The organism is Paraburkholderia sacchari (assembly GCF_000785435.2).
Taxonomy (GTDB): Bacteria; Pseudomonadota; Gammaproteobacteria; order Burkholderiales; family Burkholderiaceae; genus Paraburkholderia; species Paraburkholderia sacchari.
Genome location: NZ_JTDB02000001.1, coordinates 343,044 through 399,765, shown reverse-complemented (window position 1 = coordinate 399,765; position 56,722 = coordinate 343,044). Strand labels below are relative to the sequence as shown.

The 56,722-nt window shown below is 64.6% G+C and carries 53 protein-coding genes and 2 pseudogenes (2 of these 55 only partly in view); 23 read left to right on the top strand and 32 right to left on the bottom strand.

Annotation, left to right across the window (positions count from 1 at the left end):
* Positions 1-686: the 5' portion of an isovaleryl-CoA dehydrogenase gene (locus NH14_RS01800; protein WP_035527825.1), read on the bottom strand. The gene continues 496 nt to the left of window position 1, outside the view; 686 of the gene's 1,182 nt are visible here — the first part of the coding sequence; it begins with the start codon at positions 684-686; its stop codon lies off the left edge, out of view.
* A 221-nt stretch (positions 687-907) separates the two neighbouring features.
* On the opposite strand from NH14_RS01800, the gene NH14_RS01795 reads away from it, so the two are divergent.
* Positions 908-1,642 carry a TetR/AcrR family transcriptional regulator gene (locus tag NH14_RS01795; RefSeq protein WP_035527828.1) on the top strand — a complete coding sequence of 245 codons (735 nt, stop codon included), beginning with the start codon at positions 908-910 and terminating at the stop codon, positions 1,640-1,642.
* 68 nt (positions 1,643-1,710) lie between these two features.
* Complete coding sequence (locus tag NH14_RS01790; protein ID WP_035527831.1) at positions 1,711-2,733, top strand: DUF2891 domain-containing protein; 1,023 nt, start codon at positions 1,711-1,713, stop codon at positions 2,731-2,733.
* 19 nt (positions 2,734-2,752) lie between these two features.
* Here the strand turns inward: NH14_RS01790 and NH14_RS01785 are convergent, their stop codons facing one another.
* From NH14_RS01785 to NH14_RS33990, 4 genes are all read right to left on the bottom strand, one after another.
* Complete coding sequence (locus tag NH14_RS01785; RefSeq protein WP_052148109.1) at positions 2,753-4,246, bottom strand: chemotaxis protein CheW; 1,494 nt, start codon at positions 4,244-4,246, stop codon at positions 2,753-2,755.
* Positions 4,243-4,617, bottom strand: a complete 375-nt coding sequence (locus NH14_RS01780) for a hypothetical protein (RefSeq protein ID WP_052148110.1) — start codon at positions 4,615-4,617, stop codon at positions 4,243-4,245. The genes NH14_RS01785 and NH14_RS01780 overlap by 4 nt, the downstream gene beginning before the upstream one ends.
* On the bottom strand, positions 4,604-5,008 hold the full coding sequence (locus tag NH14_RS01775; RefSeq protein ID WP_202031585.1) for a CheR family methyltransferase: 405 nt from the start codon (positions 5,006-5,008) through the stop codon (positions 4,604-4,606). The genes NH14_RS01780 and NH14_RS01775 overlap by 14 nt, the downstream gene beginning before the upstream one ends.
* A gap of 607 nt (positions 5,009-5,615) precedes the next feature.
* The gene (locus NH14_RS33990; RefSeq protein ID WP_331253415.1) at positions 5,616-6,659 is read right to left on the bottom strand and encodes a DUF3443 family protein; all 1,044 of its coding nucleotides are present in this window, start codon (positions 6,657-6,659) and stop codon (positions 5,616-5,618) included.
* Here NH14_RS33990 and NH14_RS33985 point away from each other — a divergent pair.
* Complete coding sequence (locus NH14_RS33985) at positions 6,583-7,428, top strand: hypothetical protein (RefSeq protein ID WP_162531585.1); 846 nt, start codon at positions 6,583-6,585, stop codon at positions 7,426-7,428. The two genes, NH14_RS33990 and NH14_RS33985, sit on opposite strands and share 77 nt — an antisense overlap.
* Here the strand turns inward: NH14_RS33985 and NH14_RS01755 are convergent.
* Positions 7,406-7,873 (bottom strand): DUF2844 domain-containing protein, encoded by a 468-nt coding sequence (locus NH14_RS01755; RefSeq protein WP_035527837.1) that lies wholly within the window; start codon positions 7,871-7,873, stop codon positions 7,406-7,408. The genes NH14_RS33985 and NH14_RS01755 overlap by 23 nt on opposite strands.
* A 403-nt stretch (positions 7,874-8,276) precedes the next feature.
* On the opposite strand from NH14_RS01755, the gene NH14_RS01750 reads away from it, so the two are divergent.
* Together NH14_RS01750 and NH14_RS01745 are read left to right on the top strand one after the other, a co-directional pair.
* Complete coding sequence (locus NH14_RS01750; RefSeq protein ID WP_035527839.1) at positions 8,277-8,627, top strand: hypothetical protein; 351 nt, start codon at positions 8,277-8,279, stop codon at positions 8,625-8,627.
* Between the two features lie 21 nt (positions 8,628-8,648).
* Positions 8,649-9,170, top strand: a complete 522-nt coding sequence (locus NH14_RS01745; RefSeq protein WP_035527842.1) for a YMGG-like glycine zipper-containing protein — start codon at positions 8,649-8,651, stop codon at positions 9,168-9,170.
* A 125-nt stretch (positions 9,171-9,295) separates the two neighbouring features.
* Here NH14_RS01745 and NH14_RS01740 read toward each other — a convergent pair whose 3' ends face one another.
* Positions 9,296-12,526 carry a transglycosylase domain-containing protein gene (locus NH14_RS01740; RefSeq protein WP_084225535.1) on the bottom strand — a complete coding sequence of 1,077 codons (3,231 nt, stop codon included), beginning with the start codon at positions 12,524-12,526 and terminating at the stop codon, positions 9,296-9,298.
* A gap of 332 nt (positions 12,527-12,858) precedes the next feature.
* Between NH14_RS01740 and NH14_RS01735 the strand changes: the two genes are divergently transcribed.
* Together NH14_RS01735 and NH14_RS01730 are read left to right on the top strand one after the other, a co-directional pair.
* On the top strand, positions 12,859-13,191 hold the full coding sequence (locus NH14_RS01735; RefSeq protein ID WP_035527845.1) for a hypothetical protein: 333 nt from the start codon (positions 12,859-12,861) through the stop codon (positions 13,189-13,191).
* Between the two features lie 200 nt (positions 13,192-13,391).
* Positions 13,392-13,661: a hypothetical protein gene (locus NH14_RS01730; protein WP_035527848.1), complete on the top strand. Its 270-nt coding sequence runs from the start codon at positions 13,392-13,394 to the stop codon at positions 13,659-13,661.
* Positions 13,662-13,774: 113 nt separating this feature from the next.
* Here NH14_RS01730 and NH14_RS01725 read toward each other — a convergent pair whose 3' ends face one another.
* On the bottom strand, positions 13,775-14,497 hold the full coding sequence (locus NH14_RS01725; RefSeq protein ID WP_035527851.1) for a response regulator transcription factor: 723 nt from the start codon (positions 14,495-14,497) through the stop codon (positions 13,775-13,777).
* Between the two features lie 220 nt (positions 14,498-14,717).
* Here NH14_RS01725 and NH14_RS01720 point away from each other — a divergent pair, with 220 nt between their 5' ends.
* Entirely contained in the window at positions 14,718-16,241 is a 1,524-nt protein-coding gene (locus tag NH14_RS01720; protein ID WP_052148115.1) for an MFS transporter, read from the top strand.
* 22 nt (positions 16,242-16,263) lie between these two features.
* Here the strand turns inward: NH14_RS01720 and NH14_RS01715 are convergent, their stop codons facing one another.
* The 3 genes from NH14_RS01715 to NH14_RS01705 form a co-directional block, all read right to left on the bottom strand.
* Positions 16,264-16,533, bottom strand: coding sequence for a hypothetical protein (locus NH14_RS01715; protein ID WP_035527853.1), 270 nt, complete (start codon positions 16,531-16,533; stop codon positions 16,264-16,266).
* Between the two features lie 80 nt (positions 16,534-16,613).
* Positions 16,614-17,045 (bottom strand): DoxX family protein, encoded by a 432-nt coding sequence (locus NH14_RS01710; RefSeq protein WP_035527856.1) that lies wholly within the window; start codon positions 17,043-17,045, stop codon positions 16,614-16,616.
* 266 nt (positions 17,046-17,311) lie between these two features.
* Positions 17,312-17,473 carry a hypothetical protein gene (locus tag NH14_RS01705; protein ID WP_167556499.1) on the bottom strand — a complete coding sequence of 54 codons (162 nt, stop codon included), beginning with the start codon at positions 17,471-17,473 and terminating at the stop codon, positions 17,312-17,314.
* A gap of 181 nt (positions 17,474-17,654) precedes the next feature.
* Between NH14_RS01705 and NH14_RS01700 the strand changes: the two genes are divergently transcribed.
* Positions 17,655-18,500: a helix-turn-helix domain-containing protein gene (locus NH14_RS01700; RefSeq protein WP_035527859.1), complete on the top strand. Its 846-nt coding sequence runs from the start codon at positions 17,655-17,657 to the stop codon at positions 18,498-18,500.
* A 56-nt stretch (positions 18,501-18,556) separates the two neighbouring features.
* On the opposite strand, the gene NH14_RS01695 is transcribed toward NH14_RS01700, so the two are convergent.
* Positions 18,557-19,015 carry a universal stress protein gene (locus NH14_RS01695; RefSeq protein WP_035527862.1) on the bottom strand — a complete coding sequence of 153 codons (459 nt, stop codon included), beginning with the start codon at positions 19,013-19,015 and terminating at the stop codon, positions 18,557-18,559.
* A 652-nt stretch (positions 19,016-19,667) separates the two neighbouring features.
* Between NH14_RS01695 and flhD the strand changes: the two genes are divergently transcribed.
* Complete coding sequence (gene flhD / locus NH14_RS01690; RefSeq protein ID WP_035527865.1) at positions 19,668-19,988, top strand: flagellar transcriptional regulator FlhD; 321 nt, start codon at positions 19,668-19,670, stop codon at positions 19,986-19,988.
* Between the two features lie 9 nt (positions 19,989-19,997).
* On the top strand, positions 19,998-20,600 hold the full coding sequence (flhC, locus tag NH14_RS01685; protein ID WP_035528268.1) for a flagellar transcriptional regulator FlhC: 603 nt from the start codon (positions 19,998-20,000) through the stop codon (positions 20,598-20,600).
* A 129-nt stretch (positions 20,601-20,729) separates the two neighbouring features.
* Here the strand turns inward: flhC and NH14_RS01680 are convergent, their stop codons facing one another.
* The 5 genes from NH14_RS01680 to NH14_RS01660 form a co-directional block, all read right to left on the bottom strand.
* Positions 20,730-22,055, bottom strand: a complete 1,326-nt coding sequence (locus NH14_RS01680) for an Nramp family divalent metal transporter (protein ID WP_035527868.1) — start codon at positions 22,053-22,055, stop codon at positions 20,730-20,732.
* 138 nt (positions 22,056-22,193) lie between these two features.
* On the bottom strand, positions 22,194-23,765 hold the full coding sequence (locus NH14_RS01675) for an efflux transporter outer membrane subunit (RefSeq protein ID WP_035527871.1): 1,572 nt from the start codon (positions 23,763-23,765) through the stop codon (positions 22,194-22,196).
* A 54-nt stretch (positions 23,766-23,819) separates the two neighbouring features.
* Complete coding sequence (locus tag NH14_RS01670) at positions 23,820-27,014, bottom strand: efflux RND transporter permease subunit (protein ID WP_035527874.1); 3,195 nt, start codon at positions 27,012-27,014, stop codon at positions 23,820-23,822.
* 71 nt (positions 27,015-27,085) lie between these two features.
* Entirely contained in the window at positions 27,086-28,321 is a 1,236-nt protein-coding gene (locus tag NH14_RS01665; RefSeq protein ID WP_035527878.1) for an efflux RND transporter periplasmic adaptor subunit, read from the bottom strand.
* A 66-nt stretch (positions 28,322-28,387) separates the two neighbouring features.
* Positions 28,388-29,305: an alpha/beta hydrolase gene (locus NH14_RS01660; RefSeq protein WP_084225537.1), complete on the bottom strand. Its 918-nt coding sequence runs from the start codon at positions 29,303-29,305 to the stop codon at positions 28,388-28,390.
* A 198-nt stretch (positions 29,306-29,503) separates the two neighbouring features.
* Here NH14_RS01660 and NH14_RS01655 point away from each other — a divergent pair, with 198 nt between their 5' ends.
* Both NH14_RS01655 and NH14_RS01650 read left to right on the top strand, forming a co-directional pair.
* Entirely contained in the window at positions 29,504-30,508 is a 1,005-nt protein-coding gene (locus NH14_RS01655; protein ID WP_035527880.1) for a LysR family transcriptional regulator, read from the top strand.
* A 214-nt stretch (positions 30,509-30,722) separates the two neighbouring features.
* The gene (locus NH14_RS01650) at positions 30,723-31,040 is read left to right on the top strand and encodes a DUF4148 domain-containing protein (RefSeq protein WP_035527883.1); all 318 of its coding nucleotides are present in this window, start codon (positions 30,723-30,725) and stop codon (positions 31,038-31,040) included.
* Positions 31,041-31,239: 199 nt separating this feature from the next.
* Here the strand turns inward: NH14_RS01650 and NH14_RS01645 are convergent, their stop codons facing one another.
* From NH14_RS01645 to NH14_RS01630, 4 genes are read right to left on the bottom strand one after another with little or no spacing between them, the layout of a single operon-like run.
* Positions 31,240-32,145 (bottom strand): cation diffusion facilitator family transporter, encoded by a 906-nt coding sequence (locus NH14_RS01645; RefSeq protein ID WP_035527886.1) that lies wholly within the window; start codon positions 32,143-32,145, stop codon positions 31,240-31,242.
* Entirely contained in the window at positions 32,142-33,209 is a 1,068-nt protein-coding gene (gene selD / locus NH14_RS01640) for a selenide, water dikinase SelD (protein ID WP_035527888.1), read from the bottom strand. The genes NH14_RS01645 and selD overlap by 4 nt, the downstream gene beginning before the upstream one ends.
* A gap of 43 nt (positions 33,210-33,252) precedes the next feature.
* Positions 33,253-34,035 (bottom strand): alpha/beta fold hydrolase, encoded by a 783-nt coding sequence (locus NH14_RS01635; protein ID WP_052148116.1) that lies wholly within the window; start codon positions 34,033-34,035, stop codon positions 33,253-33,255.
* Complete coding sequence (locus tag NH14_RS01630; protein WP_035527891.1) at positions 34,032-35,066, bottom strand: M14 family zinc carboxypeptidase; 1,035 nt, start codon at positions 35,064-35,066, stop codon at positions 34,032-34,034. Before NH14_RS01630 ends, NH14_RS01635 begins: the two co-directional genes overlap by 4 nt.
* A gap of 255 nt (positions 35,067-35,321) precedes the next feature.
* Here NH14_RS01630 and NH14_RS01625 point away from each other — a divergent pair.
* Both NH14_RS01625 and NH14_RS01620 read left to right on the top strand, forming a co-directional pair.
* Positions 35,322-35,531, top strand: a pseudogene (locus NH14_RS01625) (PhnE/PtxC family ABC transporter permease); the annotation flags it as partial.
* Positions 35,532-35,707: 176 nt separating this feature from the next.
* A complete protein-coding gene (locus NH14_RS01620; protein ID WP_035527897.1) occupies positions 35,708-36,544 on the top strand; it encodes an EamA family transporter in 837 nt (278 codons plus the stop codon).
* A gap of 39 nt (positions 36,545-36,583) precedes the next feature.
* Here the strand turns inward: NH14_RS01620 and pdxR are convergent, their stop codons facing one another.
* Positions 36,584-38,314 carry a MocR-like pyridoxine biosynthesis transcription factor PdxR gene (gene pdxR, locus NH14_RS01615; RefSeq protein ID WP_035527903.1) on the bottom strand — a complete coding sequence of 577 codons (1,731 nt, stop codon included), beginning with the start codon at positions 38,312-38,314 and terminating at the stop codon, positions 36,584-36,586.
* A gap of 132 nt (positions 38,315-38,446) precedes the next feature.
* Between pdxR and NH14_RS01610 the strand changes: the two genes are divergently transcribed.
* Both NH14_RS01610 and gabD read left to right on the top strand, forming a co-directional pair.
* Complete coding sequence (locus tag NH14_RS01610) at positions 38,447-39,733, top strand: 4-aminobutyrate--2-oxoglutarate transaminase (protein ID WP_035527906.1); 1,287 nt, start codon at positions 38,447-38,449, stop codon at positions 39,731-39,733.
* Between the two features lie 144 nt (positions 39,734-39,877).
* Positions 39,878-41,329 (top strand): NADP-dependent succinate-semialdehyde dehydrogenase, encoded by a 1,452-nt coding sequence (gene gabD, locus NH14_RS01605; RefSeq protein ID WP_035527909.1) that lies wholly within the window; start codon positions 39,878-39,880, stop codon positions 41,327-41,329.
* Between the two features lie 174 nt (positions 41,330-41,503).
* On the opposite strand, the gene NH14_RS01600 is transcribed toward gabD, so the two are convergent.
* From NH14_RS01600 to cyoA, 6 genes are all read right to left on the bottom strand, one after another.
* The gene (locus NH14_RS01600; RefSeq protein ID WP_084225551.1) at positions 41,504-42,115 is read right to left on the bottom strand and encodes a hypothetical protein; all 612 of its coding nucleotides are present in this window, start codon (positions 42,113-42,115) and stop codon (positions 41,504-41,506) included.
* 338 nt (positions 42,116-42,453) lie between these two features.
* A complete protein-coding gene (gene pcaF, locus NH14_RS01595; protein WP_035527914.1) occupies positions 42,454-43,656 on the bottom strand; it encodes a 3-oxoadipyl-CoA thiolase in 1,203 nt (400 codons plus the stop codon).
* A 243-nt stretch (positions 43,657-43,899) separates the two neighbouring features.
* Positions 43,900-44,220: a cytochrome o ubiquinol oxidase subunit IV gene (gene cyoD / locus NH14_RS01590; protein ID WP_035527916.1), complete on the bottom strand. Its 321-nt coding sequence runs from the start codon at positions 44,218-44,220 to the stop codon at positions 43,900-43,902.
* A complete protein-coding gene (gene cyoC / locus NH14_RS01585; RefSeq protein WP_035527919.1) occupies positions 44,221-44,832 on the bottom strand; it encodes a cytochrome o ubiquinol oxidase subunit III in 612 nt (203 codons plus the stop codon).
* Positions 44,833-44,835: 3 nt separating this feature from the next.
* Positions 44,836-46,839: a cytochrome o ubiquinol oxidase subunit I gene (gene cyoB / locus NH14_RS01580; RefSeq protein WP_035527921.1), complete on the bottom strand. Its 2,004-nt coding sequence runs from the start codon at positions 46,837-46,839 to the stop codon at positions 44,836-44,838.
* Positions 46,840-46,844: 5 nt separating this feature from the next.
* A complete protein-coding gene (cyoA, locus tag NH14_RS01575) occupies positions 46,845-47,735 on the bottom strand; it encodes a ubiquinol oxidase subunit II (protein WP_035527923.1) in 891 nt (296 codons plus the stop codon).
* 607 nt (positions 47,736-48,342) lie between these two features.
* On the opposite strand from cyoA, the gene NH14_RS01570 reads away from it, so the two are divergent.
* Positions 48,343-49,167, top strand: a complete 825-nt coding sequence (locus NH14_RS01570; RefSeq protein WP_035528273.1) for an IclR family transcriptional regulator — start codon at positions 48,343-48,345, stop codon at positions 49,165-49,167.
* 60 nt (positions 49,168-49,227) lie between these two features.
* Here the strand turns inward: NH14_RS01570 and phnN are convergent, their stop codons facing one another.
* From phnN to phnF, 3 genes are read right to left on the bottom strand one after another with little or no spacing between them, the layout of a single operon-like run.
* Positions 49,228-49,791, bottom strand: coding sequence for a phosphonate metabolism protein/1,5-bisphosphokinase (PRPP-forming) PhnN (gene phnN / locus NH14_RS01565; protein ID WP_035527925.1), 564 nt, complete (start codon positions 49,789-49,791; stop codon positions 49,228-49,230).
* Complete coding sequence (locus NH14_RS01560; RefSeq protein WP_035527928.1) at positions 49,788-50,540, bottom strand: DUF1045 domain-containing protein; 753 nt, start codon at positions 50,538-50,540, stop codon at positions 49,788-49,790. Before NH14_RS01560 ends, phnN begins: the two co-directional genes overlap by 4 nt.
* The gene (gene phnF / locus NH14_RS01555; protein WP_035528274.1) at positions 50,537-51,292 is read right to left on the bottom strand and encodes a phosphonate metabolism transcriptional regulator PhnF; all 756 of its coding nucleotides are present in this window, start codon (positions 51,290-51,292) and stop codon (positions 50,537-50,539) included. The genes NH14_RS01560 and phnF overlap by 4 nt, the downstream gene beginning before the upstream one ends.
* 235 nt (positions 51,293-51,527) lie before the next feature.
* Here phnF and NH14_RS01550 point away from each other — a divergent pair.
* From NH14_RS01550 to NH14_RS01530, 5 genes and pseudogenes are all read left to right on the top strand, one after another.
* Positions 51,528-51,722 (top strand): annotated as a pseudogene (locus tag NH14_RS01550) (phosphonate C-P lyase system protein PhnG); the annotation flags it as partial.
* Positions 51,723-52,185: 463 nt separating this feature from the next.
* Complete coding sequence (locus NH14_RS01545; RefSeq protein WP_035527931.1) at positions 52,186-52,953, top strand: ABC transporter substrate-binding protein; 768 nt, start codon at positions 52,186-52,188, stop codon at positions 52,951-52,953.
* Between the two features lie 267 nt (positions 52,954-53,220).
* Positions 53,221-54,336, top strand: a complete 1,116-nt coding sequence (locus NH14_RS01540; RefSeq protein ID WP_035527936.1) for a succinylglutamate desuccinylase/aspartoacylase family protein — start codon at positions 53,221-53,223, stop codon at positions 54,334-54,336.
* A gap of 393 nt (positions 54,337-54,729) precedes the next feature.
* Positions 54,730-55,899, top strand: a complete 1,170-nt coding sequence (locus NH14_RS01535; protein WP_035527938.1) for a porin — start codon at positions 54,730-54,732, stop codon at positions 55,897-55,899.
* A gap of 112 nt (positions 55,900-56,011) precedes the next feature.
* Positions 56,012-56,437, top strand: a complete 426-nt coding sequence (locus NH14_RS01530) for a DUF6232 family protein (protein ID WP_035528278.1) — start codon at positions 56,012-56,014, stop codon at positions 56,435-56,437.
* 42 nt (positions 56,438-56,479) lie between these two features.
* On the opposite strand, the gene NH14_RS01525 is transcribed toward NH14_RS01530, so the two are convergent.
* Positions 56,480-56,722, bottom strand: partial view of a glycogen/starch/alpha-glucan phosphorylase gene (locus NH14_RS01525; protein WP_035527941.1) — the 3' end only. Its footprint extends 2,223 nt past the window's final position; only the last 243 of its 2,466 coding nucleotides appear in the window; its start codon lies beyond the right edge, outside the window — the gene reads right to left on this strand; it ends in the stop codon at positions 56,480-56,482.

Genomic DNA, 56,722 nt, shown 5'->3' with positions numbered 1-56,722 from the left:
TTTTCTTCGGGCACCTCGACGTCCTGGAACACCAGTTCGCCCGTATGCGAGCCGCGCATGCCGAGCTTGTCGAGCTTCTGCGCCACGGAGAAGCCCTTCATGCCCTTCTCGACGATGAACGCCGTGATGCCGCGCGGGCCCGCTTCGATGTCGGTCTTCGCATAGACCACAAGCGTGTCGCAATCGGGGCCGTTGGTGATCCACATTTTCGTGCCGTTGAGCACGTATTTATCGCCCTTTTTATCGGCGCGCAGCTTCATGCTGACCACATCCGAGCCGGCATTGGGCTCGCTCATGGCGAGCGCGCCCACGTGCTCACCCGAGACGAGCTTCGGCAGGTACTTGCGCTTTTGCGCTTCGGTGCCATTGCGGTGGATCTGGTTCACGCAGAGGTTCGAATGCGCGCCATACGAAAGGCCAACCGACGCCGAGGCGCGCGAGATTTCCTCCATCGCCACCATGTGCGCGGTGTAGCCCATGTTCGCGCCGCCGTATTCCTCGGAGACGGTCATGCCGAGCACGCCCAGATCGCCGAACTTGCGCCACAGGTCCATCGGGAACTGGTCGGTGCGGTCGATCTCGCCCGCGCGCGGGGCGATTTCCTTTGCCGCGAAGTTAGCGATGCTGTCGCGCAGCATTTCGACTTCTTCGCCAAGCGGGAACTGCAAACCGGGTACGTTGCTCATCTGCGTGTCTCCTCAATTGGGCGCGGGCGCTTTCGCGGGTGACGCGACTGGCCCTTCGGGGACATATTTCACGCCACATTTACGTTAACGTCAATAGATATTTTTGAGCAACACTCAGATTTCGTCTTTCGACACGTATCCTGCGTGTATTGCGCCTTGAAAAGCGATAAACATGGTGCATAATCAGCATCAATCCCGCCAAGAACTGAATCTAGCTCAGAATGTCGACCACGCCCACCTCCTTCATGCCCGCGTCGCGCCGCCAGCCCGCGGGCCGCAAGTCCCAGCAGCGCGTCAAGGAGATTCTCGAGGCGGGGCGCGAGGTGTTCTCCGAAAAGGGCTATGCGCGCGCCACCACAGCCGAGATCGCGCAGCGCCTGTCCATCTCCGAAGCCACGGTGTTCAGCTACTTTCGCGGCAAGCGCGAACTGTGCGCGCGCGTGATTGGCGACTGGTATGACGAATCGATCGAGGCGATCGAGGCGGGCCTGCCGCGCGACGGCACCGTGCGCCAGCAGTTTGCATTCATCGTGCGCATGCATCTGCGCTTGATGCTGGAGAGCGGTACAGGCATCTGCGAGCTGGTGCTCTCGGAAGGGCGTACGCGCCATCACGAACTCAGCGAGGCGCTCACGGAAATGCAGCGGCGCTACACGGCGCCCCTCATGCGCGTGCTCGCGCGCGGTCAGGAATGCGGGCAGATTCGCAACGACATGCCGCTGCGCCTGCTGCGCTCGCTTGTATTCGGGCCGATGGAGCATGTGCTCTGGGACGCGACGCTCGCCAACCGCCGCACCGATATCGACGCCACGGCGGAGAAGCTGGCCGATGTGTTGTGGAATGCGCTGCAACCGCCCAATATCGAACTGGCCGCGCTCGCGCAATTCAGCCAGGACGTGGGCGAGGCGATGCGGCGGCTCGAACGCGAACGCGCGCCGCGCAAGGCGCAGGCATAACCGGGAGGTTTCGCGCTAAGCTGGCGCTTTCGCATCCTTCAAGCGTTTAGTCGCCACGCACCGACACCATGCACACTACGCTCACTGCTGCGCTCGCCTCACGCTTCGCGTCCCTCGCACTCGCGCATCTCACGCGCGAATATCCGAACAAGCTCACCCATTCGCTGGCCGGCCTGCAGGACGTGCAGGGGCCGCGCGCGCTGCATCCGGTGTTCTACGGCAGCTACGACTGGCATTCGTGCGTGCATGGCTATTGGCTCGTTGCGCATCTGCTCGAGCGCTTTCCGGACTTGCCCGAAGCGCCGCGCATCGTCGCCGTGATCGACGAGCACTTCACCGATGCAAACATGGCCGGCGAGCGCGCCTACCTCGATCTCGAACATAACCGAGGCTTCGAGCGCCCCTACGGCTGGGCCTGGTTGCTCGCGCTCGCGGCGCAACTGCACGGCATGAAGACGCCCGAGGCGCAGCGCTGGTCGCGCACGCTCACGCCGCTCACCGAAGCGTTCGTCGAGCGCTTCGAGGAATTCCTGCCGAAAGCAACGTACCCGCTGCGCGTGGGCACGCACTTCAACACGGCATTCGCGCTCACGCTCGCGCACGACTTCGCGCGCCAGACCTCGCGCGATGCGCTTGCGCGCCTGATCGAAGACACGGCGCGGCGCTGGCACACGAACGATTCGGGATGCCAGGCATGGGAGCCGTCGGGCGATGAGTTCCTCTCGCCCGCGTTGATGGAAGCGGTACTGATGAGCCGCGTAATGCATACGAACCAGGGCAATGAAGAATTCGTTGCATGGTTCGGGCGCTTCCTGCCCGCGCTGGCCGAACGCGAGCCGGCCACGCTGTTCCAGCCCGCCACGGTCACCGACCGCACAGACGGCAAGATCGCCCATCTCGACGGCCTGAACCTGAGCCGTGCATGGTGCCAGCGCACACTCGCGCGCACGATGCCAGCGGGCGACGCGCGCGCCGACGTGCTGCTCGCAGCGGCGCAGACGCATCTGGATACGGCGCTCGATCACGTCGCCGGCGACTATATGGGCGAGCACTGGCTCGCCAGTTTCGCAACGCTCGCGCTCGAAGCCTGAGCGCCGCGTAATCCCCCGCTCAAAACGCTGCCGCTTGCTCGGCCACCCGCTCGCACAGCGGGGCGGGGTCGAGCAGCATCAAGGTGCCCTGTCCCGGCAATTCCACCGCCTCGCGCATGTCCCCGCGCGTTTGCGTGCCGGCTGCGCGCATGAACATCTCGGGCATCGTCAACTGCGCGCTGCCGTTGAGCGTGACGATGTCCTCCACTGAATCGACCAGTAATCCATATTTTTCTCCGCGATGCTCGACGATCAGGATCTTGGCGTGTCCAAGGTCCTCGTAGGGCGGCATCACATACATCGAACGCACGTCGATGACGGTCACGAGCACGCCGCGCAAGTTCAGCACGCCTCGCACGAACGGCGGCAAGCCCGGCGTCTTGACGATGTCGTCGCGGTAGTCGATCACCTCGCGCAACTCGGCAATACGCACGCCGATCAACTGGCCGATGCGGAACGTCACGAGGGTTTGTCGCGTGCCGCCGCCACGCTTATGCGTCGCGTCGGCCGACTGCGCCGCGTTGCGGTAGAGATCGCGATGCGTGGTCGCCAGCGTCGCGATGCGCTCGTTCGCAAAGAGCGCATCGGCGTTCACGAGCAGCACGCCGGTCGAGTCGCCCGCCGCGAGATAGCCCGCGAACAGCGAGCGATGCGCGTCCCCATACGACGGCATCTGCAATAGCTCGTCTTCGCGGTACGCAACGATGCTCGCAACTTCGTCCACCAGCAGGCCGAAGCACCCCACTTCGCGGTTGAGCACCACGATGCGCCGCTCCTCGGTCGCAACCGCAGCATCGGGCGCACGCGCAAAGCCGAGGAACGCGCCGAAATCGAGCACCGGCACGGTTGCGCCGCGCAGGTTGAGCATGCCGATGCACACATCGTCGGCCATCGGCGAATGCTGCAGCGCCGGCACGCGGATGATCTCCTGAATCGCCCCCATCGGCAGCGCGAGTGCCGTTCCGCCCACCTTGAACGAAACGTTCTGGCGCCGCTGCCCTTGCTGCGCTCCGCGCTCCGTTGTGTGCGCAACCTGTTGCGCAAAATGCGGCACGTCGCGCAGCCCGAGCAGCGCGGCCGCGGAAAGCACCTGCAAAATGCGCTCGCCGCCTTCGAGCTTGAACACCGCGCCGATCGCCCCCGATGCGCCGCCTTCGGCGGTCTCAATCGCAATCACCTGGTCCTTCGGCACGCGCAGAATCTCGCCGGTCGCATCGAACCGCAGGCCCACACGCATGCCCGAAGCCTCCACGATGGCAATCTTGCGCGCGAGCGCCGCACCGTCGTCGTGCAAGTGCAGCAACTGATGCAGATCGACGACGGGAATCAGCGTGCCGCGCAGATTGAACAGCCCGAGCAGATAAGGCGGCGCGAGCGGAACCGGCGTCAGCGCCTCGGGGTGATTGACCACCTCCTGGAGCGCGGCGACGGGCAGCGCGAGTTCCGTGCCGGCCAGCAGGAACGACCCGTACAGCTCGAGTTGGCCGCCCGTGGCCAGCGAACGATGGTTCATCGTGAAGCTCCGTAGCTAATGACAACGAGAAGCGACGAACGCGATGTGCGAACTCCGGGAATGCCCGACATGCGCACGGCGTAGTCTTGCTGCCCGCAATCGATGGTCAACTGCCGGCCGCATTCGCCGCCCACATCGATATGGATTACGCGCACGCGCGCATGCGCTAGAAGTTGCTGCGCCATGCGCACGTTCAACTCGCCTATCGGCTCGTGAATCGTGGTGCGGTGATGCATCATGTTGGCGCCGCCCGCGCGCCACAGCAACCCGATACCCACGCACGAGCCCAGCGTCGCGCGCAGAATGCGGGCGTCTTCGCGAGTGCTCACCGCGATCTCGCACATCCGCACCTGCACGTCACGCGTGCTCATGGTGGCGCTCCTCGCGAGGCTGGCCGTTGCGATAGATAAGGGGCTGCTCGAACGTAAAGCCCGTCGTCAACCGACTCATCGACTCCGATTCGCCCACGATCAGCACGGCGCCGGGACGCATCGCACGGCGCACGTTCGCGAGCACGGCCCGCTGCCCTTCGAGATCGAAGTAGATCAGCACGTTGCGCAGCAGCACCAGATCGAAGTGGCCCAGATCACGCGGCGCGGCGTAGAGGTTATGGCGGCGAAACGCGACATGCGCGCGCAACGCGTCGACCACGTCCGCCTGCGCCCCGTCGCTGCGAAAATACCTCTGTAGCAGCGCGGCATGCCGCTCGCGCAAGCCTTCGAAACTGCGCCCCTTGTAGCTGCCCGCGCGCGCACTCGCCAGAAGGCCGCCGGAGATATCGGTGCCGCCTGCTGCGTGTCTTTAGCGAGCTGATCGGCGCCGCGCGAGTTGTCGGCAATAGAATTGATCGAAGCCGTGAGTTCCTCGATCGATGCGTTCATTTCCTCGACGGTCGCGCCGAGCAACTGCGCGCCGCCCGCCACCGTGTCAGCACGCGCCGCAATGTCCTGCGACGAGTCCTTGAACGTGCCCACCGATCCCACGACCTTGCCGATCACGTCCGAAAGATCGCTCATCATGCTTTTGATGCCGGCGGCAAGCTGGTCGATCGGCTCGTCCCCGGCCACTTCCACGTGACCGGTCAAATCGCCCGACGCGGCGTTGCGCACCACGGCAAGCAGTTTCTCGACCTTGAGCTGATCGCTCTGCGCGCGGCGCTTCACGCTTTCTTCGAGCTCGACCTGCGCGCTCACACGAATTGGCCTCTCTTACCAGCGCTATATCGGCGATCGCGCGACTTGGCTAACCTGGGGTTTCCGCCAGGGCAAACGTTTGCCTAGACATCGCTCCGGATATTTTTCTTTTATGCCTATAAAGAGAAAGCGCGCCGTTTTTGCGACGCGCTTCTCATGACCGTCGACCGGAAAAATTAGCGCGACAGATACGCAACATAGGGGCCCGTGGCACCTGCTCCGGACGACGTGCCTTCGATCCCGTAGTAGATACGCCGGCCGTAGAAGAACGGCATGCCCAGATCGACGGTTTGCGCAAGGAACGTGGCTAGCGTGCTGAACGCGAAGTTCAGCGACGCGAGCATCGCATCCGCATTGCCGATTACGATGTCTGTCACGCCATTCACGCCGTTCGCGTCGGAGAGCGCCACTGAACGTTTGAGCGGCGTGGCGGGCACATAGAACCCCTTATCCTGGATGATCGACCAGTCCTCGAAGCTCAGCGTGTTCGAACCCGAGTCGATGAACATTTGCACCGTGCTGCCATTACCGACGCTGCCCTTGAAGTTACCCCAGCGATCGGTCGCGAGGATGGTTGCGCCCGCACCCGCCAACTGGTTGTTCGCCTGCGTGCCGATGCCGAAAGTCACCGTGCCGGTCGCCGTGGGCGCGCCATCGGCGGCAATCGCCGGGGTGTCCACGATCAGGCCGTTATTGTCGACGGGAAAAAGCGCCACCGGATTCGTGACCTGGTTGGCGAGCGGCATCGAGATGGGCGTGGCCGGCGCGGTGTCGGCGTAGTAGTAGCCGGTGCGCGGCGTGGGACGCGTGCACGCCGCACCGCAATCGTAGCGCGCGACGCCTACGCCCAGTATGCCGTTCGCGCCCAGCGCCACCGGGCTCGTGAGCGCTGTGTTCCAGACGCACGAAGCCGGCGCGGACGAGGCGATGGCGGCGTCGCCGATCACCTGGATGGGCACGGCAGGGGCCACTTCGCGCGCAAGCTTCACGTCCGCGGCGCGCAAGCTTCCCCACGTATAGCCCGAGCCGAACGCGCCACACGCCGCCACGTTCTTGCCGCTGGCAGGATCGGTTTGCACGGGCAGTGCGGCGAGCGTCGAGGCGGGGATCGCCGAAGCGTAGAGGCGCAAGCCGAATGAGCCGGTGTCGAGCAAGACGTTGTCGATCGTCGCGCAATTCGTCTGTGCGCCGCTGCCGGGCTGGCACACGGTAACGCTCACGAGCGGGAAGTTGCGCACGGCGCTTGCCGCCGACACGAGCAGCGGAATCGTATTGCCGATATCGGCTGAGGAGCCACCACCTGAGGAACCGGAAGTGCCGGAGCCGGAGGTGCCGGAGCTCGAGCCGCCTGAGCCCGAACCACCTGAACTCGTGCCGCCTGAGCCCGATCCACCCGAACCCGAGCCACCCGAACTCGAACCGCCCGAACTCGAACCACCCGAACCCGAGCCACCTGAGCCCGATCCACCTGAACTCGAACCACCCGAACCCGAGCCGCCTGAGCCCGAACCACCTGAACTCGATCCACCTGAACTCGATCCACCCGAACCCGAACCACCTGAACTCGAACCACCCGAACCCGAACCACCCGAACTCGACCCGCCCGAACCCGAGCCGCCCGAACCCGAGCCGCCCGAACCTGAACCGCCTGAACTCGAACCGCCCGAGTTGGAGCCGCCCGAGTTGGAGCCGCCCGAGCTGGAACCACCTGAGCTGGAACCACCTGAGCCCGACCCACCTGAACCCGACCCGCCAGAACTCGATCCACCAGAACCCGAACCACCCGAACTCGGGTTCTTGTCACCCGACGCGCCGCCGCTTGCCGCGTCCGACGCTGCCGAAGCCCCGGCAGCGGTGCTGTTCGATACCACGGGACCATCCCCGCCGCCGCCGCCACAGCCCGCCAGCAGCATGCTCGCGCTGAGCGCGCAAACCATCATGATCTTGTTCATTGCGCGTTCCCCGCTCATTGGATCTGATCGACGTTGAAGCCTTGCGGCAGCGCCTTTGGCAACCACGCACGGCCCGTCAATGCACCCATATGTCCGCCCGTCTCGACGACGAGGTCGGGCTGATGCATGGCAACGGGCCCGTAGCCGCCGCGCCGAGCCGACTGCGCCGCCGCCAGTCCCTTTTGCCAGGCGGGAAAGTAGTTGCCGAGCAGCGCGTCGAGCGATCCAACACGCGGCCCGCGCCAGGAAACGGCAAAGACGGTGCCGCTGGCATCGAGATACTCGTGGATAACGGTATCGTTTTCGAGCGTGGTCGTCGTAACGGTCCACGTCGTGGTGGCCGCGTTGACGGCTGCCATCAAGCGCGCGGACGGCGTCCGCTGCGCATCAGGAAATGCGGGCGCGCCGCCCAATCCCGCCCATGCAGGCACAGCGGCGAGTCCTATCGCCGCCGCCGTACCCACCGTCAGAATTCCCTTCATGTTGTAGTCCTCAGTAAATCGGTGACGTGCAATAAATGGCTCACACCTCGCACGGAGCGAGCGAGTCTAAGCGGGTCGCTATGCACACGGTGATCAGCTAATCGAAATGACTATTCGAATTCTTCACGCCACCAGGGCGCATCGGCGTCTTACAGGCTGCAAGCCCTTATTTATCGGGTCGGGCGTATCCGGGCGCGGCGATGGAAAGGCACGAACCGCCAAGGCGAACGGGTCGTATCCTGTCGCATCGTTGTAACAACCCGAAAAATCAGTGGCGGTCGCGTAATTGCATTGAATGGCGCGATGTTTTAGCGTTTCAGGATGCGCGGGCGCGCAAGGCCGGACCGGCACGAGCGCACCGCCCAATTCTTTTCTGGAGATCGTTGTGAGAAGGTCGAAATGGATGTTCGGGGCCGCCACGGCCGCTCTGGCTGCCCTCGCCTGCGCGAGCGGCGCGGCACACGCGGCGCGCGTGGGTGTTTTTATCGGCGGCGGCGTGCCCTATTACTACCCGGTTGCCCCGGTGCCTTACTACTATGCGCCAGTGCCCGTGATTGACGCGCCGCCCCCGCAACCGCCCCAGTACATCGAGCAGGGCCAGCACCAAGCGCAAGGACCAGACACCGGCTACAACGAGGGCGAAAACAGCGACACGTGGTACTACTGCGACGCGTCGAAAACCTACTACCCGTATGTAAAGCAGTGCTCGTCAGGCTGGCGCGCCGTACCGGCCCAGCCCGCACCTTCGAACTGATTCAACGATATCGAGTTGCACATGAAACCGATCTATTTCGCGCTGCTCGCCGCCGCTGGCCTTTTGAGCGCATGCGCCGTGGTCCCGGCCGGACCGAGCGTGATGGCCCTGCCGGGCACCGGCAAGAGCTTCGACCAGTTCCGTAACGACGACTACAACTGTCGCCAGTTCGCGTTCCAGCAGGTGGGCGGCGCCACCACCAACCAGGCCACGACCAATACCGCCGTGGGCAGCGCCGTAGTCGGCACGGCCCTTGGCGCTGCCGCGGGCGCGGCGTTCGGCGGCGGCAGCGGCGCTGCCGTCGGCGCGGGCGCCGGCCTGCTCGCGGGCAGCGCGGTGGGCATGGGCAACGTTCAGGGTTCGGCCTACGACGTCCAGCGCCGCTACGACTACGCGTATCTCCAGTGCATGTACGCCACCGGCAACCGCGTTCCCGTGCCGGGCGGCATGCAGACGCAACAGCCGTACTATCAGCCGCAACAACGCTATCTGCCGCCTCCGCCACCCGGGTCGCCGCCCCCGCCGCCGCCGGGTTCGTATTGACCGGCGCGGCGCAGATGCGCCCGTCGACTCGAACGCTTGAACCATCCCAAAAAGAAACGCGCCCGAACAGGCGCGTTTCTCGTTTGTCCCACCGACTCATCGATGCCGGGCTCATCGGCGCTACGTTATTTCACATTCGCCTCCACCTTGATTGATTTGGCATCCGTATAAAACCCCGGCGCCGTGCTGGACCAGCCAGCGGCCGCGCGCAATTGATCAAGCGGCAAGCTCGCGCGTTGCACCGCGCCCGTCTGCTGATCGATCAGCGTCATCTCCTGCGAGCCGCTTCCGGCCTTCAGCCTGCGGTCCGGCGCGCCCTTTTCCTCCAGCAGCGGTCGCAGCACCGGCGCGAGCGACTTCAGCAACTGCACCGAAAGCGCGCTCGTGAACGAGTAGCGGGCCGCATAGGGCTCGTGCACCCACGCGGTCAGCGTGCCGTAGAAACGATCGCCGATGACGAACACGAACGTCGCGCTGCGGTTCACCTTGCGCGACTCGATCAGGCGAGCGCCCGGCGCATATACGTTAAAGCGCTGATCGCCCGTACCCGTCTTGCCGTAAACCGGCAGCGTCTTGCCGCCGGGAAACGCCATGCCGTCGGCGAGCCGCTTGGCCGTGCCGCCTTCCACCACCGAGGTCAGCAACTCGCGCGTGACCTGCGCGATTTCCGGCGAGATGAGCGGCTGCGGCGGCTTGGCCGCATGCACGAAGCGCGTTTCGTACGGCGTGCCGCGCGCGAAGTCGAGCGATTCGAAGCTATGCGTCGGCAACTTTTCGCCGTTGCTGGAAACGAGGCCGATCAGATACGCAAGCGCCGAAGGCCGGTCGCCCGACGCGCCAATCGCCGCGCCAAACGAAGGCGTGATGTTGTCGAACGGGTAGCCGAGCGCACGCCACGACTTGCCGATCTCGGCATACGCCTGCATTTCGATCATGCGGCGAATGCGCCGGTTCTGCGTCGCGTAATAGCGCGTCTTGAAGAGCCACTTGTAGGTATAGAGGCGCACGTCGCGGCTCTGCGCCTGGACCTGCGCGAGCGTCGCTTCGGGGTGCGTGTGCAGGTAATTCAGCAGCCACAACTCGAGCGGATGAATCCCCGCGATATAGCCGCGATCGTTGAGATTGAATTTGTCGATCGCGTACTTGTTGTAGTACCGGGCGAGCTCTTCATCGTCGAGCCACTGGAATTTGGTGTTCTTCAGTTGCGCACGCATCTGCGCGTTGAACCACGCCGGATCACCGTTCGGGTTCGCGCTGCGCAGCACCGTCGCGATCCGCGCGGGCCCCTTGCGCGTGTGCTTGAGCAGGATCTGCAGCGCCTCGTCGTTGCTCTTGCCTGTGTAGCGCGTGTAGAAGCGCTTCATGTAGACCTGGCTCTCGCCGTCGGCGAACTGCGTGAGGTAACGGTTGCGCACCGCCGGATCGTCGAGGTAAGTCGAGGGCGGCCCCGCAACCTGGATCATCTCGTAGTGGACGATATCGCGCATGAGCCGCACGAACACAAGATTCACCGAATGCTGGAACGCGCTCTGCACGGTGAGGATCTGCGCGTTCTCGCTCGACTCGAAATTGTTGAAGCTTTGCGCGCCGCCGCCCGTGTAGAAGGTCTCGCCCGGACTCGCGGAATATTTGCGCTGCACGGCCGCTTCGAGCATCGCGGGCAGCGAATGGTCGCGCGTCGTCGAGAGATAGTCGAGCGCCCAGCGCGTGAGTGCGTCGCTCGGGTCGACCTGCGGAATCATCGCGCGCAGCGTCTTCGGATCTTCGTTGGCGTACTTCGCGTTCAACGCGCTTACGATTTGCAGATAGGTTATGAGCGTGCGCAACTTCGCCGTCGAGCCGAGATTCAGGCGCGCGCCGGAATTGATGTCGAACGGCTGGTTCACACTGTCGGTTTGCACGCGCACGACGTTCTCGTTGCCGCGCCGCTCGAACAGCGTGAAGCTGTAGGCGATCTTCGACGGGTCGTCGGCGGGCGTGAGCATTTTGTCGCCCACCAGCCCCGCCGCGCGCGCGCCGTCCTTGGTCGCCGCATCTGCGAGCCGGTCGCTCACGGCCCGCTGCACGGCGTCGTCGAGCGTGGACACGGCCGATAGATCGAGGCGGTCGAGATCGTAAATCGTTTTCAGCCCAAGCGCCTGCATCAGTTGCGTGCGCATCGTGAGCACCGTTTTGTGCTCGACATAGGAGGTCGGCGCGCGCGGCCTGGGCTTCGTCCGGTCTAGCGCAAGCTGCGTCGCGAGCGCGGCGTCGCGCAGCGCGGGCGAGATCACGCCGCCGCTGCCGAGCAGGCGCAGATAGCTGTCGGTGAGCTTCGCAAGCGCGTCGTTGTTCTTCTGCAGGAAATACGAGGGCGCGCGCTGCGCAATCAGCAGCGAGAGCACCTGGCGGAATGCGAGCGCCTGCTCGTCTAGCGTCGATTCCGACACGGGCTCGCGCAGAATGCGGTTGACGTCGCGGAAGTCGCGCCCGTACCAGGCCGCGAGGCCATCGCCGATACCGTTGACTTCACCCACGCCCGCCTTGGCCGAGAGCGGTACGGAATTCAGGTAGTGCACGAGAATCTGCTGGCGCGCGGGCATGGTCTGCGGGCCGTCGAGATAGGCGCGCACCGAAGCCGACGCAATCTGGCGCAGCTTCTCGGGCGGCGTCGCGGTGCGCCCGCCATCGGAGTGGCGGAACTTCTCGATTTGCGTGGCGAGCGTGCTGCCGCCCGGCGCGTGCTGATGCCGGTTCACGAGCCGGACGCCCTGGTCGACGACAGCGCGGCTAAAGCGCCCCCAGTCGATGGCCGGATTGCGGTTCGGCTGATCGGCGGCGAGCAGGTATTTGTCTTCGATGAAGAGCAGCGAGTCGCGCACGAGCGGCGGCACGGCGCCGAAGTTCTCGTAGGTGCGCTGCGGATAGCGCGTGTGGAACAGCGTCGCGCCATTCGTGTCACGCAGTACGATGCCGGCCTGGTCCTTTTCTTCATAAGGGAGGAAAAGGCCTTCGTCGGCGAGCGCGATCATGCGCGCGGAATCGCGCGCCTGCGCGGCCACGGTGAAGCCGCGCTCTTCGAGACGCGTGGTGAACGCCGGCAACTGGGCATAGCCGAGCCGCACGTCGTAAGGTCCATTCGTCGTGGGAAAGCGGATGCTGTGGCTCTGCCCCGGCTCGACTGCGAAGCCAATGTCGCGCGTGAGTTCGGAGAGATAGCGTGCCTGGAGCCTCGACGTATCGATTTCGATCTGGACGATGCGCACCACGATGGCGATGGCAACCAGAATCGCAAGGACGAAACCCCACTTGATCCATCGCCAGACTGAACGGGCATGGGTGGCAGGAAGAGGAAAGCGGACCGACGGGCGGCTCATGGTTATTCTCCCTGACGTCGCGCCAGATCGCGGAGTACTCCGCTGAGATAGTCTATCTCGCCTGGTTGATTCGTGCGCGACAGTATCGCGCTGCGCGGGCGTCAGTCGCGTGCCCGCAACAGCCATGCCCGGCGCGCGGGGACCCTGCACAGCAGAGCCCGAATCGCTAGTCGTGTTTCCACTGTATGCGGCTTGTGTGTCTCGTGCATGGCGTACGCCAACCGGCATCGCGCGGCGCCGGCACGCGCCGTGCTGCCGCTATAATCTCCAGTTCCTTGTCGCTCACGCCGGCCGCCCATTCCGGTCGCACACCCGGTCGCAAAACGAGACATATGAAGAAACTTGCCGTGCTCTTCGCCCTTTCGCTCAACCTCGGCGCTTGCGCCTGGTTCCAGGGCAATCCGGATTCCGGTCAGCCTGTCATCGATTCCACGACCAACCGGTCGGTTCAGGATGTCGTCTCGTGCCTGACGGCGCAGGCCACCAAACACGGCGTGAGCTTCCAGACGAGCGCCCTGCCGCAGGGCGAAATGCTCGACTTCGGCGATTCGAACATCATCAAGATTCGCGCCGATAACGGCACGACCACCTATCGCTTCTACGCCGGCAAGCGTCACTCGGGAAATATGTGGATCGAAAGCGCAAGCAAGACCTGTGCGCCCTGAGTCAACGCATTGCGCGCCACGCGGCACGAGCCTGATTAAATTGCGCTTACGGGCGCATTCAAACCGGATACGGGCTGTAACGGCATGTAGTACGGCGACATATTTCCAGAAGCGGTTTTAAGAATCGCTTAAGTCTTCGTCCGCATCATCGCCTCACCCCGGAAGAAACACAGCAGGAGATGCCCGTGGACTGGACTGGATTGAAGAAGCATCAAGCAGCAACCGAAGCACGGCCGGCCCGGCCCGCGAAGCGCACGATACTGCGACGCCTGCTGAGCCATCACGAGCTCGCGACGCTGTTGCTGTTGCTGCATGCCCCCATCAATGCGAGCGCCAAGCCCGAGATCACCACGCTGCGCGAAGCCGGTCTCGTCGAGCAGGTGCCCGGCGACACCGCCGCGGGCGACGCGCTGATCCGCCTGACGCCCGAAGGCAATGCGGTGCTGGAGGGGCTCGGCATCGCCCGTTGATACCGCGCATAAGCAAGCAATAAGCGAGAAATAGCAAAACGGCGGCACGCCTAAACGTGCCGCCGTTTTTCATTGACCCATGACGCGAATCACGCTGCCATGGGAGCCGCGCCTCACGCCGCCGCGAGCTCATCGAGCGACACCGACTCCTCCTGCAGGCGCAGCAGCCGGTAGCCGCTCTTGTAGACGGGCTGCAGACGAAAACCGTTGTGCTCCTCGATCTCCAGCAGCACGCGCAGCCGCGACACGTGGCTGTCGATGGTGCGCGTGAGCGTATGCAGTTCGCGGCCCCAGACCATCGCGTAAATATGATCGCGCGAGAGCACGCGGCCGATATTCGCGAAAAACAGCGAAGCGAGCCGGTACTGCGTGCCCGACAGTTCGACGGGCTTGCCGTGTACGGTGACGGTCTGGCGGCGGATGTCGAAGTGATACGGGCCGACCTCGAGCGCGACGTTGTCGTAACGATCCGGAAAGGCGCGCCGCAGCAGCGCATTCACGCGCGCGCGAAACACCGAGGGGCACACCGGCAGGCTCACGTAGTCGTCCGCGCCCACCGAGAACGCGCGCACCACGCTCTCGTCCGAGTCGTCCTCGGAAGCGAACAGTACCGGAATCTGATTGCCGTTCACGGCACGCACCGTCTTCAGCAATTCCGCGCCCGAGAGCCGCGAGCCCTGCCAGTCGAGCACGAGCATGTCGACGGTGGACGCGGCCAGCGCCTTGGCGAGCGTGATGCCGTCGCTGAACGGCATGCATGCGTGGCCGCTTTGTGTGAGCGTACGCTCGATCAACCCGCGCTGGCCAGCGTCGCGCTGGAGAATTGCGATACGCATAGAAACCTCCCTTATCCGAACAAAGCGGGAGCAATTCTGTGGAGATGTGCAAAGACGGCCCATAAGAGGACTCTGAATTGCAGTTCAAGGTGAGTAATTCCTTCAGCGTCGGCGTGAATACCTGACAGACCGGTGTCGAGACGATGGCGGGCGCCGTCATGCTTCGATCTTTCACGTCGCACTGAAACGTCGTGGCGGCCAGCGCTCTAACATACGTCGCATGAATACGCCATCCGCCCCTTCGCCCCGCTCCGCACACTTCACGCCCGCGCTCATGCGCGTGGTGGGAACTGTGAGCGTGGGCTTCGTCGTGACGCAGCTCGACGTCACTATCGTCAATATCGCGCTGGCGCGCATCGCCACCGATCTGCATGCGAACGTCGCCGGACTGCAATGGATCGTCGACGCCTACACGCTCGCCTTTGCCGTGCTGATGCTTTCGGGCGGCGTGCTCGGCGACCGCTACGGCGCGCGCCGCATGTACGCGGCCGGCCTCGTGGCGTTCGCGCTCGCCTCGCTGGCCTGCGGGCTCGCGGCCAATCCCGCCTTGCTGATCGCGGCACGCGCGCTGCAAGGCGCAGGCGCGGCCGCCATGCTGCCCAACTCGCTCGCGCTGCTGAACGAGGCCTGCCGCCACGAGCGCTCGCTGCGCGCCCGCGCCGTGGGTTTCTGGACCGCCGCCGGCGCGATCTCGATCGCCGCCGGGCCGATCGCCGGGGGCCTGCTGATCGCCGCGTTCGGCTGGCGCAGCATCTTTCTCGTCAATCTGCCGCTCTGCGCGGCGGGCCTCGCCGCCACGCTGGCGTGGATTCCCGCATCGCGCAACGCCAGCAGCGTGGCCGCGAACCCTGCTGCGAACGACACGAACACTGCGGGCGCCCCGGCGCAGCGCCCGCGCAGCCTCGACCTGCGCGGCCAGTTGCTGGCCATCGTCGCTCTCACGGCGTTCACCGGCGCGGTGATCGAGTGGCGGCCGCTCGGCTTCGCGCACTGGGCCGTGTGGGGCGGCTTCGTGCTGGCGCTCGCAGCGGGCGCGGCGTTCATCGCGCTCGAAGCGCGCATCGAAGCCCCCATGCTGCCGCTCGCCATGCTGCGCAACCGCATCTTCAGCACGGCCGTGCTATTCGGTGTGTGCGTGAATCTGACCTACTACGGCACCGTGTTCGTGCTAGCGCTGTTCCTGCAGCATGCGCGCGGCCAGTCGCCGTTGCAGGCCGGGCTCACCTTCATCCCGCTCACGGGCGGCTTCCTGCTCTCCAATATCGCGAGCGGACACGTCGTCGCGCGTTACGGCACGCGCTTGCCGATGATCGGCGGCGCGCTGGTGGCGGGGCTCGGCTATGCGCTGCTGATTCCTGTCAGTGCGAACACGCCGCTAATCGCGCTGCTCGCGGCGTTTCTGCTGATTCCCAGCGGCATGGGACTCGCGGTGCCGGCCATGACCACGACGGTGCTGGCCTCGGTCGAACCGGCCCGCGCGGGCACGGCATCGGCGTTGCTCAATACGGCGCGCCAGGCGGGAGGCGCGGTGGGCGTGGCGGCATTCGGCGCGTTCACGGGCAGTGGGGCGGCGGCGCAGGTCGTGAGCGGCCTGCACGCGGATACGGCAATCTCGGCAATGCTGCTTCTGGTGGCGGCGTGCCTCGCCTGGAGCATGCGCGCGGACTCGACGGCCCCGCCCCGCTCAACGTCACGCGCACGAGCGCCCCGCGTCAGGGAAAACGCGCGTGCGAATCAGTCGTGAAAGACAACGAAGCCGCGCGCGGCTAGAGCCGCGCTTCCTGAATCGCGCCCGTGCTCAGCGCACGCTCGATCAGCCCTTCGGTTTGCGCCTTGCGAATGGCATGCGCGATCAGCCGCTCGGGTTCCTCGAGTTCGGCTTTGAGCGTGCCGAGCAGCCCCGAGGCATCGAGTATCACGAGCGTCTTCGCGGTATCGGCGGCGCTGATCAGCACGCGGCGCGTGCCGTCCTCGGCCAGGCTCGCGCAGAACTGCCCGGCCCGGCCCCCCACATTGAAGTCGAAGTGTTCTATCACAGCGGGCTCCCAAGTTATCTCGCGGATCTTGTCCGTTATCGGCGTGCCGCATGTAACCGTGTGGGCAGCCAGGCGAGCCTTCAGCCCCGCAGCCCGCCACGCGGCGTACGCAGCCCATCGAAGGAAGCACGTCCCGCGCCCGTTACCGCGAGCAGCATGAACCCGCCCGCGATCGCGATGTTTTTCCAGAAATGCACGACCGCTTCCTGTTGATGCGCAGCCTCGGTGATATTCCAGAAGTCATGCCCAAGAACCGCGGTCACGATGGTATAGGCGGCCAGCACGAATGCCACGAAGCGCATGCGCATGCCGAACACGAGCGCGAGTCCGCCGAGCAGCTCCACCCCGGTGGCGATGGGCGCCATGAATTGCGCATAAGGCACGCCATGCGCATGCAGATAAGCAATGAACCCCGCGTACCCCAAAAGCTTCATGGCGCCGCCCCACAAAAACAGAATCGCGAGCGCAATACGGGCGATGAAGATGATCAGGGAATCCGTGGGACGTGTCATGAAGGGCTCCGATATGCAATATGGCAATGACATCGGTCCTTTCCTGCAGTTCCCTACTTAATGGATTACGCGCATATCAGCAGACAGTTCGGCGGACCGTCAGCCCGCGCCCGCTCGCACAAGTCCTGCGGGGTGGCTGCGGCAAGCGCTCTCACGGATATTGGTCTGCACTGCCATCTAATTGGCAGCCGAAAACACTTGCACCGAGCCCGCGATACGCGTTTACCCGCATGCGCTCGACGGTGGAGACCGGCTTGCTGGCACGCTCAATGCTTATGACGCATGCCATGTCCGCGGTGCGCGTCGAGCCAGCGCGACACGCGCGCTTCGAGCACGCCCCGGCTATGGCGCGACACGGCCCAGATAGCGGCGCTCACCACCAGCATCACGGCCGGGCCCAGCAGATACGCAACAACCGTTTCCCTCATGGCTATCTCCTCGCCATGCCATCAAACAAATTGTGAGATATGAATTCTAGGCGAAACGCAGGGACATCGATAAGCGCTTTGCGCGAACGTCGCGCGCCTTTTTTCGCGCGGATTGCTTATGACGCGAGACCATTACCTCCCGGGTAATCGACCGCTAGCACCTTTTCGCTAGAATCGGTGCATGAACACGCTCGCGAACGCCTTCGTGGCGCCCTCCCCCGTGCAGCCGGCCATTGGCGCAACGCGCCGCAGTGTGGGCGAACTGTTGCGCGAATGGCGATTGCGCCGCCGCATGAGCCAAATGCTGCTCGCGAACGAAGCGGACATTTCCACGCGGCACCTGAGTTTCGTGGAGTCGGGCCGTTCGCTGCCGAGCCGCGAGATGGTCATGCATCTGGCCGAAAGCCTCGACGTGCCGCTGCGCGAGCGCAACGCGCTGCTCGTAGCGGCGGGTTATGCGCCGCTCTATCGGGAGCGCGCGCTCGACGACCCGCAGCTCGCGGCGGCGCGCGCAGCCGTCGAACTGGTGCTGCGCGGCCACGAACCCTACCCGGCGCTCGCGGTCGACCGGCACTGGAACATCGTGGCGGCCAACGCCTCGCTCGCGCCGCTCGTCGGCGACGCCTCGCCCGCGCTGCTGGCCGCGCCCGTGAATGCGCTGCGCCTTTCACTGCATCCCGAGGGCCTGGCGCCGCGCATCGTCAACTGGCATGCGTGGCGCGGGCATCTGCTCACGCGCTTGCAGCGGCAGATCGAAGCGAGCGCAGATCCCACCCTCGTCGCGCTCCACGACGAGCTGGCCGCCTACCCCGCGCCGCCGCATACGGCTTCCGCCGGCGCCGAGCCGGTTCAGCACACGATTGCGGTGCCGCTGCGCATACGGACTGCGCTCGGAGAACTATCGTTCTACAGCACGACCACCGTATTCGGCACGCCCGTCGACATTACGCTTTCCGAACTCGCAATCGAGGCGTTTTTTCCCGCCGATGCACAAACCGCACAAACATTGCGCTCGCAATCGGTTTGAGGCGCTCCATGCGCCCGGCGTGCCTGCGCGCTCATAGGCGGGCGGTGCGCTCAGGCTCAGGAGGCCGCCGCTTCGGCGGCCTCCGGCGCCGTCACCACGAGCACGCTGCACGACACCCGGTCGAGCAACTTGCGATCGTCGCGGCCTTCCCACCAGCGCTTGAACGGGCCTCTGCGGTGATGGGCCAGCACGATCAGATCGGCGTTGAACGACGCGCTCGCGCGTGCAATCTCCTCTATCGCGCGGCCCACGGCAAAATGCCCCGTTGCCTCCAGCCCGAGTTCCTTCAGGCGCGCCACGCCGTCTTCGAGAATGTCCTTCGCGGCCGCCTCCGCGGCCTCAAAGGGCACCGCCGATGCAATGTCGGTGCCCCACTGCAGCGGCGACTGGTCGAGCACCGCGAGCAGATGTGTCTGCGCCTTGCATTCGAGCGCCAGATCCTTGCCTTCGCGCAGCGCGCGGCGCCCCTCCCGCGTGGCGTCGTAACACAACAGAATGCGGTTGAACGCGCCCATTTCGCCTCTCCCTCTCTCCCTGCTGCTCCCCCGAGCTTGCCTGTTACATTATCTATATCACGTCATGATACAAATTGACAGGAGTGCCCGCTTGCCTCCGCAGTTGACCTGGTTGTGTAACCAGACTGTGTTACAAAGTGCGCGGTTTGATCTCGTCTGTCACATTTAGATAAACCTCGTTACACATGGCCGATACACTTGTTACAAGTTGAATGTAAGATGAATCGGGGTTTGTAATGAGAATTTATTACCGATGCCACTCATCGCTTTCACTTTTATTACTTGAAAACAGCCCCAAAAAGCGTCCTTTTAAATGCGTTGCGCATTAATGGAGGCACTCCCAAAAAACCCTTCAGCTACGGTAACTTACGCGACACCCCTTGCCCAACAAGGGAAAGCGCGATGCCAATCAGATCCACTTCCGGCATGAAGAAAAAATTACCGAATTCATTTGTAACAACTCGGTTATTTTTTGTCGCAGGGATTGATTTCTGAGATCTGCCCTCATACAATTCGCTCCAACATGTTACGAGTTGTAACGTGTTGTATCAAAAGGTCAGGCGCACCACTCATGAGCGGGCCGACCAAGGGCCACAAAAGTTACAACGGCGCACAACGCCGGGGGGTTAATCGGGGCTTCGGAAAAGAGAAAATGGACCGCAGCAGCGAGACGCTGGATTCAATCCGCGAAATTAACTTGTCGTACCTGATGCTCGCGCAGCGCATGCTGCGCGAGGACAAGCCGGTCGGGATGTTCCGACTGGGCCTGTCGTCGGAACTGGCCGATCTGCTTTCCGGTCTGTCGCTCGCGCAGATCGTGAAGCTGGCCGCTTCCGACCAGCTCCTTTGTTCGTTCCGCTTCGACGACCATGCCATGCTGTCCGCGCTCACGCAGACAAGCCGGCATGCCGACGTGGCGGCCACGCACACGGCCATCCTGCTTGCAGGACAATCCGCTGTGCAGTTCGCCTGAGGGATGGCCATGTCGACGAATCGGCGCAGCCTCACCGAAGACGCGCAAGAAGTCTTTCGTGCCATTGCGCTGATCGAGCTGGGCGCGCGCATGCAAGTGCTGGAAAGCGAACTGTCGCTCTCGCGCGATCGCATGATCCGCCTGTATCGCGAGATCCGCGGCGTGTCGCCGCCCAAGGGCATGCTGCCGTTCTCGGCAGATTGGTACATGACGTGGCTGGCGAACATTCATGCATCGCTGTTCTACAACACGTACCTGTTTTTGAAAAATGAAGCGCGTTGCTCGCATCTCGACGCGCTCACCAAGGGGTTCCGGCTTTATCTGGAACACTGCAGCCATAGCGGGACCGAGCCGGTGCTCGATCTCACGCGCGCATGGACCCTGGTGCGGTTTTTTGATGCCGATATTCTGCAGATGACGCCTTGCTGCCGCTGTAGCGGCAAATTCGTCGCGCATCGCCACGACTTGCAGCACAACGTCGTGTGCGGCGCATGCCAGCCGCCTTCGCGCGCGGGCAAGACGAAAAAGGCCGCTGCAGCGCGACGGGGCGCAGAGCAGACCGACCGCGACCTTCCGGATCTGTCACCGGATGGCATTGCCGAGGCTGCATAAGCGTAGGAGACCAAAGATCCGGCGGGCGGAGCAGGCTCAAAACCGGACGCATCAAACTAGACGTGAAGCCGTCCGGCACTCGGAACGAGGACCGGACGGCGAAGCGCTTTCAGTGGTCCCACCGTCGCTTCAGTTCCCGCCAAACGTCTGCCCGACGAGCCACAAATTCGCCGCCGTGATCACGGCGAAGAGCAGCCACGCAATCACGCGCGTGGGCAGCCGGTTCGCGAACGCGCCCATCAGCGCGCGATCGTTCGTCATGCGAATCAGCGGCCACAGCGCGAACGGCAATTGCAGGCTCAACACTACCTGGCTTGCAACCAGCAGCTTGCCCACCGCGCCATTGCCGAGCAGCCACACCCCCACGAAAGCGGGAATCAGCGCAAGCACGCGCGTGATGAGACGCCGCTGATAGCAGGGGATCTTCATCTGCAGGAAACCTTCCATCACGACTTGCCCCGCCACCGTGCCGGTGAAGGTGGAGCTTTGCCCGGAGGCCAGCAGCGTCACGGCGAACAGCACCGACGCGACACCGCCGCCCACCACGGGCGCGAGCAGCTTGTAGGCATCTTCGATCTCCGTGACCTGGTTGTGGCCGGTCGCATGAAAAGCCGCCGCCGCGAGAATCAGAATGGCGGCGTTGATCAGCAGCGCGAGCGCCAGCGAGACAATGGTGTCGAGCCGCGACAGCCCGATGGCCTGCGCGAGGCTCGCATGGTCGCGCTTCACGGCGCGCGTCTGCACGATCGACGAATGCAGGTAGAGGTTATGCGGCATGACGGTCGCGCCGAGAATGCCGATGGCGAGATACAGCGGCTCCTGCGACGAGATGGCCTGCCACGAGGGCACCGCGCCCGCGAACACGGCGGGCCAGTGCGGCTTCACGAGCGCCAGCTCGATCACGTAGCCGAGGCCGATGGTTGCGATGAGGCCGGCCATGATCGCTTCGAGCGTGCGGAAATTCTTGCCCTTGAGGCCGAGCACGATCACGGTGTCGAACGCGGTGAGCACCACGCCCCATAGCAGCGAGCAGCCCAGCAGCAGATGAAACGCGAGCGCGCCGCCCAGCACCTCGGCAAGGTCGCACGCGATGATCGAGACTTCGGCAAGCGCCCACTGCCCGAGCGCAACCGGTCGCGAGTAGCGCGTGCGCGAGAGTTCGGCCAGATCGCGGCCAGTAACGATGCCAAGGCGCATCGCGAGGCATTGCAGCGCCATGGCCGCGATGCTCGACAGCACCACGACGAACAGCAACTGGTAACCGTAGCGCGAACCGGCCTCGATATCGGTCGCCCAGTTGCCGGGGTCCATATAGCCAATCGACACCAGCAAGCCGGGTCCGGCGAATTGCCAGAACTTCTTCCAGAACGGCGCGCGCGGCGAGACCTCCACGCTGCCCCGCACTTCGGACGGACAAAACGGCGCCGTCGCCGTGGTCGGTAGTTTGAACTCCAAAGGAACGTTCCTCGAGAAGGTGGCTGTCGCGCGCGCGGTTTCTCGAAGTGTACTGCTTCGGCTCAGGTCGTTCCTGCGAGTGCGCGCGAGCCGCGAGGCGGCTACGCGCGCACGTCGTCATGGCGTCTGCATCATCGGTCAGCGCGAAGCGAGCGGCGCGGCAGTCGCCGAACTTGCGACGGGCGCAGCCGCAGCCGGCGCTGAATCAGGCTTCGCGTCCCCCCACCCGCCGCCAAGCGCGCGGATCAGGTTGACGGTGGCCACCGCCTGCGAGCCTTGCAAATGGCTCGCCTGCAACTGCGAAACCAGCACCGAGCGCTCGCTGTCGATCACGTTCAGATAGCTCACCTCGCCTTCTTCGTACTGCGTGCGCGAGAGATGCGCCGCGCGTTGCGAGGCGTTCACCGCGTCGTCCTGCGCGCTGATCTGGTCGCCGAGCAGGCGCAGGTCGGAGAGATTGTCCTCGACCTCGCGGAACGCCACGAGCACCTGCTGGCGATACTGCGCGACATCCTCGTCGTACTTCGCGCGCGACTGCGCAAGATTGGCCTTGCGCCGGCCGCCGTCGAACAGCGGCAATGTGAGCGCCGTGCCCGCGAGCGGCCCGAGCAGGAACGCGCGGCTCGACCACATGAAGAGATCGCCGAGCGTCGCCGATTCATAACCAAACGCACCGGTGATATCGAGCTTCGGGAAGAACGCCGCCTTCGCGAGGCCCACGCGCGCGTTCGCTGCCGCCATTGCGCGCTCGGCGGCGGCGATGTCGGGGCGGCGTTCGAGCAGCGTTGAAGGCAGGCCGGCAGGCACCTGCACGACCACCGGCGCAAGCGGCGTCTCGGGGAACGTGAAGTCGGCCGGCGCCTTGCCCAGCAGGATCGCGAGGCTATGCTCCGAGGCCGCGCGCAGGCGCGCCACGCCCACCGCGTCCGCGCGCGCGCTCGCGAGTTCGTTGCGCGCCTGCGAAACATCGAGCTCGCTGATGTCGCCTTCCTTGAAGCGGCGCTCTACGAGCTTGAGCGCGTCCTCGCGCAGCGCGACCGTGCGCCGGTAGAGATCGGCGTCGGAATCGAACTGGCGCAACTGGAAGTAGTTCTGCGCGACATCGGCCTGCAACGCGAGCTGCACCGAGCGGAACAGCGCCTCGCTCTGCTGCGCATCGGCCTGGGTCGCGTGCACGTTCGAGCTCACGCGGCCGAACAGATCGACCTCGTAGCTCGCCGTCGCCTGCGCGCGCCACAGCGTTTGCGCGGGCACGTTGGCGTTCTGCGGCAGATACAGCGAGGCCGGCGAGGCACGTTCACGCGTCGGTCCGAAGCCCGCGTCGATGGACGGGAACCACGACGCGCGCGCCGCCTGCGTCACCGCGCGCGCTTGCTCCACGCGCGCGGCGGCAGCCTTGAGGTCCTGGTTCGCGGCTTGCGCCTGCTCTTCGAGCTGATCGAGCGTGGGATCGCCGAACGCCTTCCACCACTCGCCGCGATGTGCGTCGTCGGCGGGTTGAGCGGGCGTCCACGTGCCTACGTCGTGCGGGTTCACCGGCTGATTTTGCGCCGGTCCCTGCGTTTGCAGCGGCGCTTCCTTGTACGCGTTCGGCACGCCCGCGTCGGGCACCTTGTATGTAGGCTCGACCGAGCACGCAGCCAGCCACGCAAAAAGCGCCACGCCGGCGGCCAGCCGCGTCACGCGCCAGAATCTGCCCGTATCTTCCATGCCGCGATGTTGCGCGGGTGAATCTGAATAGTTAGTCATCTTGATCATCCCTGCTTAAGCATCCACCGTGGACCGGGAAGCACGCGCTTTGTCCGCATTGTCCTTTTGCGCGACGTGGATCTTGCCGCCCGCGATCGTGCGCAGCACGACATAGAACACCGGCGTCAGCAACAGGCCGAAGGCCGTCACGCCGAGCATGCCGAAGAACACAGCCACGCCCATCGCATGACGCATCTCCGAGCCCGCCCCCGACGACAGCACGAGTGGCACCACACCCATGATGAACGCGATGGATGTCATCAGAATCGGGCGCAGGCGCAGCCGGCTTGCCTCGATGGCGGCCGAAAGGGGCGTGTGTCCGTCGTGTTCGAGTTCGCGTGCGAACTCCACGATCAGAATTGCGTTCTTCGACGCCAGGCCAACCAACACCATCAGGCCAATCTGCGTGAAGATGTTGTTGTCGCCCTGGGTAAGCCACACGCCGGTCAGCGCGCATAGCACGCTCATCGGCACGATCAGGATCACCGCGAGCGGCAGCGTCAGGCTCTCGTAGAGCGCGGCCAGCACCAGGAACACCAGCAGCACGCTGATCGGGAACACCCAGATGCCCGAGTTGCCCGCAAGAATCTGCTGATACGTGAGGTCTGTCCATTCGAACTTTACGCCGCGCGGCAGCACCTCGGCCGCGATGCGCTCGGCCGCCGCCTGCGCCTGCCCCGACGAGTAGCCCGGCGCGGGACCGCCGTTGATGTCGGCAGCCGTGTAGCCGTTGTAGCGCACCACCATCTCGGGACCGTACGTGGGCGTAACCGTCACGAGCGACGAGAGCGGCACCATATCGCCGGCGGCGTTGCGCGTCTTCAGTTGCAGAATGTCATCGGCCTTCTGGCGGAACGGCGCATCGGCCTGCACGCGCACCTGGTACACGCGACCGAACCGGTTGAAGTCGTTCACGTAGAGCGAACCCAGATAGATCTGCATGGTCTCGAACACATCCGTAACCGGCACGCCCAACTGCTTGGCCTTGGTGCGGTCGAGATCGACATTTAGCTGCGGCACGTTGATTTGATAGCTCGAGAACGTCGGGCCCAGCTCGGGTGTCTTCGCCGCGCGCTTCACGAAGTCCTCGGTCGCGCGGTTGAGCGCCTCATAACCGAGCGCGCCGCGGTCTTCCAGTTGCATCTTGAAGCCGCCCAGCGTGCCGAGACCGAGCACCGGCGGCGGCGGAAACACGGCGATGAACGAGTCCTTGATCGCGCCATATTGCTGGTTGAGCGCGCCCGCGATCGCGCCCGCCGCGAGCGCCTTGCTCTTGCGCTCCTTGAACGGCTTGAGCGTGACGAACACAATGCCCGCGCTCGAACTATTGGTGAAGCCATTCACCGAAAGACCCGGAAACGCCACCGCGCTTTCCACGCCCGGCTGCTTGAGCGCGATCGCACTCATGTCGCGAATCACGCTTTCCGTGCGGTCGAGCGAAGCGCCATTGGGCAATTGCGCGAACGCGATCAGATACTCCTTGTCCTGCGCGGGCACGAAGCCGCCCGGCACGATGCGCGCCATCAGCACCGTCGCGCCAATCAGCACCGCATAGACCGCGAGCATCGCGCCCTTGTGGTGCAGCACGCCGTTCACGCCGCGCCCATAGTCCTCCGAGCCGCGATGAAACACCTTGTTGAAGCGCCGGAAAAAGCCGCCCAGCAGCGTATTCATCACGCGCGTGAGCCAATCCTCCTTCTCGCCGTGGCCGCGCAGCAAAAGCGCGGAGAGCGCCGGCGAGAGCGTGAGCGAGTTGAACGCGGAGATCACCGTCGAAATGGCGATGGTCATCGCGAACTGCTTGTAGAACTGGCCCGTGAGACCGCTCATGAACGCGAGCGGGACGAACACGGCCACGAGCGTAAGCGCGATCGCGATGATCGGCCCGCTCACTTCCTGCATGGCCTTGTAAGTGGCGTCGCGCGCGGAAAGCCCGCTCGCGATGTTGCGCTCGACGTTCTCCACCACCACGATCGCGTCGTCCACCACGATACCGATCGCGAGCACCATCCCGAACAGCGACAACGCATTGATCGAGAAACCAAATGCCAGCAGCAGCGAGAACGTCCCCACGATCGACACCGGCACGGCGATGAGCGGAATGATCGAAGCGCGCCAGGTTTGCAGGAACACGATCACCACGACCACCACGAGCGCGATGGCTTCGAGCAGCGTATGCACGACCGCTTCGATACTGGAGCGCACGAACTGCGTGGGGTCGTAGACGATGCGGTAGTCCACGCCGGCGGGCATGTCCTCCTTGAGCTCTTTCATCGCCTCGCGCACCTGGTCGGAAATCGCGAGCGAATTCGCGCCCGGCGCCTGGTTGATGGCGAGCGCAACGGCCGGCTTGTTATCGAGCAGCGAGCGCAGGCCATACTCGGACGCCGCGAGCTCGATGCGCGAGATGTCACGCAGATAAGTTACGCCGCCATCGGGATTGGTCTTGACGATGATGTTGCCGAATTCGCCTTCCGTGCGCAGACGTCCGCGCGCATTCACGTTCAGTTGCAGCGGCGTGCCCGGCACGCTCGGCGACGCGCCGATCACGCCCGCCGCGACCTGCACATTCTGCTCGCGAATCGCATTCACCACGTCTTCCGCCGTGAGGTTGCGCTGCGCCACCTTCTGCGGATCGAGCCAGATGCGCATGGCGTAATCGCCCGAGCCCCAAAGCTGCACCTGGCCCACGCCGCGAATGTTCGAGAGCCGGTCCTTCACGTTGAGCAGCGCGTAGTTGCGCAGGTACGTCATGTCGTACTGATTGTTCGGCGAGATCAGGTGCACCACCATCGTGAGCGTGGGCGAGCTCTTGATGGTGGTGATGCCGAGGCGCTGCACGTCCTCGGGCAGACGCGGCAGCGCCTGGTTCACGCGGTTCTGCACGAGCTGCGTGGCCTTGTCGGGGTCGGTGCCCAGCCGGAACGTGACCGTGAGCGTGAGATTGCCGTCGCTATTGGCCTGCGACTGCATGTACAGCATGTTCTCGACGCCGTTGATCTGCTCTTCGAGCGGCGCGGCCACGGCTTCGGCAATCACCTTGGGGTTCGCGCCCGGATACTGCGCATGGACGACCACCGAAGGCGGCACGACTTCGGGATACTCGGAGATCGGCAACTGGAACAGGGCGATCACCCCGGCCAGCAGGACCAGCACGGACAGCACGCCCGCGAAGATCGGCCGGTCGATGAAGAATTTCGATATGTTCATGGGTCGCTCTAAATTTCGGATGACTAACTTGATGCGAGGATCGCGCTCGCGCAGAGGGCGAGCGCCGCGCCTCAGGAAGCCTTGGCCGTCTTTGCAGCGGAATTGTCGGGCGAAGGCGAAGGCACGGCGGCATTGGCCACGCCCGCGTCCGCGTCGCCGCTCATCGGCACCTCGTGCGAACGCACGGCCTCGCCCGGCCGCACGCGTTGCGTGCCGTTCACGATCACGCGCTCGCCCGCCTGCAGGCCGCCCACGATCACGCGCAAATTGCCCTGCTGCCCGCCGGTGCGCACGGTGCGATACGCGACCTTGCCCCCGCCATCCACAACGTAGACGAACTTCTTGTCCTGGTCCGTGCCGATGGCCGCTTCGTCGACCAACAACGCCGCGTGAGGCGCGCTGCCGCTTACCTTGATGCGCGCATAGAGGCCCGGCACGAGCGCCCCGTCGGCGTTGTCGAAGCGCGCGCGCACGCGGATCGTGCCCGACGACGTGTCGAGCCGGTTGTCCACCGACTCGATCGTGCCGCTGCGCGAATAACCGGCTTCGTTCGCGAGCCCCAGTTCGACGGGGACTTTCGAACCGTCCTTCATGCGGCTGATGTAGTCGAGGTAGGTCTGCTCATCGGCATCGAATTCGGCGTAGATGGGCGACACCGAAACCAGCGTCGTCAGCGGCGGCGCGCTCGCGCCTGCCGACACCACGTTGCCCACCGTGATCTCGGCGCGCGAGACGCGGCCCGACACCGGCGCGACGATGCGCGTATAGCCGAGGTTGATTTGCGCGGCTTCGAGCGCCGCTTGCGCCGCCTTCAAATTCGCATTCGCCTCGCGCGCGGCGTTCTGCTTTTCATCGTAGTCGCGCTTCGCGATGGCGTTGTCGCCAATCAGTCGCTGCGCGCGCTGCCAGTCGCTCTGCGCGTAGCCGGTGCGCGCCTGCGCGGCGGCCAGTTGCGCCGCGGCCTGGTCGACAGCGGCCTGGTACGGGCGCGGATCGATCACGAACAGCGTGTCGCCTTTGTTCACCAGCGCACCGTCACGGAAATTCACCGAGACGATCGTGCCTGAAACCTGCGGGCGCACCTCGACTTTCTCGACTGCGGCCATGCGGCCCGAGTAGCTCTGCCAGTCGGTGACGTCGCGCTTGAGTACGGCGGCAACATCCACTTCGGGCGCGGGCGGTGCTTCGGCGGCAACGGCCGGGTGCGAATCGAGACGCATGGCGACGAGCGAGCCGAGCCCCCCCACAACGAGAACAGCGGCCACCACGAGTGCAATGCGCGTACGTGAATGCGAGTTGAGAGACATAGCGAGCTCCAGCGAAATGATTGATTGTTTTTCGATAAATACTTTCTGCGCGATGCCGCGGCAGCGCTAACAGGCCACGCCGGCTTCGAAACAACAGCGGAAGAAGCGCACCGCTTCGGCAAGCGCTTCGGGATGCGCACCGATCTGTGCATGCGAAACGCTCGGATAACGCACTACATGCGTGCGCACGCCGGCTTCGATCAAGCGCGTGGCGTACTTCTCCGCTTCGATATGCAGTACATCGTTTTGCGCCGTGACGATGAACGTGGGCGGCAAACCCGCCAGGCGCGAAGACTCCAGCGGCGCCGCATAGGGATGCATGCGCTGCGAGGCTTCGGGCAAATAAGCGCGATAGCAGGCCGCGCATTCGCTTGCCGAAATATCCGAAGCAAGCCGCGCTTCGTCGCCGAGGCGCGTGAGGCTCGGGTCGAGCATCGGCGCAAACAGCGCCTGCGCGGCGAGGCGCACATCGCCGCGATCGCGCGCCATGAACGCGAGCACATTGGCGATCTGCCCACCCGCGTCGTGCCCCGCCGCAACGATGCGCTTCGCATTGCCGCCGAATGCGCGCGCCCTTGCACGCACCCATTGCGCGGCGAGATACGCGTCTTCGGGCGCGGCCGGAAACGGAAACCGGGGCGCGAGCGAATAGTCCACCGAGACTACGAGCGCAGGTAAGCGCTCTGCGAAAAAACGCGCGGCGACATCGGCGTCGTCGAGCGAGCCGCGCACGAAGCCGCCGCCATGGAAATACAGCAATACCGGCAAATTGCTCGCGCCGCGCGGGCGGTATATGCGCAGCACGATGTCCTGCGCATGACCGGGGATCGTCGCTTCGCTCACGTCGACAGGCTTGGGCCCGCGCGCCTTGCCCGACGCGGCCGCAGCCGCCGGCGCTGCAACGAGGCGCACCGGCGCGGGTTCATCGACACTCGCGGAGAGGTCAGCGGAAATCCACGGCGTCGAACGTTTGAAGGCATCCATGTCGAAACAGCGCAATGCGCGAGATTAGATTCGAATGGTCCGGATTGTGGCTTCGGCAGAACTGCAAATAAATGCCTATAATCCGTCAACACAATTCGGCGCACCTGAACAATCTATTTCCTTTTATTCGCGCGACCGGCCCGGCATAAGCGGGTGCGGGTCCGCGCGGTGGGCGTCGATGTCTTTCGGAGAGTGGCAATGGACCGCCTTCAGGCCATGCAGGTGTTCACCCGCGTCGTCGATACCAACAGCTTTACGCGCGCAGCCGAGACGCTCGACTTGCCGCGCGCCTCGGTCACGACGATCATCCAGAATCTCGAAGCCTTTCTCGGCGTGCGCCTCATGCACCGCACCACGCGCCGCCTTTCACTCACGCCCGACGGCGCTGCGTATTACGAGCGCTGCGTGCGCATTCTTTCCGATGTGGAAGAGACCGAGCAGACCTTCCAGGACCGCAACCGCAAGCCGCACGGCAAGCTGCGCATCGACATGCCGGGCTCGATCGGACGCCTCATCGTGATTCCCGCGCTATGCGAGTTTCATGGGCGCTACCCCGACATCGACCTGCAACTGGGCCTGACCGACCGCCCCGTCGACCTGCTTCAGGAAGGCGTGGATTGCGTCGTGCGCGTAGGCGCGCTGCAGGATTCGTCGCTGGTCGCGCGCCGCATCGGCCTGTTCGAAGGCGTGTCTTGCGCGGCGCCTTCGTATCTCGAGCGCCACGGCACGCCGCAAACGCTCGAAGATCTCGCCGAGCATCGCGCCGTGAATTATTTTTCGCAGCGCACGGGGCGCACGATCGACTGGGCGTTTCTCGTCGACGGTAAGGAAGTGGAGTTCAAGCTCAAGAGCATGGTTTCGGTGAACGACGCCGACGCCTATGTGACCTGCGGCGTCGAGGGCTTCGGCCTGATCCAGGGGCCGCGCTACATGGTGCTGCCGCACCTGAAATCCGGTGCGCTCGTCGAAGTCCTGCCCGACTTCAAGCCGCTGCCCATGCCGATTTCCGCCGTGTACCCGCATAGCCGGCATCTGTCGCCGAAAGTGCGCGTATTCGTCGACTGGATCGCTGAAGTGTTCGACCGCTGCCCGCTCCTTTCCGGCCGCGCCTCGCTCGACAAGACCTGCACGATGCGCACGCTGGAAGAGCGCGAGCAGGCGCCCGCACTCGAAACGCCGGTGATTTCGGAGTGGGCCGCATAGGCTGGGCCGCATAGGCTGGACGGCCTGGCTGCCGTTTAGCGGGAAAAACGCCCCGCGCGTTTTTCCCGCTACTCCCGATTGTTCTGGTTTCCCGACAATTCCTTTCGCTTCAGGGCCATTTATCGCGCGAACCCGTGCACCTACATTTGCACCTGTCGCCACGCCTGGCTGCTAATTGCGGTGAGCCGAGGCGCCTCTAAAACAGGAGCAGATCATGAAACGCACTCTCGCAACCGCACTTGGCGCCTCTCTCGTCATCACGCTCGCCGCGAGCGCATCGGCTTTCGCCGATGCGGATGCGCCGCAAGCCGCGCAAATCGCCCCCGTCGTGCAAGCCGACAACAAAGCCCCCAAGACCCGCGCGGAGGTCAAAGCGGAACTCGCCGAGGCTTATCGCAGCGGCACGCTGCCAGCGCTCAACAAGACGAGCTATCCGGACCAGGGCCTGATTGGCCGCACCCAGGCGCAACGCATCGCTTTGCAGGAAAGCCGCGCCAACTGGGCCACGCACATGGCCCGCGCTGGCGAGTGATCGCTGTTTTTCGATTCGATAAGGATGCCTGATCATGGATAATTCAAATCCTTCCGAACTGGACGACTGGGACAAAACCACGCCGGTGTGGACGCCATTTCGGCACCAGGCGCCAGGCACGAAGGCCGTGCCAATCCGGTAACGGTAAAAGGCTGGGCGATCGAAAAGACCGCCCGGCTTTTTAAAGCACAACGAGCAGTTAGCGCTTTACAAAATCCGGTTCGAAAAACACCCAGCGCACCACCGGAAATTTCGCCTGCAAATCGGCTTCGATCACGTTGATCGCCTCGACCATCGTGCGGCTGTGGTCGTAATCGATCATCTCGGCCTGCACGGCCACGACCACCTCCTTGCCCCATTGCAGCGTAATGAGACTGATGATGTCGCGAATCTCGGGCCGCGCGCGCAAGTACGCCTCAATATCGCGGCGCATTTCCGGACTCGCCGATTCGCCCACGATCATCGACTTCACTTCGCGCGCAATGAACCACGAAATCAGCATGAGCAGCACGCCCACGCCGATCGACCCGCACGCGTCCCATACCGGATTGCCGGTGACGACCGTGAGCAGCACCGCCGCGAACGCAATGGCGAGACCCACCAGCGCGGCAATGTCCTCGCCGGCCACCACGAGCAGATCGGAGTCGCGCGTTTCGCGCGCCCAGCGCCACAGCGACTTCGTGGGCGAGCCCTTGCGGATTTCGCGCAGCGCGCCGTAAAGCGAGAACGATTCGAGCACCACGGAAATGCCCAGCACCGCGAGCGCCACATACGCGTACTGGAGCGACTCGCGCGCGATCAGCCGGTGAACGCCTTCGTACACCGAGAATGCGCCGCCCACGAAGAACAGCAGCAGCGCCACGAGCAGCGAATAGAAGTTGATCGCGCGGCCCGCGCCCATCGGATGCAGCGGCGTAGGCGGCTCGCGCGACTGGCGCAGGCCGAACAACAGCAGCAGTTGATTGCCGCAATCGGCGGTCGAGTGAATCGCCTCGGCGAACATCGAACCCGAACCCGTAAACGCAGCCGCTGCGTACTTGCAGACAGCGATGCCGGCGTTCGCCGCGAGGGCGTAGAAAATGGCTTTTGGCGACTCTCCACTCATACGACTTCCACGCGCGCGGGCCCGTCCGTCAATTCGCCGATCACGCGCACATCCGCGAAGCCGTCTGCGTGGAAAAGCGCAAGCACGGCATCCACTTGCTCCGGCGCGCAAGCCACGAGCAGGCCGCCCGAGGTCTGCGGATCGGTGAGCAGCGTGCGCGCGCTTTCCGGCAACTGGGCCGCGAGCGTCACGTCCTCGCCATACGAGGCCCAGTTGCGGCCCGAGGCCCCCGTGAACACGCCTTGCGCAACGAACGCTTCCACGCCCGGCAGCCACGGCAGATCGGCGTAACGCACGCGCGCCGTGAGGTTCGCGCCACGCGCGATTTCGAGCGTGTGGCCAAGCAGGCCGAAGCCGGTCACGTCGGTCATCGCGTGCACGCCTTCAAGTTCCGCGAGCGCCGCGCCCGGCTTGTTGAGCATCGTGGCGGCGGCCACCATCGCCTGGTAGCCGGCATCGTCGAGCAGGTCCTTCTTGAGCGCGGCGGACAGCACGCCCACGCCCAGCGGCTTGCCTAGCAGCAGCACGTCGCCCGCGCGCGCCGAGGCGTTGCGCTTCACGCGCTCGGGATGCACGATGCCGAGCGCGGCGAGCCCGTAAATCGGCTCGACCGAATCGATCGAATGGCCGCCCGCCACCGGTATGCCGGCCGCCGCGCACACGTCCTCGCCGCCGCGCAGCACCTGGGCGATCACCTCGTGCGGCAGCACGTTGATGGGCATGCCCACCAGCGCGAGCGCGAGAATCGGCTTGCCGCCCATGGCGTAGACGTCCGAGAGCGCGTTGGTGGCGGCGATGCGGCCGAAATCGTAGGGGTCGTCGACGATCGGCATGAAGAAGTCGGTGGTCGCGACAATGGCCTGCTCGTCGTTGAGCTTGTAGACGGCGGCATCGTCGGCCGTTTCGGTGCCGACCAGCAGGTTCGGAAACGCGGCCGTGAGCGGCGTGCTGCGCGCGAGCAGCGCGGAGAGCACGCCCGGCGCGATCTTGCAGCCGCAGCCGCCGCCGTGCGAGAGGCTCGTGAGGCGCGGCGCGGCGCGGTCGTTGTCGTTCGTGTGCGTCATATGCGGAAGTGTTCCAGGGAAGGCCGGAAAAACGGTCCGCATATTATGGGGCAAACCCCGCGGGCGCGATGGCGCGCTGCGGCCCGGCCTCGCATACCGCGTCCACGAGCCATTGCGGGTCGTCGTGCGGCAGATCGTGGCCCGCCCACGGATGCTCGCGATGCGCCGCGCTCCAGGCCTGCGCGAGCCGCGCCGAGCACGCGGGATTCACGAGGCGATCCTCGCGCGAGGACAGCACGAGCACGGCGCAGGGCGGCACCTCGCGCACCGCATAGCGCGCCGCCGCCTGCAACTGGCGCAGCGCGTTGGCGCGGCTCACCGGAGCGCTCGCGCGGATCGCGCACCAGGCGTCGAGATCGGCGGCGAGCGTGTCGCGGCGCGCGCAGGTGCGCGCGTGGATCATCGCTTCGGCCACATGATCGTTTGTGATGCGGCGCCAGTGCCACGCCGCGCGCAGCAGCGCGGGCCACGCAGCGGGGCGCAGCCGCTCGTAAAAGCGGCTATAGGGCCGCATGCTCGTGTTGACGAGCACGAGTTGCTCGATCTCATCGGGAAAGCGCAGCGCCCACGCCGACGCCACCATGCCGCCCAGCGACATCGCGAGCACCCGATGCGGCGGCCGCGCGCCGTGCCGCTGCGCTTCTGCGCGCACGGCGTCCACATAGGCATCGACATTGATAGGCGAGCGCAACTGCGCGAGCATGCCGTTGCCGGGCAAATCGATCGGCAGCACCGCGCCGCAACGCGCTTCGAGCATGGGCGCGAACGCACCCCAATGTCGAGACTCTCGCGTGAGGCCGCGCAGCAGAATCCAGCGCGCAGTCATGAGCCCGGCTTCCGGTACCAATGCCCGATCGCGCTTTGCAGCACCTGCTGGCGCGCCACGCCCTGAGGCAGCCAGCGCGACGACGAAAACGCGGCGCGCGTGAGGAATTCGAACAGGTTCGCGTGACGCCGCAATACGCGCGCGGTGCGATGCTGCATGACCGGATTGAACATGCCCTGACGAGAAAAAAGCTGGCGCGGATTCTTTTTGATCCACAGCCACGAGCCCAATTCGAGCGTGAGCGGCAGAAAAATGCTGGCCGAGGGCGCGCGGTCGTATGCGCAATCCCAGAGATCGCCGTGCAGCAGATACTGGTGGCTCTGCGGCTCGAACGTATAGCCGTGATGCGGATGCGCGCGCTCGAACATCGTCTTGAGCACGTACATCTCGGGCAAGTGGCGCATGAGCTGGCGCGTGCGCGCGTACGGAAACCAGATGCTGTCGCTCCAGCCATAGCCCGAGTGGCAATCGAGCGCGAACGCGAGCGGCCGATGCGCGAGCTCCTCGTCGACGACCTTCAGCAGCGCCGCCGCTTCCGGTTCCATGCGGGCGCCGCGCTGGCCGCGATACCACGGCAGCCACGAGCCCACGCGCTGGCCACCCGCGAGAAAGGGCACGTGCTCGTCGGCATCCTGCGGCGCGTTGCGCATGAGGTCGACGCCATTCGGATTCGCGCGCGTGGCGAGCCACATGCCGCCCGGGTTGACGATGGGCATGATCACGAGCCGCACCGATTCGAGCTGCTGCATCAGCAGTTCATCCCACGCGAGCCGCCCGATGAGCGCGCGCATGTAATCGAGCACGAGTTGTGAGCCAATGCGCTCGAGCCCGTGAATGCCGCCGAAAAAGCCGATCGCGGGCGCATTCGGTTCACGCGAGCCCACCGCGGCCACGTACAGCGAGAACGAGCGGCCGCGCACTTCGACCTCGCCCGCGCTGCGAATGTCGAACCAGTTGGCGCCCGCATCGAGAAGCGTTTTCAGGTCCTCGTATTCCGCGAAGCTGTCGGGAAGGAAGCTTAGTCCGGGCATCTCTGTCCAATGGATTTGCCATGAAAAAACCGGGGCCAGCAAACACGTCTGCCCACAATATAGCCCGTTAGCCGTGCGTTGCGCGTGACTCGTGAGGTGCGTCACACAGATGTCACGCGCGCTCGCGCTGTCATGTGACCGACATGTTTTCGCGCCCGCTCGAACTCTTCGCCGACTCGCAAAACATGGGCATCTTCGCGCGCGGCTTCTTCCCGCCCGACTTCACCGAATGGCGCACCTATGTGCACGAAATGTGGGATCTCATACGCGCTCTACCGATTCGAATCGAACGTGCGCTCGGCGATGGTGGTGGGCATGGTGGGCGCGGGCGGCATCGGCGTCGTGCTCTACGAGGAAATCCGCTCGTTCGACTATGCGCAGACGAGCGCGGTGCTGATCATGGTGATCGCCGTGGTCACGGTGATCGACCTCATCTCGGCGAAGCTGCGCGCGCATGTGATCTGACGCTGCCTCGCCAAACGTATCGCGCGAAGCGCGATCTGCAGGGCATCCGCCGTGCAGATCGCGCTTTTTCTTTTGGGCGGCGATGCCGGCCGTTCTGGCGCTGCGGCACGTTCGCTGGAATAATCGGCTGCTTGTGGCCGCAACCGCTCCTTCCCCCCATTCTTTGCGCTCGTTCGATGGCAAGCTTCGTGGTCCTGCTGGTTCTGCTTTCGGCGCTCATGCACGCAAGCTGGAACGCCTTCCTCCACCTTTCGGGCGACCGCGTCTGGCTGCTCGGCATGTTCTCGGTGCCTTACGTGCTGGTGAGCGCCGTCGGCGTATGCGTGCTGCCGCTGCCCGATTCCGCGAGCTGGCCGTATATCGTGGCCTCGGCGCTGCTCGAATTCGCCTACTGCTTCGCGCTGATCCGCGCCTACCGCAGCGGCGACTTCGGGCAGATCTACCCGATCGCGCGCGGCCTCTCGCCGTTGCTCGTATTCGTGGGCGCGCTGGTGTTCGCGCATGAGGAACTGCACGCGCTCGCCGCCACGGGCGTGCTGCTCGTCTCGCTCGGCATCATGTCGCTCGCGTTCCGGCGCGGCATGCGCTTTTCGGGCGAAAGCGTGCCCTGGGCGCTGGCGACGGGCTTCTTCATCGCCACCTATTCGATCGTCGACGGCCTCGGCGCGCGCCTCGCCGGCAATCCGCTCAGCTACATCATGTGGGTCTATCTGCTCTGGAACGTCCCGCAGTTCATCGTCGTGTGCAAACTGCGTGGCGGCGCGGCGCAGATGTTCGTCTCGAAGGGCAGTGCCATGCGCGGCATGCTTGCGGGCGTGCTCGCGCTCAGCGCGTATTGCCTCGTGATCGAGGCGTTCCGCTATCTGCCGATCGCGATGGTGTCCGCGCTGCGCGAGATGTCGTCGATCTTTGCGGTGCTGATCGGGTGGCTGTTCATGCGCGAAAAGCTTACTGCACGCCGCGTGGTGGCTTGCGTGCTGGTGACGTGCGGGGCGGTGTTGATTCGCATGTAACGGACGCGAGTGAGGCATCGAGCCGATGCCTCGGGCGCTTCACCCCAACACCGGCAAACTCGCATCAATCGCTTCCGCAAGCGTATCGAACGCCGGCGCGATCTCCTCGTCGGGCACGCACGCATAGCCGATCAGCAACCCCGACGCCGCACGCTCGCGCGCCGAGTAATAACCCGAAAGCGGCCGCACGACGATATTGCGCGCAAGCGCAGCCTCGGCCACGGCGCGGTCATCGCTGCCCTCGGGCAACTGCATGACCACATGCAGGCCCGCGTCGCCACCCATCGCGGGCAACGCGTCGCCGTAACGGCGCGAGACCGCATCGAGCAGCACCTGGCGGCGCTGCCCATACAGCGCGCGCATCTTGCGGATATGCGAGGTGAAATGCCCTTCGGCGATGAACTCCGCCAGCACCGCCTGCTGCAAGAGTTGTCCCTCGCGATAAAGCTCGGCGCTCGCGGTCGCGAAGCTTTCAGCGAGCGGCTCCGGCGCGACGAGATAGCCGACGCGCAGCCCCGGGAACAGCGTCTTGCCGAAGCTGCCCACGTAGATCACCTGCCCCGCTGTGTCGAGCCCCTGCAGCGACGCGAGCGGCCGGCTGCCATAGCGGAATTCGCTGTCGTAATCGTCCTCGATGATCCAGCACTGGTGCTGGCGCGCGTACTCCAGCAGCATGCGGCGGCGCGCGAGGCTCATCACCATGCCGAGCGGGTACTGGTGCGAGGGCGTGACGAGAATGAGCTTCGGCGGCGCGGCGGCAAAGTCGTCGGGCGACGGATTGATGCCCTCGGCGTCCACAGCGATCGGGCGCGGCTTGAGGCCCGAAACCTGCATCACGCTGCGCACGCCCCAGTAGCACGGGTCTTCGGTCCAGATCGTGTCGCCGGGGTCGGAGAGCAGACGCACCGCCAGGTCCACCGACTGGTGAATGCCCGTCGTGATGATGATCTGCTCGGGCGAGCAGCGCACCGAACGCGACGTGCGCAGATAGTCGGCCAGCACATGGCGCAACAGCGCGAGGCCGCCGCCCGGCGCGTAAGTGAGCAGATCGGGGCGCAGACTGCGCCAGTACTTGTTGTGCAGGCGCGTCCAGATGCGTGCCGGGAAGCGCGACACATCGGGCACGCCCGGCATGAACGCGCCGCCCTGGCGCTTCGAGACGCCCGCGCCCGCGATCAGGCGCGCGCCGCGCGTGGAGAGCGCGCGGGCCGCCGTGCGTTGCGCCTGGGTGGCAGCCGGCGCTGGTCCGGCCGACGCGAACGCCGATGCCGAAACATCGGCGCGACGATCCTGCGCGGCGGCCATCGGCTCGATCGATGCAGCCGCCGCGGCTGGCGCCCCATCCAGTCCCGCTGACGCCTGCCCCGAAAGGCTGTTAGTTGCGACAGATCCGGAATCTCCTACCCTGCGCGCCGCCCCAAAATAAGGCGCGGATCCTGATCCAGCGACATTTTTCCATGTTTGCAGGGAGCCAATTTCCACCGCGCCAACGATCTCATCTGGCGAGGTATCGGCAACAAAGGTGCCACGCCCCGTCGCCGAAGTCACATAGCCTTCGAGCACGAGTTGCTCGTAAACCTGCGTGACGGTATTGCGCGCAATGCCCAATTCGGCCGCCAGCAGCCGCGACGACGGCACCCGCGCGCCCGCCGGCAGTTCGCGCGAGAGGATCGCCTGCTGCAGCAGCCGGTGCAGCTGCCGGTAGACCGGCTGACCGCTGCCACGCTCGAGCCGCTGGGCCAGCCAGTCGGACAGGACACTCGCTCGCATGAAATTGGCTCCTAAGTATTTATCCGAATGGCTCTGAATTTTAGAGCCAAACGTGAGTATAGTCGCGGCATGGACCCAGCAGTGGTCCACCCATCAAACCAGCAACCGACACCGTTTTCGAAGGAGACGACCGTGAGCAAGAACGCCGAACTGCAGAACCGCAAGAACGCCATTACCCCGCGCGGCGTGGGCGTGATGTGCGACTTCTATGCCGAGCGCGCCGAGAACGCGGAACTGTGGGACGTCGAAGGTCGCCGTTTCATCGACTTCGCGGCCGGCATCGCCGTGTGCAACACGGGCCACCGCCATCCGAAGATCGTCGCCGCCATCAAGGCGCAGCTCGACCACTTCACCCACACCGCCTACCAGATCGTCCCCTACGAGTCGTATGTCTCGCTGGCCGAGAAGGTCGCGCAACGCGCGCCGGGCAGCTTCGCCAAGAAGACCGCGTTCTTCACGACCGGCGCCGAAGCCGTCGAGAACGCCGTCAAGATCGCCCGCGCCCACACCGGCCGTCCGGGTGTGATCGCCTTCGCGGGCGGCTTCCACGGCCGCACGCTGATGGGCATGGCGCTCACCGGCAAGGTCGCCCCGTACAAGCTCGCGTTCGGCCCGTTCCCGGCCGACGTCTACCACGCGCCGTACCCCAACTCGGTCCACGGCATCAGCACGGCTGATTCGCTCAAGCACATCGAGATGCTGTTCAAGGCCGACATCGATCCGAAGCGCGTCGCCGCGATCATCTTCGAACCGGTCCAGGGCGAAGGCGGCTTCTACCAGGCGCCCGCCGACTTCGTGCGCGGCCTGCGCAAGATCTGCGACACGCACGGCATCCTGCTGATCGCCGACGAAGTGCAAACGGGCTTCGCGCGCACTGGCAAGCTGTTCGCGATGGAGCACTACGACGTCGCACCGGACCTCATGACGATCGCCAAGAGCCTCGCCGGCGGCATGCCGCTGTCGGGCGTGGTGGGCCGTGCGGAAGTCATGGACGCGGCAGCGCCTGGCGGCCTCGGCGGCACCTACGCGGGCAACCCGCTGGCTGTCGCTTCGGCGCACGCGGTGATCGAGATCATCGAAGAAGAAAAGCTGTGCGAGCGCGCCACCAGGCTCGGCGACAAGCTCAAGGCCAAGCTCGACGCGATGAAGGCCGAAGTGCCGCAAATCGCCGACGTGCGCGGCCCGGGCGCGATGAACGCCGTGGAATTCTGCAAGCCGGGCACGAACGAGGCCGACGCCGACTTCACCAAGCGCGTGCAAACGGCCGCGCTCAACCGTGGCCTGCTGCTGCTCGTGTGCGGCGTGTACTCGAACGTCGTGCGTTTCCTGTTCCCGCTGACGATTCAGGACAACGTGTTCGACGAAGCGCTCGCGATCCTCGAAGAGTCGCTCAAGGAAGCCGTGGGCGTGCCGGCGTAAGCCTGCGCCGCAAGACCCCGGAAAGTCCATCGGCCCGCCGCGCGCGGGCCATCCACGAAACGGCACACCGGCGTTTGCCGCTGTGCCGTTTGTCGTTCTTACTGCATTGATTTCGAATCGAATCACGTTATCGGGAGCTCGGGCATGAACCTGAAAGACGCATCGCTGCTGCAAAGCAAGGCCTATATCAACGGCGAATGGCAAGGCGCTGAAGACGGCGCCACGCTCGACGTGACCAACCCCGCCACGGGCGCGCTGATCGGCACGGTGCCGCGCATGGGCGCCGCCGAAACGCGCCGCGCGATTTCGGCCGCGAACGCCGCATGGCCCGCATGGCGCGCCAAGACCGCGAAGGAGCGCAGCGTCATCCTGCGCAAGTGGCACGACCTGATGATGGCGAACGCCGACGACCTCGCGCTTATCCTCACCACCGAGCAAGGCAAGCCGCTCGCCGAGGCGAAGGGTGAAATCGGCTACGCCGCGTCGTTCCTCGAATGGTTCGCCGAAGAAGGCAAGCGCATTTACGGCGACACGATTCCGACCGTCGCGAGCGACAAGCGCATCGTCGTGACCAAGGAACCCGTGGGCGTGTGCGCCGCGATTACGCCGTGGAACTTCCCCGCCGCGATGATCACGCGCAAGGTCGGTCCCGCGCTCGCGGCCGGCTGCCCGATCGTGCTCAAGCCCGCCGAAGCCACGCCGCTCTCGGCGCTCGCGCTGGCCGTGCTGGCCGAGCGCGCGGGCGTGCCCGCCGGCATCTTCAGCGTCGTCACCGGCGACCCGAAGGCCATCGGCGGCGAACTCACGAGCAACCCCACCGTGCGCAAGCTCTCGTTCACGGGCTCGACGCCGGTCGGCCGCCTGCTGATGGGCCAATGCGCGGCGACGGTCAAGAAGGTCTCGCTCGAACTGGGCGGCAACGCGCCGTTCATCGTCTTCGAAGACGCCGATATCGACGCGGCAGTGGCCGGCGCCATCATCTCGAAATACCGCAACAGCGGCCAGACCTGCGTGTGCACGAACCGCTTCTACGTACACGACGCCGTGTACGACACGTTCGCGGCGAAGCTGCGCGATGCGGTGGAAAAGCTCAAGGTCGGCCTCGGCACTGAAGCCGGCGTCACGCAAGGTCCGCTCATCAACGAAGCGGCTGTGCTGAAGGTGGAATCGCATATCGAAGACGCGCTCGCAAAGGGCGCGCAAGTGCTCACGGGCGGCAAGCGCCACGCGCTCGGCCATGGCTTCTTCGAACCCACCGTGATCACCAACGTCACGCCCGCGATGAAGGTCGCCCGCGACGAAACGTTCGGCCCGCTCGCGCCGCTGTTCCGCTTCTCGTCGGACGAAGAAGTGATCAGGATGGCCAACGACACCGAGTTCGGCCTCGCAGCGTACTTCTACAGCCGCGACATCGGCCGCGTGTGGCGTGTGGCTGAAGCGCTCGAATACGGCATGGTGGGCATCAACACCGGCCTGATCTCGAACGAAGTTGCACCGTTCGGCGGCGTGAAGCAATCGGGCCTCGGCCGCGAAGGCTCGCACTATGGCGTGGATGACTACGTCGTCGTCAAGTACATGTGCATGGCAGGCATGTAAGCCGTCGCCAGAAACTCAGCACGACGAAAAACGGGCGCCGTGAAAGCGCCCGCCAAAAACCGGAACGCCGGCATATTGCGATGGATTCGCGATATGCCGGCGTTCCGGTTTGTTCCGGTTTGTTCCTGCTGATGCGGCCGGGCCGCGCGGCCCGGGCACTGCCTGCTTCGCTAATCAGTCCGTTGCGCCAACCGGCGTAACCTGCGTTGCATAAGCGGAGACGAACACGGCGTGGATGGTGTCGCCAACCTTCAATTTCTTCAGATCGACGTCGGGCGTAGCGTCGAGCGTGACCGTCTGATATGCGCCGCGCAGCGTCACTTCGCGCTTCTTCGCGTTGATGTGCTGCACGGTGGCCTGGACTTCGACCTGGCGCGCCGCGTCGTAGCCCGACGAAGCCGGGAGATAGACGTTCGTGTCGACACGCTTGCGAATGCCCTTGTCCTTGCCCGTCACTTTTTCGGCCGTCACGAGCAGCGCGTTCTTGTAAAGCACGTCGACGGTGTCACCCACGTTGAGCTTGTCGAAGTTGGCGACTTGCTGGCTAAGCCCGATCTGGACTTCGTTGCCGCGCGGACCGCGCACCGTGATCACGCGCGAGGCGCGGTCGATGCCGACGATCTGCACCTTCACGTGGACCGGCGGTTCGTTCGCGACGATAGCTTGCGTCGCGCTAGCGAGCGCCGACTGAGCCTGGGGCGCTGACGCCGGCTGCTCCGTTTGCGCCGATGCCGCTTGCGCGAACGCCATACCAAGTACCACTGCCGCCAACGCTGTTGCCTTCATCATCCGTATTCTCCTCAAAAATCGGGGGGTATTTTTGCTGCAACGGCTTGCGCCGAAGCGTCAGGATTCTACGCGTACCGATCAAAAAGCGACTAGTAGATGGCCGCGAGCCACATCAGATTAAGCGAAACGTATAAAAAAAAACCAACGCTCAATTGATCGGCATCGAATACGGAACAATACTGATGATTTTTACGAATCTTGAAACACCGTATTAGCGCGCTGAATGAAAAAAGCCGCGAATCCGAAAATTCGCGGCTTTAGTGACACTCTGGTGAACCGGCAGCTCAAGCTTGTTTCGGCCACCTGAACGGCATCAAACTCGAATCAAACGTGGATCAAACACGCTCGATGGCGATGGCAATGCCCTGGCCTACGCCGATGCACATCGTGCACAGCGCATAGCGCCCCTGCGTGCGATGCAACTGGTACATCGCCGTGGTCACGAGACGCGCGCCGCTCATGCCCAGCGGATGACCCAGCGCGATGGCGCCGCCGTTCGGGTTGACGCGGGGATCGTCATCGGCCACGCCGAGCATGCGCAGCACGGCCAGCCCTTGCGAAGCGAACGCTTCGTTGAGCTCGATCACGTCGAACTGGTCGATGGTCATGTTCAGATTCGCGAGCAGCTTCTGCGTGGCGGGCGCCGGACCGATGCCCATCACGCGCGGTGCAACGCCCGCGGTCGCGATGCCGAGCACTCGCGCACGCGGCGTCAGACCGAAGCGCTTCGCATTGGCCTCGTTTGCGAGCAGCAGCGCGCACGCGCCGTCGTTCACGCCCGACGCATTGCCCGCGGTGACCGAGCCATCCGCGCTCACGACGCCCTTGAGCTTCGCCAGCGTTTCGAGACTCGTCTCGCGCGGATGCTCGTCGCGCGACACCACGAGCGGATCGCCCTTCTTCTGCGCGATTGTCACCGCAACGATTTCCTGTGCGAGCGTACCGTCTGCCTGCGCACGCGCGGCCTTCTGCTGGCTGCGCAGCGCGAACGCGTCCTGATCGGCGCGGCTCACGCCGTAATCGACGGCAACGTTCTCGGCGGTCTCGGGCATCGAGTCCACCCCGTACTGCTGCTTCATCAGCTTATTGACGAAGCGCCAGCCGATGGTCGTGTCGTAGATGGCGGCGTCGCGGGCGAAGGCGCTTGCCGCCTTGCCCATCACGAACGGCGCGCGGCTCATGCTCTCCACGCCGCCCGCGATCATCAGCCCCGTCTCGCCGGACTTGAGCGCGCGTGCGGCAATGCCGATGGCATCCATACCCGAGCCGCACAGCCGGTTCACCGTCGAACCCGGCACTGCCTGCGGCAGGCCCGCCAGCAGCGACGACATGCGCGCGACGTTACGATTATCTTCGCCCGCCTGGTTCGCGCAGCCGTAAATCACGTCGTCGATTACCGCCCAGTCCACCTCTTTGTTGCGCTCCATGAGCGCCTTGAGCGGCACCGCGCCGAGGTCGTCGGCGCGAACCTGCGCAAGGGCGCCCGCGTAGCGGCCGATCGGCGTGCGTATCGCGTCGCAAATGAATGCTTCCGTCATGAGAGTCTCCAGGTTCAGATGCAATTTGTTCGTTACACGAACTCATGATCGGCAATCGAACAATTGGCGTCCATGATAGGCGTCGCGTCGCGCGGGTGTCAAGCCGGCATCTCTCCTGGTCCGCGAAGCAAATTCCATCAGATGAAATGAAAACGGCCACACAGAACTTATGTCTGTGCGGCCGTCGGCCTGCGGAGGAAGCGCCCCGAATTGCTTTCTGAGGCGCCGGGCAGAACCCGTGAATTACCGTGACATCATGTTCATACCGACGTTGTGCATGACCCAGATCGTGCCGAAGATCAAGAACGCAGCGGCCAGCACAGTATAGGCGAGCGAGAGCACGTTCCAGCCCTGCCCCGACGACGTGTTCAGATGCAGGAAGAACACGAGGTGCACGACCACCTGTACGAAGGCAAGCACGGCGAGCACGACCATCATGGTGTTCGGCGCCATCGTGCCGTGCATGACGATGCCGAACGCGCCGGCGGTCAACAGCACCGCGAGAATAAAGCCCGCAACATAGCTGCCGAGGCTGCCATGGGCTTCGCTATGAGAATGCGCCATTTAAATCACGCTCCCGAGGTAGACAAAGGTAAACACGCAGATCCACACCACGTCGAGGAAGTGCCAGAAAAGGCTCAGGCATGTGAGGCGGCGCACTTCCCGCTCGTCCAGCTCCGGGCGGCGGATAACCTGCATCATCAGCACCGCCATCCAGACGAGGCCGAAGAAAACGTGCAGGCCGTGCGTGCCGACCAGCACGAAGAACGACGAGAGGAACGCACTGCGCTGCGGGCCCGCGCCCTCGGCAACCAGGTGCGAGAACTCGCGCAACTCCAGCACGAGGAACAGCGCTCCCAGAACGAAGGTCACGGCCAGCCAGCCGACGACCGCGCCGCTCTTGCGCTGCTGCGCGGCGAGCATGGCGAAGCCGTAGGTGATGCTGGAAACCAGCAGCACCGCGGTTTCGACTGCAACGTCGCTGATGTTGAACAGGTCCTTGCCGGTTGGGCCGCCCGCGAACTGATGCCCGAGCACGCCGAACGTCGCGAACAGCGCCGCGAACAGGACGCAGTCGGTCATCAGGTAGACCCAGAACCCGAACACGGAATGCGACGGCGGGTGATCGTCGTGATCGAAATCGGCAAGCGTTGCCGGATTGGTTTTTTGTAACATCAGTTAAGCCTCCACAGCGACCAGTTCGCGCTCGGCGGCAACCGCCGCGCGATGGCGCGTCTCTTCGATCTCGCGAACCTTCGCGGCCGGAATGTAGTAGCCGTCGTCGTCGCTAAAACTGCGTGCGGCAACGATAACGACGATGGCGACGAAGGCGAGTACGCCAAGCCACGTGATATGCCAGACGCCCGCGAAACCCAGCAACAGACTGAACACGCCAATGAAGAAGCCAGCCGAAGTATTCGACGGCATGTGAATGTCCTTGTACTTCGCGGCGAGGCCCATGCCACGGCCCGTTTCCTTCATGTGGGTGAAGGCGTCGAGCTCCTGCACCTGCGGAATGAGCGCGAAGTTATAGACCGGCGGCGGCGACGAAGTCGCCCATTCGAGAGTGCGGCCGTCCCACGGATCGCCTGTGACGTCGTGGCACTCCGCCTTGTTGCGGTTCACGAACGCCATCACCCACTGCAGCACCTGGAACACCACGCCAACCGCGATGATGGCCACGCCGATGGCGGCCACGATGAAATACGGCTGCCATGCGGGGTTGTCGTAGTGGTTCAGGCGGCGGGTTGCGCCCATGAAGCCGAGCACGTAGATCGGCACGAACGCCACGTAGAAGCCCACGAACCAGCACCAGAACGACGCCTTGCCGAGCTTTTCACTGGGCTTGATGCCGAACACCTTCGGGAACCAGTAATGCAGGCCCGCGAGGTAGCCGAACACCACGCCGCCAATGATGGCGTTATGGAAGTGCGCAATCAGGAAGAGCGAGTTGTGCAGCACGAAGTCCGCGCCCGGAATGGCCATCATCACGCCGGTCATGCCGCCGATCGAAAACGTGACCATGAAGCCGATCGTCCAGAGCACCGGCGCGGTGAAGTGCACACGCCCGCGATACATGGTGAACAGCCAGTTGAAGATCTTCACGCCCGTGGGGATCGCGATGACCATGGTGGCAATGCCGAAGAACGCGTTGACGTTGGCACCCGAGCCCATCGTGAAGAAGTGGTGCGCCCACACGAGGAACGCGAGAATCATGATGGCGCACGACGCATAAACCATCGTTTTGTAGCCGAACAGCGGCTTCTTGCAGAACGTGGCCATGACTTCCGAATAGATGCCGAACGCGGGCAGCACGAGGATGTACACCTCGGGGTGGCCCCACGCCCAGATCAGGTTCAGGTACAGCATCATGTTGCCGCCGCCGTCGTTCGTGAAGAAGTGCATGCCGAGGTAGCGGTCGAAGCCCAGCAGCGCAACGGCGATCGTGAGGATCGGGAAGGTGGCCATGATGAGCACGTTCGAGCACAGCGCCGTCCACGTGAACACCGGCATCTTCATGAGGCTCATGCCCGGCGCGCGCATCTTGATGATGGTCACGAAGAAGTTGATGCCGGTAATGAGCGTGCCCACGCCCGATAGCTGCACGGCCCAGATGTAGTAGTCGACCCCGACGCCTGGACTGAACTGCAACTCGGACAGCGGAGGATAGGCGAGCCAGCCCACCTGCGCGAACTCGCCGATCACGAGCGAAACGTTGATGAGAATCGCGCTGATGGCCGTCATCCAGAACGACAGCGAGTTCAGGAACGGGAACGCCACGTCGCGCGCGCCGATCTGCAGCGGCACGACGAGGTTGAACAGGCCGACCATGAGCGCCATCGCCATGAAGAAGATCATGATGACGCCGTGCGCCGAGAATATCTGGTCGTAGTGATGCGGCGGCAGGTAGCCCGGCGCGTCGAGCGCGATGGCCTGCTGGATGCGCATCATGACGGCGTCCGCGAAGCCGCGTACGAGCATGAGCACGGCCACGATCATGTACATGACGCCAATGCGCTTGTGGTCCACGCTCGTGATCCACTCGCTCCAGATGTACTTCCACTTGCCGCTCACAGTCACGAGACCGAGCACGCCGATCACGATCAGCGCCATGAATGCCGCGGCGCCCATGATGATCGGCTGATCGAACGGAACTGCCTCTAATGTAAGTTTGCCGAACATGCCGCTTACCCCTTGGTCACGCACGACGGATCGGTGAAATCCGTGACGTGGCCGTTGTTGTACTTCCCGATGATGTTGTTGAAGAGCTTCGGATCGACCGTCGAGAAGTATTCGACCGGCGCCTTCTCGCTGGGCTCCGAAACCCTCGCGTACTGGTCCATCGACAGCGAGGTTTGCGACGCCTTCACCTTCTGGACCCAGGTGTCGAAGTCCTGCTGGCTCGTGGCGAGCGTGCGGAACTTCATGTCCGAAAAGCCCTTGCCGCTGTAGTTAGCCGAGATGCCCGCATAGTCGCCGGCATGATCGGCAATCAGGTGCAGGCGCGTTTGCATGCCCGCCATTGCGTAGACCTGGGTGCCCAGTTGCGGGATGAAGAACGAGTTCATCACCGAATCCGACGTAATGCGGAAATTGACCGGCGTGCCCACCGGCACGGCCAGCTGGTTCACCGTGGCGATGCCGAGGTCCGGGTAGATGAAGAGCCACTTCCAGTCGAGCGCGACGACCTCGACATTGATGGGCTTGACGTTCGATTCGATCGGCTTGTACGGGTCGAGCTCGTGAGAGGTCTTCCAGGTGAGGATTGCGAGGAACAGGATGATGACGGCCGGAATGCTCCAGACGACTACTTCAATCGCGGTGGAATGCGCCCATTTGGGGGCGTAGGTGGCGTTGCGGTTGGATGCGCGGTAGCGCCAGGCAAAAAAGAGCGTGAGCAGGATCACCGGCACCACCACGAGCAGCATGGCCCATGTGGCGGTGGCGATGAGGTGCTTTTCGGCTACGCCGATGCTACCCTTGGGATCGAGCACGGTCAGTTCGCTGCACCCCGCGAGGGAGGCGAGCAGCCCGCTGCCGAGGGGGATTAACCACCTTTTGAAGGCTTTTCTCTTCATGTTTGCCTGCGTTTTCGTTTAACTACCTGGACGCTTTCATGTATTTGCATCGCAAAAATGCCGGCGCAAAATACACCCCTACGTGTTTGGCGAAATTCTACGGAAATGCGTTATCCGAAAATTTGATCCAAGCCAAGGTTTTCTGATCGCGACAAAGCTAGTCCGTACAAGCGCGACAGTACGACGCAATTAACTTTCACCTACCCTTCATGCACGTGCTCAGCCCCGAACAGCGGGCTTCCCGCGCACGACAAATTTCCGGCAAGGTGAAAACGCAGAAGAAGACGGAGCGTCGAAAAAAGGGAAATCAGAGGATCCCGGCCTGGATCCGACAGCACTATTCGACTAGCCCAATGGAAAATAATCTGATAATAGGATCGACCTTATTCAAGGCGCTTTCATCTATTTAATATTTATGTCAATACCAAATAAAATCATTAAATTGTCGAAAATCAAATATTGAGCCAATAAAACCTGCGACCTCTCCGAATTTCCCGTCTCGGCCAGCGCCGTCCACCGCGCACCGGTTGGCGAATCCATGCGCTTGCGCTATCGTCATGGGTTCCTTACGCGCCGCCTCCAGCCCTTGATCCGACGCCACGACGCCATGAACCCCGCCAGCCGCGCTTCGCACGCCCCTTCCGACGAGCAGCCGGAGTCCCACGAAAAGCCGGGCGACTCCTACGTGCAGTCGTTCGCGCGCGGGCTCTCCGTGATTCGCGCGTTCAATGCCGAGCGCCCCGAGCAGACGCTCACCGATGTCGCCGCGGCCACCGGCCTCACGCGCGCCGGCGCGCGCCGCATCCTGCTCACGCTGCAAACGCTCGGCTATGTGGAAGCCGAAGGACGACTGTTCCGGCTCACGCCCAAGATTCTCGACCTCGGCTTCGCGTATCTCACGTCGATGCCGTTCTGGAACCTGGCCGAACCGGTCATGGAGCAACTCTCGGCCGAGGTGCACGAAAGCTGCTCGGCCGCCGTGCTCGACCGCACCGAGATCGTTTATGTGCTGCGCGTGCCCACGCACAAGATCATGACGATCAACCTCTCGATCGGCAGCCGCCTGCCCGCCTACTGCACGTCCATGGGCCGCGTGCTGCTCTCGGCGCTCGACGAACCGACGCTCGACGCCACGCTCGGCGCGATGCCGCTCTACGCGCACACGCCGCGCACCGTCACCGACAAGGACGAGCTCAAGAAGATCATCGCGCAGGTGCGCCAGCAGGGCTGGTCCATCATCGACCAGGAATTGGAGGGCGGACTTATTTCGATCGCCGCGCCGATTCGCAACCGTCAAGGCCGCGTGATCGCTGCCATGAATATCAGCGGGAATGCCCAGCGCACCTCGGCCAAGCAGATGGTCAAGGCCTTTCTCGAACCGCTTCTACAGGCCGCTCAGCGCGTCTCGGAGATGGTGGCGTTGCGCACCTGATTCCTCTCTCCCTCTCTCCCCCTCTCCCCAACCCCTCTCCCTATGGGAGAGGGGCTTTTGTTACTTCGCTGTTACACGCTGCACCGCCTCGACGAAAGCCAGCCCCGCATCCTCCAGCCGCCCCGAGTTGTCGATGTGCGTGAGCGATGCACCCGCCGGCACCTCGAACGACGCGCGCCGCGCAAGGCGCGCGGCGATCTGCTCCGGCGTCTCCCGTGCACGCGAGGCAAGCCGCGCCGCCAGCACGTGCTGCGCGGCGTTCACATGCACGAGCGTCATCTGCGGATAGCGCGCCAGCGCCTCGTTCACGTACGCACGCGAGCCGTTCAGCACCACCGTGCAGCCAAGCGCAAGCCACTGGTCGATCTCCACGCCAATGCCATACCGTAGCGCATGGCTGCGCCATTGCAGCGCGAACAGGCCAAGGCGCGAGCGCGCCTCGAATTCCGCGTCGGTGAGCGCGATGTGGTTCTCGCCGCCGTCCACTTCGCGCGTGATGTAGCGATGCGCGAACAGCACCCCACCTGACGCGAGCCGCGACCGCGCAAAGCCGAGCAGCGAGTCCTTGCCCGCGCCCGAAGGACCCATCACATAGATCAGGCGCGATGTCGTTCGAGTTGTCATGCGTGCTCCCGTACCCGCACGTGTACCGAGTCGTCGGCGGGAAAATCCACGCGGCGCCACAACGAGAACGGTTCTCCCGGGCGCGGCTCGACGTAGAGTGCGACGCCCTCCACGGGCAGCGCGCCCACATCGCGCATCAGGGCATTCCAGGCGTGCGCGAGCGCGGCGCACACGGCTGCGTCGTCGAGCGAATCGGAAAGCGTCATGTGGAAGCGGAACTCGTCGAACACGTACGGATACCCCCAATCTTCGACATAGGCGCGCTGGCGCGGCGTGAGCGGAGCGTCGAGCCGCTTCGCGAGTTCGTCGGCGGTCTGCGAGGCGCGCAGGTGGCCCAGCGCGCGCAAGGCGTCGGCGGCGAGTTCGCGCAGTGCCTGCGCGCCGTTTTCGTCGGCGGCTCGCAGCGCGACGAAGCGCCCGAGCATGGCCGCCTCCACCGCGACTTCAAAGCGCGCGCGCCCCGCCGCCCACGCCTGCGCGGCAGCCACGAGCGTCTGAGGCGTCACACCCGCCGCAAGCCGGAACGGCGGCACGAGCGTGCCGTGCCAGCCGTAACGGCGCGGCGCACCGGTAAGCGCGTCGAGCGGCTGCGCGAGCCCAACCGGTTGCGGCGGCGCAAGCGTCTCGCCGCTTTCGGGGTCGCGGCCTAGCCAGGCACAGCCTGCCCGCCACCACGCCGAGGCGCGCGGCGGTGCGTAATAGAGCGCGAAGCGCGTCGCCTCGCTCCAATCGTCGTGCGGCGCGCTCATACGTCGTGCTCCACCATCAACTGCACGCGGTCCGCCGCGAAATGCGTGATGCCGTACTTGATGGGCACGCCGTCGAGATCGACGTCGACGTTCTCCACCCACAGCACCGGCTGCTGCCGGTTGATATTCAGCCGCCGCGCCACTTCGGGCTCGGGCAGCACGCTGCCGATGCGGCTCCACTTGCGCAGATAATCGCTCACGCCGAATTCGGCGAGCGCCTTCGAGGTGCTGTCCACGCGCGCCATGACCGCGGGCAGATCGGCGAAGCGCGCGGCCGGATACCAGCTGCGCGCATATGTGAGCGGCACGCCCTCCGATTCGTGCAGCGTTTCCAACCGATACACGTGCGCGCCGGCGCGCATGGCGAGCGCCTTCGCCACGCCCGGATCGGCCTTCACCCGCGACGAAGCGAGCAGCTTGCCCACCGCAGAATGCTGATGACGCTGCAAGTTCTCGGTGAAGCGCGTGCGCTTGCCGATGGTGTAATCGATCGCGCCGGGCTGCACGAAGGTGCCGCGCCCCTGCTCCACGCTAACGAGGCCGAGCGCGGCAAGCCCCAGCATCGCGCGCCGCACCGTGTGGCGGTTCACGTCGAAGCGCCGTGCCAGTTCGCCTTCGCTCGGCAGCCTGCCGTCGTCGCCAAAGCCTTTCGCCGCGATCTCAGCCGCGAGAATCTGCTCGATCTGCCGCCACACCGCCACGCCTGCGCCGCGCTCGAGCGTGCTGTGCGGGGCCTCGTCGTTCGATGTCATGGTGCCGTCATTCATCCGGGGTTCAATATCGGCTGTAGCTTGCGCATTGTAGTGCGCACGGCGTGATGGAAATATGAAAACGTTCTTCGTTGCGCGCACGCGTTAGTCGTCCGTATATACGTCTAGACGTTTAGATGAGTAGATGCTTCAATGTACACCTCCGTTCACGACACAGGAACTCCGATGAACGCATCTTCGCCCCCCCTCCGCGGCGCCCAACGCGCGCCGCGCCTGGATGGCGGTGCTCGCGCGCACGCCGCGCGCCGAACTCGAAACGGCGCTCGTTGGCGCGCTCGGCGGCGAAGCCATGCCGGCTTTCGAGTGGCTGCGCGCGCCCCAGACCGGGCTCGCGATGGTGCGCGGGCGCATTGGCGGCACCGGCAATGCCTTCAATCTCGGCGAAGCCACCGTCACGCGCGCGACGTACCGCGCGGGTGCGCGCGTGGTCTGATGCAGGGTCCAATTTAAGCGTCCATATAACACGCGCCTTACACCCAAACTAACACCACACCCTCGTTTCTTTTTCAACTCGCCTACATACGCCGACACGCACCCGCATGCCCCGCCGCACATTCTTCAGACTGTTGCGGCGGTGCATCGCAATCGCCGTCGCCGGTGCCGCGCGCAGCGCCCGGTCCAAGCCCCGAACGCCTTGTCCCACAAGGGTTTGCGCCTCCCGCCACAGTGCACGAACGTCCGTTAGCGCGCTTCGAATCCCGCCATCCGGTATAACACTAGCCACGCAGCAATTTTGACCGTGTAAGCTTTGCGCCGCCGCTCGCTCCCAAGCCAGCGAGCCCAAGCAGAGTTCCTGCGCGAGCCGCGCCGGAACCATGCGTGGCGACGGCACGACCGCCCGCTGCGCGCCCTGAACCATACGAGGAGTACACATAGTGAAAAAACTGCTTGCCACCCTGTCGGTTGCCCTGCTCGCGGTCTCGGCCGGCGTCGCCCACGCGAAGGATTGGTCCACCGTGCGCTTCGGCGTCGACGCGAGCTACGCGCCGTTCGAATCGAAGGCACCCGATGGCAAGCTCGTCGGCTTCGACATCGACCTCGGCAACGAAATCTGCAAGCGCCTGAACGCGAAGTGCGTGTGGGTCGAGCAGGACTTCGACGGCATGATCCCGGGCCTGAAGGCGAAGAAGTTCGACGGTGTGCTCTCGTCGATGACGATCACCCCGCAGCGCGCCGAGCAGATCGCTTTCTCGGCGAAGCTGTTCAACACGCCGACGCGCCTCGTCGCCAAGAAGGGCACGTCGCTCCAGCCGACGGCCGAAGCGCTCAAGGGCAAGACGGTGGGCGTCGAGCAGGGCACGATCCAGGAAACCTATGCGAAGGAAAACTGGGCGCCCAAGGGCGTGACCGTGACGCCTTACCAGAACCAGGACCAGGTCTACGCCGACCTGATCTCGGGCCGTCTGGACGCAGCGCTGCAGGATGAAGTGCAAGCCGACCTCGGCTTCCTGAAGACGCCGCGCGGCGCGGGCTTCCAGTTCGCCGGCAAGGAAATCCCGACCGGCGCCGCCGCCATCGGCCTGCGCAAGGAAGACGCCGACCTGAAGGCGAAGATCGACAAGGCCATCGCCGACATGATCAAGGACGGCACGTACAAGAAGATCGAAGCGAAGTACTTCGACTTCGACGTGTACGGCGGCTAAGCCCTGCGCGTCCTGCGGGAAAGCCGGCGTTGCGTGAAAGCGCGCTCCGGCTCGACGATGGAAGAAAGCCCGGCCTTAGCGCCGGGCTTTTGTTTTTCTGGCTTGCCTGCCCTGACGCGAGTCACCAGGCTCATCCGGCGCGCGCCAACGCCAGCTTTCAGCCCGCTGTCCAGATCGGCTAAGATCATGGGCACCGGCCCGCCAGCGGGCCATCCCTACCCTCACTCTGAACGCGCCGCGCGCCCTCACGCGCCGCGCGAGCCCATCATGCAAACTCAGCACCATCCGTTGATAGCGCCCGCCCTCGGCACCGCGCGCCAGATCACGAGCTTCCACTACGGCCAGCCCGGCGGCAAAAAGGTGTATGTGCAAGCGTCGCTGCACGCCGACGAGTTGCCCGGCATGCTCACGGCTTGGGCGCTGCGGCGCAAGCTGGCCGCGCTCGAGGCAGCGGGCAAGCTGCGTGGCGAAGTGGTCGTGGTTCCGGTAGCGAACCCGATCGGTTTGAACCAGCACTGGCTCGGCCATCTCATCGGCCGTTTCGAGTCGAATACCGCGCAAAACTTCAACCGCAACTTCTACGATCTCACGGCGCTCGTGCTGCCGCGCATCGAGTCGCGGCTCGGCCCCGACGCCGCCGCGAACCGCGACGCCATTCGCACCGCGATGGGCGAGGCGCTCGCGACGCAAACGCCGAAAACCGAAATCGAATCGCAGCGCCTCGCGCTGCAACGCCTCTCCTACGACGCCGACATCGTGCTCGACCTGCACTGCGACTGGGAAGCCGCGCTGCACATCTACACGAATCCCGAGCTCTGGCCCGAGGTTGAGCCGCTCGCGCGCTATCTGGACGCCAAGGCGTCCCTGCTCGCGCTCAATTCGATCGGCAATCCGTTCGACGAGATTCACAGCTTCTGCTGGTCGGAACTGCGCGAGCGTTTCGGCCAACGCTTTCCGATTCCCCACAGTTCGATTTCCGTGACCGTGGAATTGCGCAGCCAGCGCGACGTCTCGCACGAATTCGCCGAGCACGACGCGCAGGCCATCGTCGAATATCTGACCGGCTATGGCTTGATCGACGGCCCGGCGGCCCCGCTGCCGCCGCTCGCGTATCCGGCCACGCCGCTCGCCGGCACGGAGCCGATCGTTGCGCCTGCGAGCGGCGTGATCGTGTTTCGCGCCGAATGCGGCGCGTGGATCGAAGCCGGCGCGCCGGTTGCCGACATCGTGGACCCGCTCACCGACACCTTGACCACGCTGCACGCGGGCGTGAGCGGCGTGATGTACGCACGGCATAGCGCGCGCTTCGCAACGGCCGGCATGGAGGTCGCGCGCATTGCAGGCGACAAGCCGATCCGCACGGGGTCGCTGCTGTCGCTTTGACCGAAGCGTTACGCGCATAGGGCTCATGCTCAGGCATGAGCCCTATGCGCCAAAGCGATCAATTCCGCCTCAATTAATTCGGATTTCATATAAATTGGCGATCCATATACGAATCTGAATTATTCAAAGCAGAAAATTTTATAACCCGGTTTTCTCCGCAACCGGCACTGCGCCCGTCCCCTCCCAGATCCCTCTGAGCCAATTTCGGCGCGGCTCTTGGCCGCCCGCTGCCACTCGCAAGCCCCCTGTCGCATTTGTGCCACACGAAGGCGACATTCGTCCTGCATATCCTTACTGTCACATTCGTTTCTTTACCGACCCTTACATTGCAGCGCGTCGCATAACCGGCTCTCCAGAAGCCGGGGACTTACTTTCCTTAATTCGGAGAAACAGTTGAAAAACAAGATTCTGACCGCCGCTATTCTCACCACGTTTGCCGGGGCAGCCAATGCGCAAAGCAGCGTGACTCTGTATGGCCTGATCGATGCGGGCGTGAACTACATCAACCACGTCCAGAACGCGACGAAAGGCAGCTCGAGCGCGTACACGTTCGGCGACGGCGTCGCACAAGGCAGCCGTTGGGGCCTGCGCGGCTCGGAAGACCTGGGCGGTGGCCTGAAGGCGATCTTCGTGCTCGAAAACGGCTTCAACGTCGGCAACGGCACGGCAGGCCAGGGCAACTCTCTGTTCGGCCGTCAAGCGTATGTCGGCCTCACGCACACCAACGTCGGCTCGCTCACGTTCGGCCGCCAGTATTCGTTCAGCACGGACGTGCTCGGCTCGCAGTATTCGACCGGCGGCAACACGGTTTCGGGCAACTGGGCATACCACGTCAACGACGTCGACCAGCTCACGTCGAGCCGCATCAGCAACGCGGTCAAGTTCCAGAGCGTGAACTACTCGGGCTTCACGTTCGGCGGCCTCTATGGCTTCTCGAACACGACCTCGTTCGCGGGCGCGCCGGCTGGCACCACCACGGCTTCGTCGCGCGCGTACAGCTTCGGCGCGAACTACGCCTATGGTCCGTTCAGCCTCGGCGGCGCGTACACCGACATCACTTATCCGGCCGCGGCATCGCCCACGTCGTTCTCGACCACGCTCGCCAACGTCAACACGACGGGCGGCGCCAAGGGCGTGATCCACGACCTGCGTTCGTTCGGCTTCGGCGGCCGCTATGTGGCCGGTGCGGCGACGATGTGGCTGCTGTGGACCAACACGCGCTTCGCGCCGGTCGCCGGTTCGTCGACGATCTACAACGCCTATGAAGCGGGCGGCAAGTACGCCTTCACGCCGGCCTTCACGGGCGCGCTGGGCTACACCTACTCGCGTTCGTCGGGCCTCGTCACGGCGCACTGGAACCAGGTCAACGCGTCGGCCGACTACGCGCTCAGCAAACGCACGGACGTGTACGCGCTCGTCGCTTACCAGGACGCATCGGGCACCTACCAGGGCGCGCCGGTGCAGGCACAGATCGGCGACTCGGCGTCGAGCATCTTCGCGCCGTCGGGCAGCGGTTCGCAGAACCAGGTGGCCGTGCGCCTGGGCATCCGCCACAAGTTCTAATCAAGCGCCAGCCTTGCGCCGCATGGCGCCGCTCCCAGCGGCGCCATGCTGGCTGCCGATTCACGCGCGCTTCTGGTACGCTGCGCCCTTTCCCCTCGCAGCGATCGAATCGATGGAACTCCCCTTCAACGAAGCTGGCGTGTCGGTCACGCGCACCGCGCTCTCCGCCGCGGGCCAGGTTTTCCCGCTGCGCGATATCGACGACATGCGCATCGTCCCCGGGCAGCGCAAGCGCACGGTGCCCATCGCACTGTCGCTGATCGGCGTGGCAGGCGCGGCGGTGGGCGGCGCATACGGCTCGGGCGCCGGGCTCGCATGCGGCGTAATGCTGGTGGTGGTGGGCTGGCTCGCGTGGATCTGGCAGGAGGCCCCGCATCAGTTGATCGTGGTGACGGGCGGCGAATCCCGCGAAGCAGTCTGGAGCGCCGATCTCGTCTTTCTCGAACGCGTCGAACGGGCCGTGCGCTCGGCCAAAGCCGCCAGCACCGCAAGCAGCCCCGGCGCCGAGCCCAGCGCGTCGCGCCCCGCCGCGCAGTAATAAATCCACCGTCTGCACGGCGAGTCAGTTCAGGGGCGCAAATCAGCGCCCCATTTCAATCGGCTTCGTGCGCCAGATCTCCTTCGCGTACTCCGCAATCGCGCGATCCGACGAGAACATGCCCATGCCCGCCACGTTCTCGATCGCGCTCGCGGTCCAACTGCGCACGTCGACGAAGCGCCGGTCCGCGGCCTCCTGGGCCTGAACGAACGCGGCGTAGTCGGCCAGCACCATGTAGTGATCGCCCCAGTCCACGAGCGTGTGGAAGATTTCCTGATAGCGCGC

Bases quoted from the DNA above. Each gene is read 5' to 3' on its own strand.
- NH14_RS01755 (WP_035527837.1), bottom strand. From the start codon at position 7,873: ATGAAGGGAATTCTGACGGTGGGTACGGCGGCGGCGATAGGACTCGCC.
- NH14_RS01650 (WP_035527883.1), top strand. From the start codon at position 30,723: ATGAAACGCACTCTCGCAACCGCACTTGGCGCCTCTCTCGTCATCACG.
- NH14_RS01540 (WP_035527936.1), top strand. From the start codon at position 53,221: ATGCAAACTCAGCACCATCCGTTGATAGCGCCCGCCCTCGGCACCGCG.
- NH14_RS01660 (WP_084225537.1), bottom strand. From the start codon at position 29,305: ATGGATGCCTTCAAACGTTCGACGCCGTGGATTTCCGCTGACCTCTCC.
- flhC (WP_035528268.1), top strand. From the start codon at position 19,998: ATGTCGACGAATCGGCGCAGCCTCACCGAAGACGCGCAAGAAGTCTTT.
- NH14_RS01670 (WP_035527874.1), bottom strand. From the start codon at position 27,014: ATGAACATATCGAAATTCTTCATCGACCGGCCGATCTTCGCGGGCGTG.
- cyoA (WP_035527923.1), bottom strand. From the start codon at position 47,735: ATGAAGAGAAAAGCCTTCAAAAGGTGGTTAATCCCCCTCGGCAGCGGG.
- selD (WP_035527888.1), bottom strand. From the start codon at position 33,209: ATGACGCACACGAACGACAACGACCGCGCCGCGCCGCGCCTCACGAGC.
- NH14_RS01785 (WP_052148109.1), bottom strand. From the start codon at position 4,246: ATGAACCATCGTTCGCTGGCCACGGGCGGCCAACTCGAGCTGTACGGG.
- NH14_RS01710 (WP_035527856.1), bottom strand. From the start codon at position 17,045: ATGACACGTCCCACGGATTCCCTGATCATCTTCATCGCCCGTATTGCG.
- NH14_RS01740 (WP_084225535.1), bottom strand. From the start codon at position 12,526: ATGAGCCGCCCGTCGGTCCGCTTTCCTCTTCCTGCCACCCATGCCCGT.
- NH14_RS01700 (WP_035527859.1), top strand. From the start codon at position 17,655: ATGAACACGCTCGCGAACGCCTTCGTGGCGCCCTCCCCCGTGCAGCCG.
- NH14_RS01705 (WP_167556499.1), bottom strand. From the start codon at position 17,473: ATGAGGGAAACGGTTGTTGCGTATCTGCTGGGCCCGGCCGTGATGCTG.
- NH14_RS01725 (WP_035527851.1), bottom strand. From the start codon at position 14,497: ATGCGTATCGCAATTCTCCAGCGCGACGCTGGCCAGCGCGGGTTGATC.
- cyoB (WP_035527921.1), bottom strand. From the start codon at position 46,839: ATGTTCGGCAAACTTACATTAGAGGCAGTTCCGTTCGATCAGCCGATC.
- NH14_RS01655 (WP_035527880.1), top strand. From the start codon at position 29,504: ATGGACCGCCTTCAGGCCATGCAGGTGTTCACCCGCGTCGTCGATACC.
- NH14_RS01675 (WP_035527871.1), bottom strand. From the start codon at position 23,765: ATGGAAGATACGGGCAGATTCTGGCGCGTGACGCGGCTGGCCGCCGGC.
- NH14_RS01645 (WP_035527886.1), bottom strand. From the start codon at position 32,145: ATGAGTGGAGAGTCGCCAAAAGCCATTTTCTACGCCCTCGCGGCGAAC.
- phnN (WP_035527925.1), bottom strand. From the start codon at position 49,791: ATGACAACTCGAACGACATCGCGCCTGATCTATGTGATGGGTCCTTCG.
- cyoC (WP_035527919.1), bottom strand. From the start codon at position 44,832: ATGTTACAAAAAACCAATCCGGCAACGCTTGCCGATTTCGATCACGAC.
- pcaF (WP_035527914.1), bottom strand. From the start codon at position 43,656: ATGACGGAAGCATTCATTTGCGACGCGATACGCACGCCGATCGGCCGC.
- NH14_RS01620 (WP_035527897.1), top strand. From the start codon at position 35,708: ATGGCAAGCTTCGTGGTCCTGCTGGTTCTGCTTTCGGCGCTCATGCAC.
- flhD (WP_035527865.1), top strand. From the start codon at position 19,668: ATGGACCGCAGCAGCGAGACGCTGGATTCAATCCGCGAAATTAACTTG.
- phnF (WP_035528274.1), bottom strand. From the start codon at position 51,292: ATGACATCGAACGACGAGGCCCCGCACAGCACGCTCGAGCGCGGCGCA.
- NH14_RS01560 (WP_035527928.1), bottom strand. From the start codon at position 50,540: ATGAGCGCGCCGCACGACGATTGGAGCGAGGCGACGCGCTTCGCGCTC.
- NH14_RS01630 (WP_035527891.1), bottom strand. From the start codon at position 35,066: ATGCCCGGACTAAGCTTCCTTCCCGACAGCTTCGCGGAATACGAGGAC.
- NH14_RS01570 (WP_035528273.1), top strand. From the start codon at position 48,343: ATGAACCCCGCCAGCCGCGCTTCGCACGCCCCTTCCGACGAGCAGCCG.
- NH14_RS01790 (WP_035527831.1), top strand. From the start codon at position 1,711: ATGCACACTACGCTCACTGCTGCGCTCGCCTCACGCTTCGCGTCCCTC.
- NH14_RS01600 (WP_084225551.1), bottom strand. From the start codon at position 42,115: ATGAAGGCAACAGCGTTGGCGGCAGTGGTACTTGGTATGGCGTTCGCG.
- pdxR (WP_035527903.1), bottom strand. From the start codon at position 38,314: ATGCGAGCGAGTGTCCTGTCCGACTGGCTGGCCCAGCGGCTCGAGCGT.
- NH14_RS01695 (WP_035527862.1), bottom strand. From the start codon at position 19,015: ATGGGCGCGTTCAACCGCATTCTGTTGTGTTACGACGCCACGCGGGAG.
- NH14_RS01665 (WP_035527878.1), bottom strand. From the start codon at position 28,321: ATGTCTCTCAACTCGCATTCACGTACGCGCATTGCACTCGTGGTGGCC.
- NH14_RS01780 (WP_052148110.1), bottom strand. From the start codon at position 4,617: ATGAGCACGCGTGACGTGCAGGTGCGGATGTGCGAGATCGCGGTGAGC.
- NH14_RS01750 (WP_035527839.1), top strand. From the start codon at position 8,277: ATGTTCGGGGCCGCCACGGCCGCTCTGGCTGCCCTCGCCTGCGCGAGC.
- NH14_RS01530 (WP_035528278.1), top strand. From the start codon at position 56,012: ATGGAACTCCCCTTCAACGAAGCTGGCGTGTCGGTCACGCGCACCGCG.
- cyoD (WP_035527916.1), bottom strand. From the start codon at position 44,220: ATGGCGCATTCTCATAGCGAAGCCCATGGCAGCCTCGGCAGCTATGTT.
- NH14_RS01635 (WP_052148116.1), bottom strand. From the start codon at position 34,035: ATGACTGCGCGCTGGATTCTGCTGCGCGGCCTCACGCGAGAGTCTCGA.
- NH14_RS01720 (WP_052148115.1), top strand. From the start codon at position 14,718: ATGAATACGCCATCCGCCCCTTCGCCCCGCTCCGCACACTTCACGCCC.
- gabD (WP_035527909.1), top strand. From the start codon at position 39,878: ATGAACCTGAAAGACGCATCGCTGCTGCAAAGCAAGGCCTATATCAAC.
- NH14_RS01745 (WP_035527842.1), top strand. From the start codon at position 8,649: ATGAAACCGATCTATTTCGCGCTGCTCGCCGCCGCTGGCCTTTTGAGC.
- NH14_RS01735 (WP_035527845.1), top strand. From the start codon at position 12,859: ATGAAGAAACTTGCCGTGCTCTTCGCCCTTTCGCTCAACCTCGGCGCT.
- NH14_RS01795 (WP_035527828.1), top strand. From the start codon at position 908: ATGTCGACCACGCCCACCTCCTTCATGCCCGCGTCGCGCCGCCAGCCC.